Here is a 52,181-nt window from a genome sequence, read left to right as displayed (position 1 = left end):
GTGATGGCGATGTGGCGCGTGCCCAACTCATCGACCGCGAAATTAAAAAAGTAAGTGAAGAAACCGAAGCCGGTAGCGGCAACGAGCAGGGTCGCCACCGCGGACATGGTCAAGGAGCGGATCCGAAAGAGACTGGCGGCCGGTTCGCGGGCATACAGCAGCAGGAACAGCAGCCAGAGCGCAGTGGCCAGCGACAGCAGTCCCGCCAGGACGCCATGCTGCCACAATCGCAATTCGCCCACTCGCGGCACGAAGAGGATGTACGCGACCCACATCGCGGTCGTGACCAGCGCCGTCGCGGCGTACACGCGCGCCGAGAGATTCCCCGGTCGCCGCACCAACACAAACAACATGGTGAAGAAGGCAGCGAAACAGGCCCCAACTTCCGCCAGGTCGTAGAGGGTGAACATTAGTCGTCAGCGATTTCGAGGAAGAAGCGAACGATGGCGCCGGTGGTGAAGAAATTGGCGAGATTCATCGCGAGAGCCAGCGCACCGGTGAGCCAGACGATTACGTCCGGATTGAACTTGTCGACGATGCTGCCGGTATTTTGCAGCGTGTAGACCAGCGGCAGGACGAGAAGCTGCGGGAGGCCGACAAAGATGACGGTCGTAAAGAAGCTGCGAAAGAAGAGCGCAAAGCTGCCGGTAAACGACTGCGACAAGCTGCGCCGTTTGATCAACAGCAAGGGCAAAGCATAGATGAAGAGTGAAGTCAGCAGGACCGCCAAGCCGCGCAGACCGACGTACAGCGCCAGCTGCCGGCGCGGCGCGCCCTGGATGAAGTCTGAGAACAAGCCGGGCAGCGCCTTGAAGAGCAAATAGACCAAGAGAAAGTTGACGACCCAGATGACGAGAATCTTGAGGTAAGACGGCATCACTTCCCGCAGCGCGCCAAAGAACTTCACTCGTTCGCGCCGGAAATAGGCGGCGAACATGACGATCGCGGCTGCCGTCAGGAGTGATTCGAGGAGCAGCGACGGCAGGATGCTCATTCGCTCGAAGGAATACGGCAGGTAGGAATAGTGCTGGGGATAGTGCAAGACACCACTGCCGGCAACCCAGGTGTTGAGGGCGATCATCCACGACATCCCGGGCGCAAATTGACCGGCGATCATCAGGATGATGGCGGCGAGCAGGATGAAATAAACCAGAAAGGGCGGCCAGAGCCGAAAGTTGAATAGTCCGGCGATCAGACGGCCATAGGTGGCGATGATAAAATTGAGCCGATCGAGAGCAGTCACAACAGCCTACGGATTCGGACCCCGCACCTCATTAGATGTTACTGAACGCGCTCCGTACTTGTCATAGACCACCACGGCATAATAGAATTGCTCGCCGGCGCTGATGTTCGTGTCGGTAAAGGCCAGGACGGCGGCATTGGTCACAACCCCGACGAGATTGGCGGCGCTGGTCGTCGAGACCGGCGAATTCACCGAGCGGTATATCCGGTACGAGGCGAAGTCCTCATCGACGTTCGGCGTCCAGCCGAGCGCGATGCTGGTGGTATCCTCGTCAGACTTGAACAGCGTAACGCCGTCGGGATTCTCGTTGGCGACGGTGGTCGCGGTGACATTGTTTCCCTTTGTGCTCAGCCCGGAGCGGTCTGACGTGTAGATCGTATAGTGATACGCTTTGCCCGGTTCCAGGTTACTGTCGCGGAAGCTGGTTGTCGCAACGTTGGTCTCGGTGCGGATCAGTTTTGAGTTGCGGTCAACCGTGCTGGTTTCCGAGCGGTAGAGTTGATAATTCTGAAAATCGCTCGCGCTAGAGCGGGTCCAGGTCAATTCGATTTCTTCTTCCGAAGCGGCGGCGGCGCTCAGGATGGCGGCCGCCGGCGGGTTGGCGATCGTGATCAGGGTGGTCGCCCCTCGCGCAGCCGCGGCATTGCCGGCCGCATCGGTAAACTCGCCGGTGACGGTGGCGTCGATGACATCGACCCCGGCCGGCACGACGAACACGGCGTGGTAGACGCCGTCGGCTGCGGCATCGCCGGATTCCGGATTGAGGTCGAACAGCTCGACCGTCGCGACGTTCTGGATGGCTACGGTTGCGGTTCCATCGGTTTCGCCGGCATCGAGGGTGAGAACGACCTCGTCGCCGGAGGTCAGCACTGCCCCGCCGGAATTTTCCGTCACGGCCGAGATGAAGGCGCGGGTGTCGAGGGTGATGTCATCGCTGACAACACCGAGGACTTCGTTATTTTCCGCGTCCAGGAAACGCGCGTAGACGGTTTTGAGCCCGTCGCCGCTGGGGAGTTGCCATTGCCGGGTCGCGGTGAAATTCGTCCATTGGGAGCCGGTAAACTGCTGGTCGTTGCCGATCATCACCAGTTTGGTCGAGATCGGTGCGGCGAACGAGACGACGACGGTTGCGTTATTAGTGAACCGATCGCCGTTATTGACGGTGACGCCAAAGAGGTTGGGTGTTGCCGTCACCGGCGCGGAGGGCCGGCTTTCCAAGCCGCTGGAATTGACGGCGGATATCACGTAGATGTAGCGCGCGCCATTGCGGAGGCCGTTGTCGGTGTATGTGCGCTGCGTTGTTGAATCGATGATCTGCGGTGTCAGGCTTGCCGTGTCGCCGCGATAGATCAGATAACGGGCGATTTTAGCCGGATCATTGACGGTCCAGGTGAGAATCACCTGGGCGTCGCCGACGGCGGTTTGCAGGTTGCGTGGAATTTCCGGCGCGCCGGCAATCGTATCGGTCTGTACCGGTTTGGCGATTTCTTCGGAGCAGCCGGTGAGCAGGAGCAGTCCGACCAGCAGCACCAGCGCCCCGCCGATAGTAGGCAATGAAATCCGATTCATCAGAATGTGACCTTCCCTGTTAGCAGCACCATTTCGCCGTCGTACTTCGGCGCCAGGCTGAGATTAGCGCCGGACACCTGGATTCCATAGTCGGGGAAGAACAGCACGGCGTCGAGGAAATTGTAGATCCAGAATCCGGCCAGGATGGCGCCGCCGAGATTGCGCGCTTGTTCGGCGTCGTAAGCTTCTTTCTGCTCTTGATATAACTGGGGCAGCATGGCCTCGCGTTCGGCCACCGTGCGTTTGGAGTTAAACTGGTTGAGAAAGTCGAAGTACTCGTCGCGTTCGCTGTCGAATTTCAGATGCAGGATGCCGACGGTCAGGCCGCCGACGAGGGCTCCGGCCGTCATCAGCGCGCCCTTGGTCTTGGCGCCGTAATAGCGCTGGCCCCAGCCTGGGATGATCAGTGAGCGCACGCCGGCGCGCACGCGCGTCTTCGGGCGCAACTGAATATTGATCGAAGTGGCATCACGGCCCGAGAACACGATACTGGAATTATGCGTCTCGTAGCCGTCGCGAAAGGCGGTGATCTTGTAGAGGCCGGCGAGGCGCTGCGAGAACGAAGTCGGCGTGACGCCGGCCACGGTGAGGTCGCCGGTGAGAATCACGGTGACGCCGGAGGGCTCGGAAGTCACATTGATCGTGGGTCCTGCGGATTGCGCCAACAGCGGCGCACAGCATCCGAGCCAAACGCCGAAGGAGATCGCAACCCATTTTCCGATAATTAGTTTCACTGTTTTCATATCGGCAGAATATAGAAGACTTTAAAAGCTCCGCAAGGTTTTTTGACCAAAAACCCTGCGGAGCGATTTTGAATACGACTGCAATGGAAAGAGATTACATCCCGCGCATGCCGAGCATGACGCCGACGGTGCGGAACATGATCAGCACGTCCTGGCGAATGCTGCACTTATGGATGTACTCGAGGTCGCGATTGACTTTCTTCTTGACGTCGTCGAGCGACTGATCGTAGCCGCCCTCCACTTGAGCCAGGCCGGTGATGCCGGGCAGCACGGCCAGACGCTTGGTATAGTTCGGGACCTCATCCTTGAGTTGCTCGATAAAGAAAGGCCGTTCCGGGCGTGGACCAACGATTGACATCTCGCCGCGGAGGACATTGATCAACTGCGGGAATTCGTCAAGCCGGGTCTTGCGCAGGATGCGGCCGAGGCGCGTGATGCGCGGGTCGTTCTTGGTCGCCCAGATCGGACCGCAACGCTTCTCGGCGTCGATATACATCGAGCGAAACTTGTAAACGCGGAACGGCTTCCCGAACAAATTCTTCTGGCGGCGGTCTTCGCGGCGGTGGCACAGCAGAACTTCATCGGGACGCTGACGACGATCGCGGCGGCGGCGGTTGAGGCCGACGCGTTCCTGCTTGTAGAACACCGGGCCGGGCGAATCCAACTTGATCGCCAGCGCGATGACGGCAAACAGCGGCAGCAGGCACATCAGGCCGACTAACGCAATCGTCCAGTTAAAGGCAAACTGAAGTCGATTGATAACCCTGGACGATCCTGAACTTGCGGCGTGTGAATTGGCGCCGGCCGAGGCCAAAAACGCCAACACGAAAGCGTTGGACAGGACGTGCTCCCCGATGAAGATGCGAGACGAACGCACGACAGAATTCCACGCTTCGCGAAGGCCGGAAATCGTCGACCAGCCAAACCGGTCGTCGATGACAGCTTCCGAATGGTAGCTGGCTGCCGAAGTGGCTTTATAGTACTTCTCAGCCTCGTTTCTGTCCTTCATGTACTGCATCTATCAATTCTCCTTGGTTACTCTTGGCCAGTAACAGTAGAGTTCCCCCTGATTAGAGCAATTCCTTTGCCAACAACAGATTATAAACTTTACGGATGAGGATATCGACGATAGGTCTATCGTCAATAGCTATATCTCTTTGTTCAATTAGGAGTTATGGGGAATTGATTAACTATCACATAAAATCCGCAATTGTTATGCTGTTTAATCATTCACTAACATAACCTGATCTGGCATTATGAGATAGCACATTTGCTGCAGAGAGTTGCACAGTCAGGAGATGACGTTTTGGGGATTTCAAGGGCGATTCACGGGGCTTTTCCGCTTTGAAATCAACGGTGCGAATTGATGTGATGGCTGAAACTAACGGCCGAATCGAAGCGAGGCAGTGATCTGATGCACGCCTTCCTGCGAGGCGGTCGGACGATAGGAGTAGTCGAAGCCCATCTGACCGAGATGTAGACCAGCGCCAAGCGACAGGCCGTCGGCAGTGTTGTCGCTGGATTCGAGAGCGCCGTTGTAGCCGGCACGGAGCGCCAGCATATGGCTGTACTGGTATTCCAGTCCAGCGCCGAGGACGGTTGATTCCCCTTCGGTCTTGGCTGCGGCCATCGAGAAGGTAGAGAAGCCAATGGTGCGGAAGGACGCGCCGAGGCGGATCGTGGCCGGGAGGCTGATGCTCTCGTCGAGATACTTGAGCGATCCGCCGATGTTGGCGTATTGGGCGCCGACCGAGAAGCGGCCAAACTGCGCGAGCAAGCCGGCGTCGAACGTTACGGTATTGGCGTTGTAGTCGGCAAGCTTTTCGATTACTGGTTTCACGGCAATACCCGCCGACAAGGCTTCGCCAAGACGCTGGGAGTATCCGATGCTGACCTGCATTGAATACGCGGACAAGTCACCGGTGGCGACACCGGCGACATCGTAGCCCTGGATATCACCGTAACCGAGATAGGTTATGCCGATGCCGAGGCCGCCGTTCTTGAGGGGGAGCGCCAGGCTGATGTTATCCAGACGAAGATCCTGCATCAACTCGGCATGGGAGAAGGACATTTCGCCAAAGCCGTCGGCGGCAAGCGCAGCCGGGTTGTAAAAGAGCGCTCCAGCGCCAGCGGAGCTGGAAACGCAGGAATTCCCCAGCGCCGCGCCACGGGAATCCGCCGGGATGTTTAAGAAATCGGCAGCATGGGTGCCGGAGCCGGCCCAGGCAGCTTCGCCGGCAAGGAATATGGCAAGCATGGTGATTATCAGATGCTGAAGCAAAGACCGCGAGTTCATCGTGCTTCTCCCGTCATCGCGTTGTTAATCCAAAAACCCACTCGGGAGAGGGCAACGGATGTGCCGGAGAAGCGACGCAACGGCAAGATAGATACACTTACAGGTTCGAATCCGATACGGACCATTCTTAAGTTTTTCCCACACAACGTATTCCGGAGCGCGCCCAAAAACGTTTCATCCATGCGCCGCCGGTGACAAATGCCTCTTACGGGCGAAGTAATGGTCCCGCAACTGCCAATCAACTCAACAGCTCGGGGCGAGAAAACGTGCTTTTCGAGTGAAACTCATTCTCCGCCACGGACCTGATTCGATCTGTTCAGAGAATGAACTGCTGTCACTAATGTCGGCACTGTTCCAGAGAACTTCAATCCCTGAAGATCGCCAAAACTGCTTCTCAATATATTGCTGTTCTTGGCCAGCAATGCCACAACAGATAGTAATCACGTTCAATTATGTCAATTAAAACTTGAGAATTTATGCACATTTTCTGCACGCGGCGTGCTTATGCCTCCAGGCACACAGCGCGCAATAATCATTGACTACTATGGTCGAAGTTCTTATCTTACATTCATATACACGATTAGTTGCGTTGCATTTAACGTTTTCGGTGCCTCCGCTTAAGGCCCCTGGTATTTGGGAGAATCCATGCGCTTTTTCACACTCCTGTGGATCATACTTCTGCTTTGTGGCTTCACATCGATGGCCCTCGCGTCGGACAAGATCCCTACTTCCAGCGTTCAACTCGAAATCGACCATTTGAAGAGTCAGGGCGAGCCGGTTCCCGGTGCGCTGTGGCATGCGGCAGAGCTGGAGTACTTGACGAGTCGAAGCACTGCGGCGACAGGTCTAAACTCGATGCGCGATGGCGGCAGTAACGCCGCGAATGCGACGGTGATCGACACCAGCGATTATCAAGACAGTGGCACGACAGTGGGCAAGGGCAATAACGCTTCAATTCCCTCCTGCAATGGTGGCAACGATACGGCGCCGGATGCGTGGTACGTGCTGACGGTGAGTGAAAGCTTCGTGATCGAAGCATGGACGACGTGCGCGTCGAGCGGCCCCCCCAGTTACGATACCCGGTTAGGGATATTCAATGCCCAGCTGGCGTTGGTGGCGTGCAACGATGATGATCCAGCTTGCGGCAATCCGAACTATCAATCGCGCATCAGCGGGCAGGCACTCGCGGCAGGAACGTACTACATCGTCGTTGACGGGTACAGCGGCGCCTCCGGGCCTTACCAACTCAACGTGCACTGGAATCCATTGCCGCCACCGTGCAGTAACGGCTCGAATCAGACAAACGCCGAGGTGATCACTTCCCTGCCGTTCATCGATCAGGGCAATACTGGCGGCGCTTGCAATGACGTGATCATACAGTGCGAGAGCAGCGGTCCGGACACGGCGCAGGATTACTGGTATACCGTCGAATTGGACACGACAACGCTGCTGACGGTCTGGACGAGTTGCGGCGCGCAGTATCATGACTCGAAGATCGCCATTCTGGATTCAATGCTGAATCAGAGGTATTGCAACGACGACAATCCGGCGTGTCCGAATGGCCAGTCGCTGATCTCGCAAGCGGCGGTGACGCCGGGGCGCTATTACATCGTCGTCGACGGCTACCATGCCGAAGCGGGCGCCTATGAAATAAATGTCCAGGGTGTTCCCTACGACTCGTCGGTTGTCGATACGCTGCTGCCCGATATCATCATTCGCGAGAACGATCTCTATGACAACGAAATGTCAACGACGGTGGTGCCGGGGCGGCGGCATTTGAAGCTCTCCAATGCCACGCCGAATCTGGGACCGGGCAAATTGTACTTGTACGGCGTATTGCCGGCCAACGGCGACGGCACGCAGGATGTACGGCAACGCGTGTATCGCAGCGACGGAAGTTTCTTTGACCGGACGGCAGGCAAGTTCATCTTTCATCCCGGGCACGACCACATTCACGTGGAGAATTGGAGCCAGTTTCGCATTCGCGAACTTCTCCCCGACTTAGGCGTGGGGCCGATCATCGCTGCCGGCGAGAAGACGAGCTTCTGCATTCTCGACCTGGCGGTTTACAACAGCACGCTGCCGAATTTCGATCCCGATGGCCAATTTCACTCGTGCTCGTCGACGATCCAGGGGCTATCGGTCGGATGGGTTGATATCTACAGCAAGGATCTGCCGGGACAAAACATCGACGTGACCGATGTGCCGGATGGGGTCTACTGGCTCGAGTCGGTAGTTGATCCGGACAACACGATTCTGGAAGAGAACGAAAACAACAACGCGACGCGGATCCTGGTCACGATCGGCGATGGTTCTTCCGGCGTGGCGGATGCCTATGAGCCGAACAACTCGTTCGAAGGCGTCGATGCGAGGCCGGTCGGTTCGAACAACAGCCCCAATCTCGGTCCGTGCAATCCCCAGCGGGTCATCAGCGGCCTGAGTATCCATGACAACAACAACGACGATTACTTCCGCTTCTACATGAACCACAGCGGCGCTTCCGGTGACTTCGTGAAGATTACTTTCGACAATGCTCTTGGCGATCTTGACCTCGGCATTTACAGCGCCAATCACCTATTGGTGGCGGCCGCAACCTCGAATTCTGACTCGGAATTTGTGTCGTTGGCCGGGCGCGCCGAGGGCTGGTATTATGCGCGGGTCTATGGCGACCAGGGGGCGGTGAATCCATTGTACACCCTGACGATCAATCCCCCTGCAAATAATGCGCCGAGTCTCACGGTGACGGAGCCGGGTGCAGGTGATACCACGCTGATTCACGGTCAGGACACGTATACGGTGACCTGGAGTCTCGCCGATCCCGAGAGCGATGAATGCTGGGTGACGGTTTACACCAATGCGATTCCCTCGGCCAACGGCGAGCAGGCGCTCCTGCCGACTTCGCTGAATACGCCGGCAGCGCAGGGATTCTACATCATCAACTCGGCTTACGTGCCGGAGGATCAGCCGCTCTACGTCATGTGCACTATCACAGATGGCGGGACGACTTCGTTGGACTGGTCGGCGGGCACCGTGACATTCGTTGATCAAGCGCACAGCCACGGCATGATTGCCGGGACGGTCGTGAATTCCGATTCGCTTCCCGTAGAGGGCGCGGAGGTCTTTTTGAGCGAGCATCCGGTTACGGACACGACGGATGCTCAGGGCAATTTTCAGATCAACGACATCGAGCCGGGAATCTATGCGCTGACCGTTACCCACCCGGATTACCCCGACACGACGCTGGCGGATGTGATGATCAACGTTGCGGGGATCAAGTCGAAGGTGATCGTGCTGGAAGGATGCGGTTATGTCGCCGGTGATGCGGACGGTTCGAAGGCGGTGAACATCTCAGATGCGGTGATGTTGATCAACTATATCTTTGGCGGCGGGCCGGCGCCCGAGCCGCAGGCATCCGGCGATGCGGACTGCACTGGTACGCTCAGTATTTCGGACGCGGTGTATTTGATCACGTATATTTTTGGTGGCGGGTTGCCGCCGTGCGGGTGCTGAGAAGCATTGGACCGGAAGAGTTGATGCCAAAAACAAAAGCGTCCCGCCGGGCGGGACGCTTCTTGTTTCATCCGATGTCAATGAACCGATGCTACTTCTTCCGCATGTAGACCATAGCTTTGAGACGATTTTTCGGTAGCGGTGCCGGTTTAGGCTGGCCGGGAATGAAGACTTCGTTGGGATTGATCTTCTTGGACAGCTCACGCGGCACCTGTTTGGACGACACGAAATCAAACTTCTCAAAGAACTTCGGCATATCGGTCGCCAACCAGACCGTATCGGGGCCCTGCTCCAGGAGCTTCTTGACAATCATTCTGCCCCAGCCCCGCCCGCGATATTCCTCGGCGACTCCGAGCAACTCAAGCTCGGTATAGCCGTCGTTGGCCCGCATCGCGCCGAAGCCGAGAATCCGTTCATCATTTTTGAGAATGGTGAAGGAATCGGGTGGCAGATCGGTCGGTGAGAGATCAAATTTTTCCACCATCCGCATTACCTGTCGGAATTCCATCTCCGACGGCTTTTTGAAGATTAACATCCTTTCCCTCCGGACAAATCTCGCAAAACACAGAAACGAACGAAAACAACCCTTCCGGGAATCCCGCTCATCAGCCCACCTTGACTTAATAGCTACATATTATACGATATTTCTGACCCTTTTCAAGCTAAATCTTGAGCCGGTCGATATGCTGCCCGATAAATGGTAGCGTAAACTCTTTTCCCTGAAGGGAATACAAGATCCCAAAAATTGCTGAACCGATTGCCAGGATCAGCATAATGCCCCAGAACAGGTTGGAAATGATATCGAACATGAAGAAGATGGCAAGAATCTCGATCATAAGCAGTACCAATCCCTGTTTGCCATGCCGAAATGCAAACTTATTGTGTCGCATTTTGATCAAGGGGACGAAGCACAAGAAAGGAACATAGCCGAGGATGGCTGCCGCCTTCCCTTCTTCGATCATGGCCTCCTCGGAAGCGTAGGCTGTGCTATCGCTGCCGGCCGCCGACTCGCCGGAGTAAGCGGCTTCCTCGCCCGAGTTTTGGAATTCTTTGTCATCCATTCGAACGCCTTCCGCTTAGACTTGCCAGAATTGCGATTGCCCGGGGTCGGGCAATTCCATCGCTATATAATTGGCCTCCGGCCATCTTTCAACAATTTTTTCACTCTCCAGATAGGCGACGGCAAAATAGAGGTGTTTGTCGTCATCAAACTTCAGCAATTCACGCGGCAAGGCCACCTCAACGATCTGCTGCCAGCGTGCCTGCGGCAGGGTGCCGGCCATTTCCGAACCATCCAGCATCCGCATACGGGTTTCAGTCTTGCCGATGGTGATCACAGCCTTCAATAAACAGGCGATTTCGATTTGGACGGCAACCCCGTCACCGTTGGCTGGCCGGTCCTTCTCAAAGTCGATGCGGAAGTACACGTAGCGATCGTCATAGCCATAGAGGACCTGGTAGATGCGATTGTCGGCGCGATGCATGGCGCCGCCGAGTTTGTTGCAGTCGATGCGACCGGCGCCGAACCATTCGAAGAAGCTGGTTTGGCGGCCGTCGATCGAGGGATGGAGGAAATCGGTCGGCTCGAAGATGCCGGGCAAACGCGGCAGTTTGCGGATCGGGCGCAAGAGTCCGGGCGGCGGCTCGAGGCCGAGCGCTTCCCAGACGTTTTGCAGGTGCTTGCGGAAGAGCGCGTCGAAGGTGCGAAAGTGATCGGTGTGGTGCTCGTCACCATACCACCAGCACCAGTCGGAACCTTCGGCAATATAGATCTCTTGCCAGCAGAACTCGCGGACTTCCGGCGCCGGCGACTGTGGTGAATTCTCGATCTCAGCCAATTTGTCGCGGGTCAGGGTGAGGAGGTCCCAGGCGGCATTGTCTTCGGCATGGCCGATCCAGACGCGGAAATTGTGGTTAATCCACGAGCCAGGAAAGAGACTGGGCAGGTGGTGTACCGGCTGTTGTCCGGTGAGAAGGTCACGCGGCGTGACGGTGGTGATTGTCTTCTCCTGCTCAAGTCGGCTGTAAAGTGCGCGCAGGAAATCATGGCCGTCGTTGGGATAGTATTCCCAGGCGTTTTCGCCATCGAGGATGATCGACACGACGGGTTCTTCCCCGCCGGCAGCGTAGAGCTTGTCCAGTTCGCGCAGATTGGTGACCAGGTCCTCGGCGGCTTTGTCGGCATCCCAGCCGGAGTAGACGAAGCCGATCTTGTCGGAGAGTTTGTGGTCGCGGAAGAAGATGCCGATCGGCTGCGCGGGGTCGCCGACGGAGAAGGCGCGATGGAAGCCGTTGCCGGCGACATCGAGCTTGAGGCCGCGTTCGGAGGCGAGGCGCACCGAGCCCTGATAGATTTCCTCATCGGTGGCGATCCAGCGAATGCCGTGTTGCTGGAGCAGCGGGAGGATTGATTCGGAGACCGAGCCCTCGGAGGGCCACATGCCGGGCCGGTCGTCGCCGAAGTAGCTGCGGTAGAGCGCGACAGAGCGGCGGATCTGCTCGTCAGCATCCTCAGGGTGCGCGAAACGGCGCTTAGGCAGTTCGATTTGCGGCAGCGCGGTCCGGGCGATTTCGTGATCGACGAGCAGCGGCAGAATCGGATGATAGTACGGCGTGAAGGAAACCTCGATCTTGCCGGCGGCGACGCGTTTCTGGTGTTCCGGAATAATGCGGGTCATCAATTCGATCTGATAGTCGAGCAGGGTTTGCTTGGCGGCTTCGTCGAAATTGCGACCCTTGGCGTAGAGCGGTTTGACGCGCGCGTCGGAACGGAACATGGGATCGATCCAAACGGCATTCGACCAGAACTGCAGATCGCGGAAATCCTGCGCGGAGAAGCTATTGAGACGCTGGCGCGGACTTGAGCGGCGCGCGCGCTGCAGCAGCTCGAGATAGCGCGGATACGGTTTGATCATGGTCGGCTCGTGCGCCGAGAAGAATGTGTCAAGGATTTCAAGCTTATCGTCGTCGTCGAGGTTGTCGGCATTCTTACGTGACAGGCGGAGGTGGCTGTCTTCGGCGCGATTGGCGGTGTAATCGACGATCTGATCGAGCAACGACGGGACGAGATTGAATGTCTGGCGCAGGTGCGGAAACTCATCGAGGATGAGCAGCATGTCGAGGTAGTCTTTGACGCCGTGCAGACGCACCCAGGGCATCAGGATCTCCCCCGTTTTCAGATCCTTGTAGTAAGGCTGGTGCATGTGCCAGATGAATACCAGCTTCACCGGCGTTCACCTCGCGTTCTTACTTGAACTCGCCCTGATCGTAGGTCAGGATACCCTTCTCAATCAAGGTAATCTTGGCACTGCGATAACGCTCGGAACTGGAGCCACGTTTCTCCAGAAGCGCAAACGCTTCCCGGGCCAGTGTCTGGTCGCCGGCTTTGACGGCGCTTTCGAGGGCATCAAACAAGTCTTCTTCGTAGGTTACCGCCGCGGTATCCGCTTTGGCAGTTTCGAGAAAGGCGGCGGCGGCTTCCTGATGTCGCGCCTGGCCGGCGAGCGATGCGGCGATCCCACGCTTGGCCGAATGACGGAAGGTGTCATCGGTAGCGTACTTGTCGGCATAGGTGCGGAAGGCCTGCTCGGCTTTGACGAAATCGTTGCTCTGGAACAGCAGGTTGGCCAGCTTGAAAGCGGCCTGAGAGGCGGCCGGCGTGGAGCCGTACTTATTGAGCACTTCCTCATAATCGGTGATGGCCAACTGCGTCTGGTTGGTACGCATTTCGACTTCGGCGCGACCAAGGATGTCGAAGGCCTTGTCCTCGGCACTACCCGACTGAGCAATGTAAACCCAAATGGCAACGCCGACGATGATCACGGCGCCGACGGCAATGATGATCGTTTTGAGGTTCGCTTCCGCCCACTCTTCTAACTTGAACATCCCCGTGACGAACTGATCTTCTTTCATTTCGTGCTTGGAGATTCGCTTCTTGGTCGTCATCGAAAAAATGGCTCCTGCTAATTCACTTCGGACATATCGACAGTCGTTACAAGACCCTTAACTTAATCAATTGTTGGGATTTATCAACAGAAATTTCGCTGGAAAACGGCACCGGGCGGGAGTGAATTCCCGCCCGGCCGGAGATTTGCGAACGTCAACCGGCGTTTAGAAAAAGCCGGTGAAGTTGAGGAAGAAGCGCGGCGAGGTCTTGGTCTTGGTTTGATCGTATTCGAGAAGCGTAAGCTCGCGTACGTCAAAACCCTTCTCGGACTGCTCCTGCTTGCTGAGTTCGAAGGCGACATCGAGATGAACCTGCGTCCAGTGGATGCCGCTGCCGAAAGAGAATGAAGTCTGCGAGATGTTATCACCCAGGACAAAACTCTCGGCAACCTGATTGGTTTCATCGCGCTTGACGGCGGTGACATCGCGGTACGGCTCCTTTGTGAAGCGGAAGCCGCCGCGAAGTGGAATTGTGCCCAGCGAAGTCGTCACCAGATACTCGGCGCCAAGGCGGAACTGGTAACTGGACTTCAAGCCGAGGTCGAATTCGTTGTAGATCTCGATCAGATCGCCCTTCGCGTCGTAGTAAGACGTCTCGGTCGTATCGATATAGTAGATGTTCGTCGGCAGCGTAAAGAGATTGGTCGAGTCATTGACGTTGACCGGGGGCTGTTCGGAACGGACGAAGTACTTGGCGCCGTCGGTGCTGCGCAGTTCGAAGTCGCCGGCCACAGTCAACTTGGGCGTCGGCTTGAGCGCCAATCCGAATCCGACCACCAGCGGCTGCTCGATCTTGGTCTTGGCCCGATAGAGCGTCGGCTTGGTCGCCACCGGAGTGCCCTGTCCGGGTGCGGAGACGTTCTTGAAGTAGACCGTGTCGGAGCGTTTGACATCGTGATCGGTCACCATTTCAAAGGGTGTTTGGAGGTTGACGCCAATTTGGAATTTCTCGGCTTGATAGAGAAGGCCGCCGCTGAAGTTGAAGCCATTGATGCTGGTCAGATCTTCGTTTCGCGTAACACGCGCGTACTCGATCGAATCGATAAACTGGCCGGCGAAGTACATCTCCGTCGTGTCCAGGAACGCCCTCTCATACTCATTGCGGCCGGAACCGCTGTAGATGTTCGCCGCGATGCCGCCAGACAGTCGGCCGTAGACTGCCGAACCGAAGCCGATCGTAAACTTGTCAACATGGCTGTTCGCGTCGGTTGTGTAGTCGGCTTCGGCAACATCCTGCGCAACATATTGCGTGCCCGCTGGAGAGAAGCGGTAACTTAGATTCTCTCTTTCGAGGCTTTCATCGCTATTATCCTGAATGCGCTGGTAAGCAGCCGAAGTGACGAAGAGATGGCCCTTGATCCGAATCGGAGCAACGAAGGAGCCGTAATCGAGATTCAGGCGGTCCTTAGTCAGCTCTCCGAGGAAGTTCAGTTGCGACGAGCTTCGGTACGTGCGGTCGTTTTCGGTCTTGAAGCGGTAGACCGAGCCGGCGACGGAAGCTTGCGTTTTAGTGACTTGAATCAGACCGGCCGGGTTCCAGGTGAGGGCGGAGGCGTCGTTGGCCAGGCCGACGAAAGCGCCGCCCATGCCGCGGGCGCGAGCGCCGGCGCCGAGGAACTCGTAGTCATACATGCTAAATCCATATAAGTGAAAATCTTGGGCAACTGCAGACCCCACCGCCAAAAGGAATATTAGCAACCCACTCGCTGCAAATCTCCGCATACCTTAGACACTCCTTATGTACTTCCCTCTCCAAATTTAAGCAGCCAATATAGAGCGACCGCCAAGACGTGTCAACGCTTTTTTGGCTGCGCGACCCTCCCCTTCCCAGGACGAACTTGCATCATTCCGTGTTTAATGGCAAGAACTTATGCGAAAAAGAATCGAGCGTCCGGTCAGGCGGTTTCGCCATCGGACTCGGAGCCGACGCCGGCCTCGGCACCGCCCATCATGCCGTATTCGTGAAGCTTGTTGCGCAAGGTGCGGGTGGTGATGCCCAGGGCTTCAGCGGCCTTGGTGCGATTGCCGTCAAAGGTCTCCAGCGCCCGAAGAATCATCACCTTTTCCATATCCGCGAGAGGCAGGATATCCTCCCCGGAGCCGGTCTTGTGCCGTGCCAGCTCGCCCAGCGCCAAGTGACCCGGGAGATCAGTTTCAATGATGCGATCAGACTTGCACAGAACCACGGCGCGCTCGACATAATTCTCAAGTTCGCGAATGTTGCCCGGCCAGTGATAGCCCAGCAGGAGCTTCATCGATTTCTCGGTGACGCCCTTTACCTCTCGGTGGTTTTCGGTATTGAACTTGCGGATGAAGTGATCAACCAGCATCGGAATATCGTTGGGCCGTTTCCGCAATGGCGGTAAGGTGAGCGGTATGACGTTGAGGCGGTAGAACAAGTCTTGCCGGAAGCGACCGGCAACAATCTCCTCTTCCAGATTACGATTTGTTGTCGCGACGATGCGCACGTCGACCTTGATAGATTGCCCGGAGCCAACGCGCTCGAATTCGCGCTCCTGGATCACGCGAAGGAGTTTGGCCTGAATGCCGATCGGGATTTCGCTGACTTCATCGAGAAAGAGCGTGCCGCCATCGGCCAGCTCGAAACGCCCGGGGGTCTGCTTGACGGCCGAAGTGAAGGCGCCTTTCTCGTGGCCGAACAATTCGGACTCAATCAGGCCTTCCGGCAGCGCGGCGCAATTAAGTTTGACGAATGGGCCGTCCTTGCGGGGCGAATTGTAATGAATTGCGCGGGCGATCAGTTCCTTGCCGGTGCCCGACTCACCGCGAATGAGGATGGTCGAGCGCGACTTGGCAGCGGAGGCCAAATCCTCGAGGAGCGAAAGCAGTTGTTTGTCGGCGCCGACGATATTGCCGAAGTTGTAGCGGCTGCGGATTTCGCTGCGGAGGATGCGGTTTTCGACCAGCAATTGGCGATGTTCCAGCGCCTTGTTGAGCGCCAGCTCCAGCTCATCCGGCAGCACCGGTTTGAGGATATAGTCGAAGGCGCCGAGTTTCATCGCCTCGACAGCATCCTTGATTGTGCCGTGAGCGGTAATCATCATGACGACCGCGTCGGGTGAATCGCGTTTGATCATGCCGAGCAGTTCGATCCCGCTCATGCCGGGCATCTTGACATCAGACATGATCACGTCGAAATCGATGTTCTGGAGCAGCGGCTGTGCGGCCTCGCCGGAAGAAGCGGTCTGCACGTCGTGGCCGAGCTTGGTCAGGACGGCGGAAAAGAACTCATTAACGAGGGCGTCGTCATCAACGACAAGGATCGAGGGTTTGCTCATGATTGCCTCAGCGGAAGTTCGATCGTGAAGGTTGCGCCGCGGCCGGTATTATTGGCGACCGAGACGGTGCCGCGATGCGCATCGATCACCTTCTTGACCAGCGCCAGTCCCAGACCGGTGCCGCCTTCCCGCGTGGTGAAAAACGGGGTGAAAATCTTCGCGCGGATCGCTTCCGGAACGCTGGTGCCTTGATCGCAGACGCAGATGCGAGCGCGTCGCGCGTCGGCCTCGAGCCGCACGGCGATGGTGCCGCCACCCGGCATGGCCTCGTCAGCATTCTTGAGCAGATTGATCAGCGCGCCGGAGAGACTTTCGTGGTCGAAGTGGCAAATGATCTCGCACGGCGGCAGTTCGAGATGTAGCTGCGCCTGCGAGGAGCGCGCGGAAAGATCGACGCGGAAGAAGTCGACGGTTTCCTTGAGAAGCTGATTGAGGTTGTCGGCACGCGGTTCGAGGCGCAGTTCGCGGGCATATTCGAGCAATGAGCTGACCGAGCGGTTGAGGCGGTCGACGCCGGCAATAATCTTGTTGACGTAACTGATCTGCGGATGCATTTCGCCGAGTTCGGACTTGAGCAGCGCGGCAAAACCGGCGATGCCGGAAAGCGGATTGCGGACCTCATGCGCGACGACGGCGGCGACTTCCCCGAGTGCAGCCAGACTCTTGACGCGGGCAACTTCGTCCTCCATCCGGCGCAGCTCGGTAAGATCGACGAGCACCTCGAGAGCGCCGACGATCTGGTCGTTGGCATCGGTGATGCAGGCGCTGGAGACGGAGATCGGAGTCTCCTCTCCGGCAGCAACCGGCACGCGCTTTTCGACAAGGCGATAGCTGGCTTTGCCATCGAGAAGGTCGAGCAGCGAATGGCCGCGACTGAGGGCGCCGGCGAAAATCTTGCTATACTCGCGGCCGATGATGTCGCGCGGTTTAACGCGGAGGATATCGCAGCCGGCCTTATTGATGGCATTGATGCGGCCGTCGAGATCGATCGTAATGACGCCCGCCGTCAATGACTCAAGCACGTTCTGCAGGAAATTCCGGGTGCGGATGTTTTGGTCGAGGGCGGCGACCAGCTTCTCATTGGCGGCCGTCAGCTCATCCGACAGCTTCTGATAACGCAATTGCAGGGCGCTGTAGGAATCGTTGAGCTGCTTGATCGTGTGATTGAAGCTAGCAAAAGTGTCATTAAAGACGGCCAGTTGATCGCTGCTGATTTCCGCCGACGGCTTCGGTTGAGGCTCCATAACAGGCTATGAGTAAGCATTCTCAAGGGCGCGTGCAACAAAAACATTGGCGCGCCGGGACGGTGCCGCTTCAGATCGAATCGAGAAATTCGGCGTAGGCGGCGCGGAGCTGACTCCAGGAAAGATCGGCGCCGGTGTTGTGGCCGCCCTGGAGTTCGACGAGGCGTTTGGGTCCGCGGGCAATGTCGATGAGGCGTTTGCCGCACTGAAAGGATACGACCTCATCGGCGCGGCTGTGGATGACGAGAACGGGAAGATCGAGCGTGCGCAAGATTGGCTCCGAGTCATACTTCTCCGTCAAAAGCAGCGACACCGGCAGAAACGGGAATTGCGCGCGGGCGGCGCAGGTCATCGAACTGAAGGTCGACTCCAGGATCAGTCCGGATGTAACCCCCTGCCCTCCAAGCTTGACCGCCATCGCACCGCCGAGGGAGCGACCCATGGCGATGATCCGGGTCGAATCGGCGGGCCAGCGTTGCCGGAGATAGTCGGCCAAGGCCGCGATGTCGAGATCGACGGCACGCTCGGACATCGCACCCGGCGCCGTGAGATAGCCGCGGTATTCAACGGCGAGGACGGAGGCTCCCAGTTCCTGGAGAGTCTGGTACAGCCCAATACTCATCGAGACGTTTTCAGCGTTGCCGTGGAAGAAGACGACCAGCTTGCGGGAATCGGGCTTGGGCAGATACCACAGGAGCAGGCGGTTGCCATCAGCGGCGGTCAGCCAGATTTCTTCACACTTCAAGCCGGCGGCGAGAGGGTCGCCCACCACCATGCGGTTGGGGTGATAGATCATCTGCTTCTGCATCAGGAACGCTGCAGCCGCGATGATGACGTAGGCTATGATCAGAACGACAGCGATAGTCAGCAAGAAATGTCTCCGCCGCGGGGATGTTCCTGGGTTGTTCACGTCAGGTCAAGATAGCCGGCCACGGGGCGGATCACAAACAAAAGCGGCGATCCCGAGGACCGCCGCAATGAAGGCCGCCAAGGCGGCGATTAACGAATCTGCTCTTTCTCGAGATTTTCTTCCCATTCCGGATTCTGAATCTCGCCCTTGATCGTCGCATGAACGAGCCGGTAGTTGCCATAACCGTCGAGATCGACGAAGAGACAGTAGTCGCCGCCGGCCTGGTCCGGAAGGCGGTCGTAGTACCACTTCTCGAAGGGCTTTTGCCCCATCGAGGAGGGATTGCGTTCGACGTTATCCGGCTGGCCGTAGGTGATGTAGATGCGGCCGCGGTCGGTTTTCCAGCCATCGGTGCGATTGACCAACGACGTCGAGTAGTATTGGTTGGCATAGGCGAAGCGGCGAAAGATCTCGTTCTTGAAGACGTTGACCTTGGAGCCGGGTGCAGGGTTCTTGCGTTCCCAGAATTGCGCCAGGAAGTTCTTCTTGCCTTCGAGATCGAGATCCCGATAGAGTGATTTCTCTTCCTTGGTGGTGATATACTTGATGACACTTTCCATCAGGTCGGCGTCGGCCTGCGTAAATTGCCCTTCAATAATCTGCGTCGGAGCCAGCTGGTCAAAATTGTAGATGACCAGGAATTCTTTGGTTGCGTTGGATTTGTTGCTGGTCGCCAGGTCTTCGACAGTGACGTTGACCTCGTACGATCCACCGGTAATACCGGCGATATTGATCATATCCATCAGGACGGCGGTGGTGCCGGGCTTGTGTCGCCGGCGTGCCGGATATTCGCGGACATCATAACCGTAGTTGTCGCGCAGCGTGACTTTGACTTCAAAGTCGCCGCCTTCGCCGCTCCCGGGCGCCAAGTTGTAAAGTTCGGCATAGAAGTAGAGCAAGGAATCATCGTTGGAGAAGTAGCGGTTCGGGTTGGGAAGAATCAGGCGATTGGCCTTGATCAACGACGAGAGCGGGTCGAAGCCGGGCGAGTCGACCTGCAGGGTGTCGATCGCGTAAGCCAATTCGAGGTCGGACATCATGAAATTCTTGGTGGAAAAATCCCGCACCGCGATTTCGAACGTCGCCAGCCCGCTGCGCTTCGTCTTGTAATCGACCGCCGTCACTTTGATGTTGTAGTTGCCACCCGGCAGGAGCAGCGGCAGAATCTCGAAGATGCGCACGTCCTTCTTGTAGGCGTCCTCCAGAAATTTGACGCCCATCGGGATCAATTTCGAGCTGGAGTCAACCACGACGCCATGATGATCGCGCGCCTCGACATAGAGCAGAGCCAGAGCGGTGTAATAGGCGCTGTCGACCTCAAATTGGAAGTCGGCGCGGCGCACGGCGCAATAAACTTCGACGTAGCTGCGCGAGCTGTCCTGGAAGTAAGCATAAGAACTCCCATCGGCCCAGACGCGGATGGGATCGGACGGCGATTGAGCCTGGAGCGAAGCCGCCGCCAGCAGTAGCCAAAATGCCCACAGAAAACATTTCATGGTAACTCCCACTCCTCCACCGGCCGCTACGGGCCGAGTGTGCCGCGACTGCGCCAGTCGCCGTCATACGGATACTGCAACTGGTAATCGCCATCGCCGCGAGAATCTTCAAAAACGAAAGTTCGCCGCTGGGTGAAGTAGTACCAGACCTGGTACGGTTTACTGCCCAGCTCGAACGGATGGTTGTCGATGTCATCCGGCGCGCCGTATCGGATATAGATCGAGCCGCGGTCGGTCTGCCAGCCTTCCCGATTGACGGTCGAGTAGTACTGGTTGGAATAGCGAATGCGCCGGTAGTACTCATCCCGAAATTCGTTCTCGGGCGTGCCGGGGGTCGGGTCTTTGGACTTCCACCATTCCTCAAAGGCTTGCTCGCGCAGAGAATCGGGGGTTTGCTCGAGCTTTTTGCGCTCGTCCTTCTGAATGACGTACTTGAGCTGTGTCACAGCGTAGCCAAAGTCATTGCGCAGCAGCGAGTGCAGCGACCATTTGATGTGGAAACGCACTTCGCGTTCCGAAACGGTTTCGCCATCGGCTTCCAACTTCACCTTGAGGCTGTAATCGCCGGGCACGAGGTCGTGCAAGTCGATGAATTGCTGGATCCCCATGACGGTCGTATCAATCGTGATCGGATTGTCCTTCTCGGTATTGAATTCCGCGCGTTTGGCTTTGACTTCGTAGTGCAAATTGACCTGCTGACCGAGAAAATCAGCGGCATAAATCTCCAGATAGAAGCCCAGCTTCTGTTCCTCCGCATCAATGGCGCGCTCGACGGCCGGCACGGCAGCCAGACCGTGCTTGTTGAAGGGCGAACTGGGATCAATCGCGTTGAATTCCTGGATGAATTGAATATCCGAGAGGTCGCGTCCCAGCCGATAGGGATGGCTCACAACGTTGCCCTCGATCGTCTGGACGTCGTTGGAGTTGTGGTCGATCAGTTTGCAGACCAACTGGTAATTGCCCGGCGGAATCGGCAGAACCAGTTGGTTGATCAAGAAGCCCTCATCGGATTTGGTCAGTTCATAGCTGTCGAGGACGTAGGTGCGTTCCACCGAGCGACCGGTGACCTGCAGATCGTGCTCGCCGAGTACGATGACGTTGATCTCATAGTTGGCGATGTACTTGTCGCCCTTCTTGACGTAATTGAGGCCGTCGTTGAAAACCTTGTAGTAGACTTCAAGCCGGTTTGCGCCGCCGGTGTCGGCGAAGACGGCGTGGTCCATGAAGAACTTGGAACGGTCGAGATTGATATCCTCGATTCCCTCACACCGGGCCGGCGTCACGGCGGTCCCGAGCAACGCGCCGAGGAGAAGCATGGCGGTCAATAGTCTGGTCATAACAAGCTCGATTCTCCACAAAACCTACGACGTTCAAAGACGACGGCAAGCACAATTTATACGCGCTCCCCGGTCACACTGTTCAGTGGCCGCATCGCCTCTGGCCGCGATTTGCCGCAATCCGGGCAGTCGAGCAATTATTCGTAGCGCAGGCTGACGATGGGGTCGACAGAGGCTGCCCGCAGGGCCGGGATGATACCCGCCAGCAGGCCGACTCCGGCCGAGATGGTAAAACTGATGAGAATCCAGAGGAACGGTACCACCATCGGCAGCGGCGAGACGGCGGATATTACAAACGCAATCAGCAGGCCGAACACGATCCCGATGGCCCCGCCGGTGCCGGACAGCGTCATCGCCTCGACAAGGAACTGGGAGAAGATGTTGGCACGTTTCGCGCCGATCGCCTTGCGGACGCCGATTTCACGGGTGCGTTCGGTGACAGACACCAGCATGATGTTGAGTACGCCAATGCCGCCGACCAGCAAGCCGACCGACGCAATGACCATCATGGCAATCCAGATGCCGATGGTCAGTTGGCTGTACGAGTCGAGAAGGGATTCCTGGGTAAAAATGGCAAAGTCATCGTCGTCGCTGTACTTGACGCCGCGCAGGCGCCGGAGCGCCTGGCGAATTTCATCCTCAGCAGTCCGCATTAGCTCGGGCCGACTCGCCTTCACCGCCAGCATCAATTCCTTTTCCCAGGGGTACATTTTCTCGAACGTACCGTAAGGGAGAATTACCGTGTTGTCATTGGAATTGATCAGCGACGAGCGGCGCTTTTCCATAACGCCCACGACGCGCATGCGATTGTCGTTGACGAGAATGCTTTTGCCGATCGGTGTTTCGGCCGGAAACAGCGTTTCCGCCAGATCCTTGCCGATGACGCACGCCATTGCCCGATGGAAGTCCTCCGAGGGCAGGAAGAAGCGCCCCTGCTCGATGTAGTGATTGTTAACCGCTTCGTAATCGACGCTGGTGCCGAAGATCGAGGAGCGGTTCGAGCTGTTGCTCTTGTACTTGACGTTGTTTCCGCCGGGCCGAAAATAGTAGTTCTGCGGGCTGACGCCATTGACGCTGGGGCAGTTGGCGCTGATGGCGTTGGCTTCGTCCAGAGTGATCGGCTTGCGATTGCGTTCTTTCTCGGTCAGCTCGTTCCAGTTGGTGTTGGGCGGGTATTTGACCACCCACAAGACGTTGGAGCCGAGCGCCTCAATATCGTTAGAGACGGCGGTATTGAGCCCCTGAATCAACGAGACCATGCCGATCACAGAGGCAACACCAATCATGACGCCGATGATGGTCATAATCGCGCGAAACTTGTTGGCGCGGATCGAATCAAGCGCCATGATCATGCTTTCTTTGGTTTCGAAGACGTTCATGACTCAAACCGCATCGCTTCCACCGGATCCAGCTTGGCCGCTTTCCACGCCGGGTAGATGCCAAAAAAGACACCGATGCTGATCGGAATCAAGAGTCCGACGGCAACCGCCATGGGTGAGATGACAAAAGGCACTCCCAGCGGCTCGGAAAAGGCATAGGAGATGACCAGTCCGCCGGTGAGGCCGACGGCGCCGCCCATCAGCGACATCAGCAAGGCTTCGAGCAGGAACTGCGAGAGAATGTTGCGGCCGCGCGCGCCCACGGCCTTGCGAATGCCGATTTCACGCGTGCGCTCGGTGACCGAGACCATCATGATGTTCATGACGACGATTCCGGCCACGACGACCGAGATGGCCGGTATGGCGATGCCAACAAGCCGGGCGACGCCGGTGAAGTTCTCGACGAAACCCAAGATGGTGTCGCGCGTCAGGAGCCCGAAGTCGTCGGGATCATGGTAGCCGACGTGGCGGCGGGCGCGCATAACCTGACGAATTTGATCCATGGCCTGATCAATCAGTTCCTCGGATTTGACCTTCACCATAATGTCGATGTCCTGATGACGGCCGGTATACTTCAGGAGCGTTTGCACCGGCACGTAGCAGAAGCGATCGAGGTTTTCGCCGAGGATGGAGCCGCGTTTCTTGCAGACGCCGATGATGGTGAAGGAAACCCCGCGGATCAGGATCTCCTTGCCGAGCGGGTCTTCATAGGGGAAGAACTTCGTTTTGATCTCATCCCCGATGATGACCATCTGCCGGCGGTGTTGGTCGTCAAAGGCCGAGAAGAACCGGCCCTCATCGATTTCGATATTGTTGATCTGGGCGGCATTTGCGGAAATGCCCTGAATATGGACGTTGTAGAGTGTCTTGTTCTCGCGCTTGAGCGTAGCGCTGCGATCACAGGAATAGCCGACCGCTTCCGCCAACGGCACGCCCTTCTCAATGGCGCGGACATCATCGACGGTAATGCGTTTGCGCTTGATCGCTTTGAACCATTCGTCGTCGGAGGTGATGATGCCGAAGCGGGTGACGTAGACGGTCGAGGCGCCCATTTCGTCGAAGACGTTGGCGATGCGGCGCATCATGCCGTCGAGGACGGAGATAATGGCAATAACGGAAGCGACGCCAATCATGACGCCGAGCAGCGTCAGGAAGGTGCGCAGCTTGTGCGCCCAGAGAGCGGCGCCGGCCAGCTTGAGCGTCTCATAAACCATAGATTACAGATTGACGGTTTCGGAAGAAGTGATAACCTCTTTCTCGATGTTGCCGTCACGAATATAGATCACGCGATTGGCGTGCAGGGCGATGTCGGGTTCGTGCGTGACGACGATGATGGTATTCCCTTCGATATGCAGACGAGCGAACAAGCCCATGATTTCTTCGCCGGTCTTGCTATCGAGGTTGCCGGTCGGTTCGTCGGCCAGGATGATCGAGGGCTGATTGACCAAAGCGCGGGCGATGGCGACGCGCTGGCGCTGACCGCCGGACAGCTCGTTAGGTTTGTGCATCATGCGATCGCCGAGATCCACCATTTCGAGGGCTCGTTTAGCCCGGTCGATACGCGTCCGGGAATCGGTGCCGTTGTAGATCAGCGGGAGCTCGACATTATGCAAGGCGGTGGCGCGCGGGAGCAGGTTGAAGGTTTGGAAGACGAAACCGATTTCGCGATTGCGGATCATCGCCAGTTCGTCGTCGTTCATCTTGGCGACTTCCTTGCCGTTCAGGCGGTAACTTCCCTGCGACGGCGTGTCGAGGCAACCGATCAGATTCATCAGCGTCGACTTGCCGGAGCCGGAGGGGCCCATGATGGCCAGGTATTCGCCCTTCACGACGCTGAGATTCACGCCCTGCAGCGCATGGAGTTCCTCGCTGCCCATCTTGTAGGTCTTCCAGAGATTTTCAGTTTCGATAAGATGCATCACTTGTTCTCGATTACTTTCGGAGCTGCTTCGATCTTGACTTTACGGCCGTCTTCCAGCGCCCGCAGGACGCGGTAACTACCGGAGACGATCTCGTCGCTCTCGTTCAGTCCGGTTTTGATTTCGATATTCTGTTGATCGGCGATCCCGGTAGCTACCGGCACGAACTTGGCAACACCGTTCTCGACGCGGAAGACGCCTTCGATTTCCTTCGGCTTGTTCGCCTCATTACTGCTGGCCGCGGCAGCGGGTTTGACCTCGGCCGCGATCGCGCCCGAATTCGGTTCCGCCGCAGGCGCCTTTTCGAGCGTGTCGACTTTCTCGGGGCGCATGACGACCGCCTGAATCGGAACGTAGAGCACGTCGGTCTGGCGCGCGACTTCGATGTCGGAGGTCGCAGTCATACCCGGTTTAATGCCGGGTACCGTGTCGGTCAGGAGGATCTTCACGAGGAAGTTCATCACGCGGTCAGTCGCCGACGAGCTGCTTTGCTGGGCAGCATTGCCGATTTCGACCACCTTGCCCTGGAAGGTGGTATCCGGGAACGCGTCGACCGAGATCTTGGTCGACTGGTTGAGCTGGAGTTTGGCAACGTCGGTTTCGTCGACTTCGACCTCAACTTCGATGGTCGAGAGATCGGCCACCGTCATGATCACCGTGCCCGGGTTATTCATCGTCCCAATCATGACGATCTCGCCGACCTCGGCGTTCAAACTGACAACCGTCCCATCAATCGGCGCGGTGATAATCGTCTTGCGCAGGATGTCCTTTTCCTGTTCAAGCACGGCGATCTGCTGCTTGGTCAGGAACTGCGCCGATTCGAAATTGGCGGTGGCGACCTGGTGGCCGGTTTCGGACTGAATGTATTGCTCTTCCGAGATCAACTGAGCAGCATAGAGTTTCTTGGCGCGCTCGTAGTTTTGCCGAGCTTCGATCAGACTGGCCTCCGCGCGCTTTTCCGCAGCGCGCGCCGAGGCAACGCCGGCTTCGGCCTGGCTGACCGCAGCTTCGTAGCGGGTGGGGTCGAGCCGCACCAGCACGTCGCCTTTCTTGACGAGATCGCCCTCGCGCACCGGCAGGTCGACGATTTTGGCGGAGACGTCTGCGGAGATCTTGACGGTGGTGCGCGCCTGGACCGAGCCGGTGGCAGTCACTTCGGAAGTAATGGCGCCCTTCTTGACTTTGTCGACCTGCACCGAATCGACACTACCGCTGCTGCGGCCGAGATTCGCGATGATGAAGATGGCGAGCACGACGACAACGGCGACGGCGATGAGAATGTTACGTTTCTTTTTGGTCATAACCTTATTTCCGAGTCGAGCGCGGGTGCTCGGCGCCGGCTCCTTACATCTGCCCCATAGCTCTGGCCATGGCTGCCACGGCCAAATTCAGCTGGTAGAGCGCTGATATCCGCGAATACTGGGCGTTGGTCAACGAAACCTGGGCGTCGAGCAGTTCCAGAATCGACGAGGCCCCCAGGCGATAGCGTTCTTGCTGCAATTTCATGTCTTCTGCCGCCGACATTTCGGCCAGCAAGGCCGTTTCATGCTGCAGGCGTGCCTTCTGGATGTCCAGGTAGGCCTGGCGCACGTTGTAGATCAGCACGTTGCGCTCCGACTCGTAGTTTTCGCGCGCAGTCTGCTCCGACAACCGGGCCTTGGAATAGGCAGTCTTCTTGGTGAAACCATCGAAAAGACCGTAAGAGAAGTTGATTCCGAAACTGTACGCGCCGTTGTCGTACTTGTAGCTGAACCATTCGCCGGACTCGCGCGTGCTCCAACCCCAGTTGAGCGACATATTGGCCCGCGGCACCCACGACTGGCGCGAGATCTTGGTACTGGCGCGAGCTGCATCGTAGCTTGCTTTGGTTGATTTGAGCGACGGGTTATCGTTGAGCGCTGTCTCGATGCACTCGTCCAAGGAACGGGAGATATCGACGCGCGCCAGCGTGTCGACCGGATTGACCGGCAGACTGACATCGCGATTCATCAAAACGTTGAGATTAAACTCCGCAGTCTGGATGTCGTTTACGCGCTGGAGCAGCGTCAGGGAGTCATTGGCGACGTTAACCTGGGCTTTAAGTTTCTCGGACAACGACGCCGATCCCAATTCGTACCGGCTGGTTGTCACTTCCAGCTGTTTCTTGGAACGCGCCAGCGCATCCTCTTGAACGCGGCGCAACATATACGCGCTCACAAGAGAATAGTAGGCCTGACGCACGCTGTAGATCGTGCTGAGGATTTGCTGCCGCAGGTCGTTACGTGACGCAGTCTTGAGCAACGAGCTCCGCTTGATGTTGAACCAGGTGGCGCCGCCATCGAACAACGTCATCGAGATCGACAGTCCGGTGGAATAAGACTTCGTACCCGGGACCTCGACCTCGATACCGAGTTCAGGCTGATACTGCTTGCCAAAGGACTTGTTGTAGCCATAGCGCGCCGATGCCGAGATATTCGGCAGCGCGTCGCCCCAGGCATCCCAGAGATCCCATTTGGCGCGGCCGAGATTATTCTTGGCCGTGATCACACCAATGTTGCGTTCGAGCGCGATATCGATGCATTGCTGCACGGTGAGGCCCTGGGTTTGGGCGAGGCTCGTCCCGGACGGCAATGACAGAATTATCAGGAGTAATCCAATAAACGTAAATGCTGGTGAAAAGCGATGCATCAACTTCTCCTTATAAACAAAGCTCAGATACTTACATAACCATCTTCATGAGCGCGGTCGAGCCAAACACGACGAGAATAAACAGGATGACGGTGGGTGCTACCACCGTGACGGACTTGAACAGGCTCAGGCCGCTCATGGTCTTGATCCCGAGGACAATCAGGCAGATCGTCCAGAGAATGAAGACATCAGTGAACGTGTTCAGTAGCGTGAGACCGATGTTGCCCACGATCGGTGAGCTACTGAGGACGGCCAGTGACGTGCGGATATCGACATCATTCTTCGCCATCATGAGCGGAGTCTTGACGATAGCCCCGATGACCCAGGGGGAGAAAGACAGCACCATAATGACGAAATAGTGGACAAAGCGCAGGCCGGCGCTGAACATGACATTGCCGAAGAGCGTGCTCAGGCCGGCTCCGATCAACCATACGATGAACAGGAAGACAGCCGTACCGACAGCCGACTTCGCCATTGCAATCGGCCCCTGCTCTTTCATGCCCTGAATGATTTCTGCCTTCTGGGCGTCGGTCAGCCGATCCGATTTTTGGATCATATCGATTCCGATTTGGTTTGTCATCGGTGCGATCAAGATGGCGTTGAGGGCGAGCAGGACGATAATGACAATCGCCGGCACGGCCCACTTCGGCTTCTCCTTGGCAGCTTGAAAGACCCGCGTTGGTGAAAACAGAACATTCACCAACATAGACCAAGGTGACATCAATTTTGTTTCAGTGGCTGGATATTCGTTGACTGCGTCGGTCATGTAACCTCCCTCGACCAGTTGTGACGAACGCAAGTTAGGGGCAAAAGTTTCAAAAAACAACGTCTAAGGGTTTGCTGAACAAGATGATGGCGCGTGCGGATCGCAGGAAATTCCATATGAATTAGACCCCTTCCGGAGTGGATTGACTTGCGCCCGTCAAAATCGAAGGCCGATGCAACGACATCGGCCTTCGACCAACTTACTTGCGTTGCCGCGGTCTAGCGCTTGACGAACACGGCTTCGATCACCGGGAAGGTCACACCGGCGACGGAGCCCATCGGGAAATTGATGCGGCGGGCGTCACCATTTTGATCAGCGGCCCGGGCCGGCATATTTCCACGCAGGACAACGAGGTTTGAAGGTCGCTGCAGGTCGTTGTCCGGATTCGGCTCGACCGTGACCAACGCCTGGCCGCCCGTCATGCAATCCAAAGGCCAGCGCGCTTCGGGAATCCAACTCGGGCGATCGACCAGGAAGTCCTCGCCGGGATAGTTCGGGATCGCGCGAAGGTCGCAGTGACGATTGCTGTAGTCTTGATAATCCGGGAAGAAGAACTTGCCGGTAGAGATGGTGTCCCCGATGGCGGTTGTCACCCAACCTTCGTAGAGATAGCCGGTGTCGGGCAGAACCGGCAGGGTCAGAGCCGTGGCGAATTGCTCGGCGCCTTCGTTGCCCGTCGGGCCGACCGTCAGACTCAGGAACCAGACGCCATAGCGTTCGAGCGCCTTGTCAACCTCGCCCATCTCCTTCCAATTGCCGTTGGAGAAGGTGCCGATGCAGAACGATCCGGGGGGAACACCGTCGAAATTGACCGGGAAGCGCATCATGGTGACGCGATCCGGGACAATCGTGCTCTGGGCGACGATGGTCGGCGAGGGATCGCCGCTGGGATCGTTGGGATACTGCTCGAGGGTGATTGCCACCAAGTCGTAGTCGTAGATATTCGCTTTGGCCTCGAAGACGGAGTCGATTTGGGTACCGCTGCCATTGCTGGCGAGGAATTTGTAATTGAACTCGTCCCAGAAGAACTTGCCGAACGACTTCTTTTCGATCCAGTTGCCGTGATCGTCGACCCGCGCCAACCAGCCCTCATAAACCAGCCCTCCGGAAAGCGACGGAAGGCGGTCGGGTCGTAGAAGAACCGCATTGAATGAGTTCAGTCCGCCATTGCCGTTATCGTCGCCGTCGCAGCCGATGATCGCTACGAGGGCGAACAAGCACAATCCCCACACCGTCAGTTTTCTAAGCATTTCCGGCATTCCTCCCAAACTGTATACAAAACAACAACTTCCATCCTAATCGAACCTAAAGAATATTCGCCCGGCTTGGCAGTGTCAAGCGAATAATTTCCCTGGAGTTAAGACGAACAGGGCGGGCAGATGCTAAATGAAAGCGCCGAAAATGTCGATACTTAAGGTGATCTAAACGCATAACAGCGGGAGGCTTATGATCGAGTGCAGCAAGTGCGGCTCGGCGAATCAATTTGACGGGGCGGTTTTCTGCAAGAACTGTGGCGAGCGACTGGGGCAGGCAGTGGCCGTCGATGTGGCAGAGCGTCCGCAGGACGCACTGACGCAGGAAGCGGCAGACCAGCCGAAGCCGTCGCAACAGCCGGAAGCAGAAGCTGACTTCACCGTCGAAGATGTCGCTGATCCGGAGGCGGCAACTCCTCCCGCCGACCGTCCCGCCGGCGACGGGACGGGAATCGACAAGCTGCTAAGCCTCTACGGTAACGAATCCAAAGTCGAAGCCGCCAAGTCGCTGGATGATCCAGAGAGTGGTGAGCGCACTTCCCTGGGCATCGAGTCGGCGTCCGACTTTCTCATGCGGACGCAAACCGACTCGGCTCCGGAGCCGCAAGAGCCGGAGGCGCAAGAGCCCAAGCGTCAGCCCAGCGCCGTCACCAAAACGCCGGGAGAGATTATGAGCCGGCTGAAACCGCTGAAGGATGATGACGAACTTCCAACGCCGCCGCCGGCGGAAGGAGTCTCGGAAATCGATAAGGGGCGTTTGCTCGATAGCCTTTCCAAGACATTGCGCAGCGATGCCGCGCCGGAATCCGAATCCTCCGCTGCAAGTGTTCCTGAAGCTGCTGCGACAGCCCCCGTGAGAGCAACTCGCGATGACGCGGTGGCCGATGCGGAAGCCGCCGCCGAGACTGACGACAACGTCGTGGCAGACTCGCAGGCGATTGCGATTGCCGTCCCCGAACCGGCCCTGCCGAATCACCGGCAACCGGCCGTGTTTCTGCGCGGTCAGAGCCTCACCGTGCCCAAGCCGACGCTCTTGCGTCCCGGTGATCAGGTGACGATCGCCGGTCAGGAGTTTGTCGTTAAGGCGGGCAGCATCGACCGCCGCAAGTGGATCATTGGTGGCGCGGCCGCGTTGCTGGTGATCGCCCTGGTCGCGATGAAATTGTTCAGCACGCCGGCGGTGCCCAAGGCCACGGTCTTCGGCGTGGTGACCAATTCCGAAAGCGATGAGGTGCTGGCGGGCATTAGTGTCAGCATACCGCAGCTAAACCTCATGACGGTGACGGACGAACATGGCGTGTTCAAGTTCACCGGTTTGGCAAATGGCCGCTATGACGTCAAGATGGACGGAGAACTCTTTGAGGAGCGCTACTTCCCGCTGGTCGTGCAGAACAACCAGTCGGACATCATGTACGGCAGCGTCACGCCGATCCTGCCGCAGACGCGGCGCAGCCAGACAACGGCACAGCCGGTTGCGACGACGCCGATTCAACCGGACGACCAGCCGGAATATGGCGGCCTGAAAATCAACTGCAACGTGGCGGATGCCGGGATCTACCTGGACGGCAAACTGGCCGGTAAGGCCGGGCAGTCGCTCAAGCGGATCCGTCCCGGCAATCGGGCGTTAGAAGTCCGCGCTGAGGGCTACGTATCTTACGTGCAGCCAATCGTGATTGCTGAAGGCGAGACGCAAGAGCTGGTGGTGACGTTGGAAGACGCCCGCCCGACCGCGCCGGCGGAATACACCGCTCAGGATTTCTTTACCCAGGCGGAAACCCTCTTCGGCGAACAGCAATACGTTGAAGCCGTGGGTTACTACACGTTAGCGCTGGCGAAAGACAACACGATGGTCAAGGCGTATCTGCGTCGCGCGGAAGCGCACCTGGCCGCAGGCAAGAAGCTCAATGCGCGTGCCGATTACCGGTCGGCCGCCGATCTGTATCTGAATGCCGGCCAATATGCGCAGGCGATCGGTTGTTATGACAAGATCATCGCCTTCCAGCCCGATGCCGCCGATGCTTACACACTGCGCGGCTGGGCACGGATTGCTTCGGGCAATTACGATGGCGGCGCGGCCGATCTCGAGAAGTCGCTCTCGTTCAGTCCCGAAGACAAGCAGGCGCAGATCGATGTCGGCAAAGCCTACTATATGGTGGGCCGCTACAAAGACGCAGAAAAAGTACTGAAAAAGCTCAAGAAGTTCGGCGACGAGAGTCCGGAGATCTACGGCTACCTTGCACTCAGCCATCTGGCGATGGGCAACGAAGGCGAGGCACGCAAGACCTACGAGCAGTTCCGAAAGGCGGCAAGCTCGAGCGTGGTCGCGCGGATGTCGACAGAATCGGGCTGGCAACGCTTGACCGCGCTCGCCGGCAACTAAGACGAAAGGGCAAAAACGGGGCCCGACAGGGGTAGCTGCGCAATCGGCTACCCCTGCTTTCTTGGGTTCAAGCTATTTGTGGTAGGATGCGCCCGCGTTGATGGCCAGCGCGCGATAAAGCTGCTCGAGCAAGATCATCTGGCACATTTCGTGCGGCAGCGTCATCGCCGACAGGGACAAGCGCAGATCTGCGCGATGGAGAATCGATGCTGCGAGGCCATGCGCGCCGCCAATGATGAACTGAAAGCGCGAATATTTCTGCTGTCGATCGCACAACAAAGCTGCCATCTCGATGGACGTGTAGACCTTGCCCCGCTCATCCAGCGCAATCACGAACGCGCGGTCGTCGAGCCGCGCGACGATATTGTCTGATTCCTGCGACAGTGCGCGCTCCCGATCCAGATGAGCCGTTCCGGAGTCCCGAATCGCCGTGACTTCGACCCGGGCATACTTCGATGTTAACTTCCGATAGTAGTCGATTCCCTCTTTGAGCCAGGCCGGGCGGACTTTTCCGACCGCGATGATCTCAAGGAGCAACATCAGTCGGCCAGCAGCTTGACCAGGCACTCGCGCTGTCGCGGGCCGTCGAATTCGCAGAAGTATATTCCCTGCCAGGTGCCGAGCAAGAGCTTCCCGCCGGAAACGATGATCGTTTCGGAGCAGCCGATCAACGACGACTTGATATGCGCATCGGAATTGCCCTCGGCATGGCGGTCATTTTCATGCTGCGGAAACACCGCCGCCAGCTTGCGCAAGATGTCGGACTGAACCTCGGGATCGGCATTCTCATTGATCGTGATTGCTGCCGTGGTGTGGGGAGTAAAGACGACGCAGAGACCGTCTGTAATGCCGGATTTGGCGAGGACTCCGCTAATCTGAGACGTGATGTTCCGTAATTGTTGGCGGGCAGTAGTGCGGATGGTGATCCGTTCGATCATGTAAATAGCGCTTCGACGAAATCGCGCGGTTTGAACTCGTCGAGATCGTCCATTTTTTCGCCAATGCCGATCAGGACGACCGGCAGCTGGAATTTGTCGACGATGGAGAAGACCGCGCCACCTTTGGCGGTGCCATCGAGCTTGGTCACGATAATACCGTCGATCTGCACCATGCGGTTAAAGGTTTCCACCTGCTGCAGCGCATTTTGCCCGGTGGTGCCGTCGACCACCAGCAGCGTGCGGTGCGGCGCTTCCGGCAAGGCCTTCTTGATGACGCGCTTAACTTTGCTCAGCTCTTCCATCAAGTTTGCCTTGGTATGCAACCGTCCGGCAGTATCGATGATCACCAGGTCGTCGCCGCGCGCCCGGGCGGCATTGATCGAATCGAAAGCGACCGAGGCGCTGTCACCGCCCTCCTGCCCCTTGACGAGATTACAGCCGACCCGTTCAGCCCAGATCGCCAATTGGTCGATGGCGGCGGCGCGAAACGTGTCGGCAGCGACCATCGTCACGCGCTTGCCATCGTTCTTGAAACGCCGGGCGATTTTGGCGATCGAGGTGGTCTTGCCGGTACCATTCACACCGACGATCATGATGACATGTGGTTTGTCGGTGACTTCGAAGAACGGGTGTGCGTTATCCTCGAAAAGGTCAACCAGGCAATCCTTGAGCAGTCGGTAAACGTCGTCGGAAGAATCAATTCCCTCTTTCGCGACTTTCTCTTTCAGTCCTTCAATGAGTTTCTCCGCCGTTTCGACGCTGATATCAGAGGAGATCAAGATTTCTTCGATCTCGGCGAGCAGTTCGGCATCGACCTTTTTGTGCAAGCCGACGGCGGTTTTGAGTTTGGTGACGAGATTCTCTTTGGTTTTGAGGAGTCCCTGCGCCAGCTTCTTGAACGAGAAGCCCATTAAGTATCATCCTCGTCATCATCGTCGTCGTCATCGTCGAACTCATCGTCGTATTCTTCTTCCGCTTCCTCGGCGGTTGCGGTTTCGGCAGTCTCGGTGACCAGGGCGCGTTCGGTGGAGTTTGGTTCCTCGTCGAATTCGGCGCCAAGCGCATCCAAATCGCTGGTCGGGACGGAGGCGCGGGCGGTGGTCGCGGGCTCCTCATTCAGGTCGGCGGGGGCCTCGTCGATAGCGAATTTCATCACCTCGAGTTCGGTGCGTCGCGCTTTGCCTTCGAAATCGACGCTGACAATCTGACTGACACCGGGCTGCTGCATGGTGACGCCGTAGAGGCGATCGCACTGTTCCATCGTGCGCTTGTTGTGCGTGATGATGATGAACTGGGTGCGGCCGATAAAACTGCGCACCATGCGCAAAAAACGAATGACGTTGGCGTCATCCAACGGCGCGTCGACTTCATCCAGGATGCAGAACGGCGAGGGTTTGACCAGATAGATGGCGAAGAGCAGTGAGATCGCCGTCAACGCTTTTTCGCCGCCGGAAAGCTGGGTGATGTTCAAGAAGCGCTTGCCGCGCGGACGGGCCGAGATTTCGATCGGCGATTCCAGCGGATCGTCTTCATTCTCCATGCGCAGGTCGGCTTCGCCGCCCTGGAACAATTCGGCAAAAACCTTTTGGAAGTTCGATTTGACCTTATCGTAGGTCTCGACGAACATCCGCCGGGCGGTCGTATTGATACGGTTGATCGTGGTTTTGAGGTCGTCCTTGGCGCGCGTCAAGTCCTCGATCTGGCTGCGCAGGAAGCGTTCACGTTCGGCTTCGCGTTCATACTCCTCCAGCGCCAGCATGTTGACCATGCCGATCTGCTGCTGCTTGTTGCGGCAGTCGGCGAGCTCGGCCTCAAGTTCCTGAAAGGTGGCATCGGCCAGCGGTTCCGGCATGACCATGACAGCGACATCGATGTCGTAAGTTTCCTTCAATTGCCGGGCGACGTCTTCCCAGCGCGCGTGCAATTCGGTTTCGTTGACGAGAAGGCGCTGATTGAATTCGGCGACTTCGTCGCGGGCCTTGCGATTACTGCGCACCAGTTGATCGAACTCCGCTTGCTTCTCGGTGAGCTCGCCTTGCCGGACGGTCAACGACAGCTCTTTGGCCTTAAGTTCCTCGCGCGTTCGGGTCCGCTCGGCAAATTGCGCGCGCAAGTCGGCGATATGCTTCTGCAGCACGGCGACTTCCTCAACGCGCAAGTCGATCGCGGCGGCGCGGCGATCGCGTTGCGACTCCAATTCAAGCGTCAATTCGTCGATGCGGCGCAAATTACCTTCGAGGGAATTGACTTCCGTCGCCAACCGAATCGAGCGCAGACGTTCGTCTTCAATCTGTTGCGATAGACGACCAACTTCGGCCTCCAGCGACTCGACGGTGGCTGATTGCTGATTAAGGAACTGCGCCTTGTTCGCCGAGTCTGCAGTTAACTGGGAGACATTGGAGGCAAGTTCCTGGAGCGAGGTGCGCAGCGATTCGAGCTTCAGCCGACCCTGCTCGGTGGCGGCTTGAAGTTCCGCCAGCGCTGTGGCGGCTTGGCGCAGACTCAAGCCGATACCGGCGGACTGGATCTGGGTCTCGGCCATCTGATTGCGGAGCTCGGAGAGCTCCTGCACCAATTCGCGGCCGGCAAGCTCGATCTCCGCGCGTGCGTCCAGCAAAGTCTGAATCTCCGCTTCGAGTTCCTGGATGCGTCCCGTCACTGCCGCGTCCTCTTGACGCAAGCGCTGCAGATCGGCATCACGGCCCAAGAGCGGAAGTTGCGCGGTGCCCCCGCCCTCGTGGAGCGGACGGGCGCGGTAGAATTCGCCGTCGAGCGTGACGACGCGCAAATCGCCTTGTGCCAGCTCGATCAACTTTTCGGCGGCCTCGCGATCCTGGACGATCCAGACGTCACCGAGGAGCAGGTCGGCGAGTTTCTCGTATCCCGGCTTGACGCGGATCACATCGGTGGCCGGCACCAACTGGCCACCGAAGCCGCCCGGCCGCGCGAGCTTGCGATCCTTGGTCCAGACATCCAGCTCGCTCTTGACGATAAACGTCACCCGCCCGTGGGCATGGGTTTTAAGGAACTCGATGGCAGTGTAGGCCGAAGGACGCGACTCGACGACGACATATTGAGCGGCCTCGCCCAGCGCCGTCTCGATCGCCCGCAGATATTCGCTCTGCCCTTCGATCAGGTTGGCCGCGGTATCGATCACACCGCCGATCTGATCGCGGGCGCCAAAAATCGAAGTCACACCTGAGCCGTAACCTTCGTAATGGGCAATCATCCGCTCCAGAATTTCGATCTGCGCTTGCTGCGATCGCGCTTCGAGCCGGAGATTGGCGAGGGTTGACTGCCGGGCGGCGATTGCCTCCTCCAGCTCGCGGCGGCGGGTCTCGACCTCTGTTTGTCGCAATTCGCCGGCGGCGATCTGAGCGCGCAGTTGGTCTTGAATTGCGGTGAGCCGCGCCGATTCCGCTTCGGCACGATTGCATTCGTCATGCAGTTGTTCGGCTTTTTCCCGATTGCGTGCCTGTGTTTCGTCCAGCTCGCTGATTTGCTGTTCCAACTGGAGCCGACTCTGCTCTTTGATCGAGCGTTGGCCTTCGATTTCGAAGAGGTCGCGCTGGTGCGTCTGGGAGGAGCGCCGCGCGGTGTCCAATTCCGCGAATTTTGCCGTCAATCGCTGTTCGACCTCGGCTAACTCGGCATTGACCGACGCGAGTGACTGGCGCTGCGCGGCGAGGCGGTCGGTCAGACCGGATTTTTCCGAGGCCAGTTGATCGAGTTTACCGCGGATGTTCTCAATTTCCCGGCGATCGCTGTCGTCGGCAATCGCCGCAGCCTTGATGCGTTCGTCATTGACCGAAATCTCCGTCTCCAGACGATGGCAGTCAGCGCCGACGCTTTCGCTGCGTTCGCGCAGCTGTCGCAGTTGCTCGCCCAGTTCGAGGGCTTGCGCGGCATACTCTTCACGCGCCAGGTCCCACTTATCGATTTCGCCGGACAATTCCGCCAGCTTGATCTGACTGACCCGTTTCTCGTCGCGCACGTGGTCGAGCTGCTGATTCAGACGGCGGTATCGTTCTTTAAGCAGAACCTGACCGGCGGTACGGATGCGTTCTTCCAGCGACTTGTAGCGCTCCGCCCGCTTCATCTGCCGGCTCAGGCCGCTGACCTGCGATGAGACTTCCGCCAGAATATCGGACAGGCGCAGCAGATCATGTTCGGTCGCCTCGAGTTTGCGCAGCGCCGCTTTCTTGCGCTGCTTGTATTTGGTGATCCCGGCGGCTTCCTCGAACAGCATGCGGCGCTGATCGGCCTTGTCGGAGAGGATCGCCTCGACCATATCCAACTCGATGGCCGAGTAGGCGTGCGAGCCCATGCCGGTGTCGGCGAAGAGCTCGGTGATATCCTTCAAGCGACAGACGACGTTGTTGAGCAAGTACTCCGATTCGCCGGAGCGATACAGGCGGCGGGTGAGCGTCAGGTGGTTGTATTCGGTGGGCAGGACGCCGCGATTGTTCACGATGTGCAGCGAGACTTCGGCCATGCCGATCGGTTTCATTTCGCGCGTGCCGGCGAAAATCACATCTTCCATTTTGCCGCCGCGCAGAATCGAAATGCGCTGTTCGCCGAGCACCCAGCGGATGGCGTCAAGCACATTCGTTTTGCCGCAGCCGTTGGGACCGACGACGCCGGTGATGCCGCTCGCGAACTCGACCGAGGTTTTCAGCGGAAACGACTTAAATCCAATGATCTCTAATCCCGATAGATACAAAGTAGACTCCTGCTTCCCGTTTTAGGTAGTCTCGCGAATATCCGGCATAACCGAAGTCAGTTGAATCGAACCGAGCATGTCGATCATGCTGCGATAGACCTTGAGTTCGTCGTGCTGGAAACTTGAGCGTATTTCAAAATTGTGTATCGGCGGGCCCCAGACGCCGACCAAGCCGATGCGCAAAGCGGCATTCGAGTTGATCGCCACCAGCGCGTTGAAAACATTCTTCTTGGTTTCAAAATCGATAAAGACCGAGGCATCAAAATCGGTGATCTTCTTGAAGAATTCGCCTTTCGGCAAGCCGATCATGTTGGCCGCGTAGAGGTCGGGCGAAATCGTATGGATGCCGGTTTTGCGGGCGATTTCGGTGCAGCCGCTGGGCACCGCGACCATCAGGTCGCTGCTCGGAAAAATCACGGACAACTCGCTCACCATGCGCAGCAAGATGCTGTTGGTCTGGATGCCGAAAGGAAGCGTCACGACAATGCGCTTGCTGCCGCGAATCGAGGAGGGAAACTCATAAGCGGTCATCCGCAGCTGGCGGGCCTTGAGTTGCACGTAATAGTGTTGCAGTTTTTCCCGGAACTTCATGGCGCCAACCTCGCGCTATCAACCAGGCTCAGGTAATTTTGCCGCGTGATCGTGAATGACCGCACGGTGCCGTCATCAGGTGGTACTAATCTCAATGGCAAAGCGTTGCACCAGACTTCGACGGTATTGGCCCGTCCCAGCTTGAAGTAGATGCTGTCTTGCATCGCGAACCAGAGGGTGTCCGGCACTTTCAGCAATTCGGAGAAGCTGCTATCGCCGTCGATGCTCACCTCCAGCCAGCATTCGCCCTTCCCGATCATCAGGAGATTCATCATTTCCGGCGTGGCGGCGACATTGGCGGTCGAATCCACCGCGATCGTGTCCGCCGGAATTGTCGCGGTCACCGGCGGCGTTTCCGGCGGCGTGACGCGATCTTCGACTTTCATGAAATTGTCGCGATAGTATTTGAGCCCAAATAGCCCGACACCGATCGCAACCAACCCCAAAAAGAGAATCAGGAACGGCCGGCCGCGCTTACGCTTGCGTTCCGTCAAAGGCGCCTGCACCGGTGTCACGTTTGGTTGGGCACGCGGCGTCACGTTTGGCTGTGCTCGCGGCGTCACTTTCGTCGGCTCACCAGCCTGATCGGCTTCCTCGGCGACCGGTTGCGGCTCCAGCTCCGGCAGTCGCAGCAACAGCTCGTCTAGGGAGACACCGAGGAAGTCAGCGTAGGACTTGAGGAACAGCTCTTTGTAGACCGGACTCGGCAAGTCCTGATCGCGGCTTTCTTCAATCGCCGCCAGATAGCGTGCGTGGATCTTGATGCTTGAGGCCACGTCCTCCAACGACAATTCCCGCGCCTCGCGTTTCCGCCGAAGGTACTCGCCAATCGTTTTGATATCTTCGTCCGAACCGAATTCGAATGTCACTGTCGCAGCTCCCTCACCATTCGTAAGAAGAGTTCAATGGGAAAGCCGATCACATTGAGCAGGCTTCCCTCCAGACGTTCAACCAGCAACTCGCCCATCCCTTGGATGCCGTAGGCGCCGGCCTTGTCCATCGGCTCACCCGTATCCACGTAGCGCGCGATCGCTTCATCGTTCGGGGCATGAAAGGTGACAAAGCTTTTCTCGCCATCAACCAGTATCCGGTCATTGCGGTCGCACACCGCCAGTGCCGTCAGGACATAGTGGCGCCGTCCCGACAACTGTTTGAGCATCCGGATCGCGTCCTCGCGATGTTCCGGTTTGCCAAGCACATGTTCATCGAGGACGACGATGGTATCCGCCGCGACCGTCAGAGTGCCGTCGGGAGCAATCGTCTCCAGTTTTTGCCGCGCCAGATCGAGCGCAATGCGCCGCGGCTCGATGCCGTCCGGAAACGTCTCGTCAATTTCCGGGACAACAATGCGGCATCGAAGCCCTGCCAGCCTGAGAATTTCACGCCGGCGCGGCGAACCCGAGGCGAGCGTCACAATCTCGCCGTCAAGCAAGCGCGCCAACTCAGCGCGAATTGCCGGATCGACACTGAGAACAAACCGCTTTGATTCCGTCATACACGTCATGATCGCTTCTCTTCCGAATTGAGAATGATCGTCACGGGTCCCTCGTTACAGAGTGATACGTCCATCCGTGCGCCAAACACGCCGGAGGCGACACGCACGCCGTGCCGGGCCAGCGCAGCCTTGTAGTGCTCAAACATCTGCTGAGCGCATTGGGGCTCCATCGCGTCGGTGAACGCCGGTCGGCGCCCGCGCCGCGTGTCGGCATATAAGGTGAACTGACTCACCGCAAGGACACTTCCCCCAACGTCAAGCAGCGACAAATTCATCTTGTCCTGCTCGTCTTGGAAGATTCGGAGATTGACCGTACGCTCGGCCAGCAGTTCGGCATCGCGCTCCGAGTCCGTGTGAGTGGCTCCGACTAACACCAAGAGCCCGGTATCGATAGCGCCGACGACTTCACTTTCTACTTCCACCCGCGCCCACTTCACCCGCTGAATCACAAGCCGCATCGACACTCCTCACAGGCGACTTAGATACAGGCGACTGGCGAAGTTGTCAACTAAAACTCTGGCACAATTCGCGGCTAATTCAGTCGCTTAAATGTTTGCTTTAGATATTAGCCCTATCTTGATGGTCTTGTGCGGCTTGTGGCGAGGTCTGCGGTGAAATGAAGAAGCCCTGACCAGTACAGGGCTTCTTCATAGATTTTGGGGTAGAAATCAAAGCTCGGACAATTGCAGTTCGACATCGGCGTCGCGCCAAGCGCGCTCGAACTCCAGTCGAACGTGCTGCGCATCAGCAACACGACCTTGTTGCTCGAGCGACTGCCAGAGTCCGTAGAGGGCGCGGCCGGCGCGCGGGTGTGCGACGAGTTCAGCGCGGAACAACTTCTCGGCATCCGCAGCTCGACCATTGCGCAGGAGCAACGCCGCGAGGGCTTCGCGAGCATTGAAGTACCATCCCTCCGGTTCGTCGTAGCGCAACGAATCCTGTGCCGCCACGGCGTCGCGCAGAGATTTTTCGGCGTCGGCGATCTTGCCCTCCGCTTCGGCAATGGCGCCGCTGAGCATGTTGACCATGATCGGCACGGCATTGCGGGCGTCATTGTTCATGCTCAAGTAACAGCCAGCCGGCAAGTTCGCGGTGAGCGTGCGAACCTGAGCCAATTCAGCATTGGCCTTCTTGATATCCTTCTTCGCGGCATACGCCATGCCGTGAGCAAAGCGCTGAATGGCCTGCGTCAGCACATAGCCGTGATCCGGCACATTGGTCTTCAGGATCTCGTCCCACTTGTTGAACAGCAGCAGCACGAAATAGCGCGTCGGTACGAGAATGCCCATCATCGGGTCGACATTGGCGTACGGAAAGACGTTCTTCTCCAGCAGATCCACCGCCTGCATCGCTTCCTGATAACGGCCGGCGATCGCCGACGAGACAGCCAGGAAATGGAGGTTGTGCGGGAAGTAGACCAGCCCATAGAATCCGACACCGCCTTCATTGACGTAAAGGCTGTCCATGTGGACGGCCCGGCGATTTGCTTCGACGGCGCCCATGTAATCGCCAGTGCGGATGTAGGTGTGCGCCGGCATGTGCACCAGATGCCCAGCGACCGGAACCAGATTCTCCAGACGGTGAGCGCTGGCGAGGGCCTTGTCAGGATAGCGCGAAGCTTCGACAGCGTGAATGTAGTAATGATTGGCGCCGGGATGGTCGGGATTGCGCTGAAGCACTTTCTCCAGGGCGGCGACGATTTCCGGTGTCCCCTCTTCCGGCGAGCCGTCCGGCTTCCACAATTGCCATGGCTTCAGGTTCATCATGCTTTCGCCGTAGATGGTGAGCGCGTCCATATCGTCGGGGTACTTGGCAGCCAGCTCTTTCATCGCGTCGCGGTAGGCCACCTCGTTCTTCACGTAGTCTGCCTTGGCGCCGCCGGTGTAGCGTTTGGCCATGGCCGCGATGTAGTCGCGCTCAGCTTGCGGGGCATACTGAGCCAGTTGCTGGGCTTTGCTGATGGCCTCCAGCGCGCCGGCCGCCTGCAGCGAATCGATCGGGCGGTTGTAGTTGGTGCCGAGTGCGTAGGCGATGCCCCAGTACGCCATCGCCAGATTCGAGTCAAGCGCGGCCGCTTTGCGGAACGAGCGGATTGCCTCGTCGTGGTTGAAGGCGTAGCACATGGTCAGGCCTTGATCGAAGTAGGCCTGCGCCTCGGTGTTGTTGGTGCTGACCGGGTGGTGGTGGTTGCCGCGGCCGTCCATAAGTTTGGTCGGCATCGAGTCCAGGTACGCCCGGTTCTTGCCGCAATACGGGCAGGCGCCTGCCGACGCTGCGAGCAGAGCGATACTGATCAGCATGAGTGCGGTGATTTTCCAGGGTTGTGTCCGCATATCCTCCTCCTCTTCGCGGATAGTACAGAATTGAATATTACCAATATAGGTCTATAATACAAAGCCATGGAATTGCACGCAACGAGAAAGTCGCGGGTGGAGGTCGTCCCGATGCAACCGATCCCGCGGCGAGAGTTCCAGCGGTCGGAAAGCAGAACGCCGCCGGGAGAGTCTCCCGACGGCGTCAGTGGATGTACAGACGTGGCGCGGTTATTTCACGACTTCGTAGTCGGCGTCGACCGCTTCCCCGCCCGCTTGCGACTGCTGGGTCGAGCCGGAAGCCGGCTCGCCCTGCGGCGGGGCTGACTGCGTGCGCTGCTGCGCCGCCTGCTGGTAGAGCTGTGACGCGGCGTTCTGCATGATCGTTTGCAGGCGCTCGGTCTCGGCCTTCATCGCGGCGAAGTCAGAACCCATGACCAGCTCTTTCAGCTTCTCGATCTGGCGTTCGAGGTCCGCTTTGGCGGAAGCGTCGATTTTATCGCCGCTCTCCTTGACGAACTTCTCGCACTGGAACGCCATCTGGTCGGCGTTGTTCTTCGTCTCAACGTCGGCCTTGCGCTTGCGGTCGGCCTCGACGTTCGCTTCAGCATCGCGCACCATTTTCTCGATTTCCGGTTTGGAGAGCCCGGAAGAGGACTCGATGCGAATGTTCTGCACCTTGCCGGTGCCGAGATCGCGCGCCGAGACATTGAGAATGCCGTTGGCATCGATGTCGAAGGTGACATCGATCTGCGGCACGCCGCGCGGCGCGGCCGGGATGCCGTCGAGAATGAAGCGGCCGATGGTGCGATTGTCGAGCGCCATTTCGCGTTCGCCCTGCAGCACGTGAATCTCGACCGACGTCTGCGAGTCCGCAGCGGTTGAGAAGACCTGTGCCTTCTTGGTTGGGATGGTCGTGTTGCGTTCGATCAACTTGGTAAAGACGCCGCCGAGCGTTTCGAGTCCGAGCGACAGCGGAGTCACATCGAGCAACAGCACGTCCTTGACGTCGCCGGCCAGGACGCCGCCCTGAATTGCAGCGCCGATGGCGACAACCTCGTCCGGATTCACGCCCTTGTGTGCTTCGCGGCCGAAGAAGCGTTCCACTTCCTCCACCACTTTCGGCATGCGGGTCATACCGCCGACCAGGACGACTTCACCGATTTCGGTACTCGACACCTTGGCGTCGGCCATGGCCTTCTTGACCGGATTCATGCAGCGCGCGACCAAGTCCTCGACCATGCCTTCGAACTTGGCGCGCGTCAGCGACAGGTTCAGATGGCGCGGGCCGGAGGCATCCGCCGTGACAAACGGTAGATTGATCGTTGTCTCCTTCACCGTCGACAGTTCGATCTTGGCCTTTTCGGCAGCTTCCTTCAGGCGCTGGAGTGCCATCGGGTCTTTCGACAGATCAATGCCGTCAGACTTTTTGAATTCCGCGACCATCCAGTCGATGATGCGCTTGTCGAAGTCATCGCCGCCGAGGTGGGTGTCGCCGTTGGTGGAGAGCACTTCAAACACCCCGTCCCCGAGTTCGAGGATCGAGATGTCGAAGGTGCCGCCGCCAAGGTCGAACACGGCGATCTTCTGCGCCTTTTTCTTGTCGAGACCATAGGCCAGCGCCGCGGCGGTCGGCTCGTTGATGATGCGCATCACTTCGAGCCCGGCGATCTTGCCGGCGTCCTTGGTGGCCTGGCGTTGGGCGTCGTTGAAGTACGCCGGCACCGTGATGACGGCCTTGGTCACCTTTTGGCCGAGATAGTCCTCGGCGGCTTGCTTGAGTTTACCGAGGATCATCGCCGAGATTTCCTGCGGCGTGTAGTCCCGACCTTCGATCTCAATCGCGGCCAAGCCGTTGGCGGCACGTTTGACTTTGTACGGGAAATTCTTGATTTCCTCGGTAACTTCGTCGTATTGCCGTCCCATAAACCGCTTCACCGAGAACACGGTGTTAAGCGGGTTGGTGATCGCCTGCCGTTTGGCAATCTGGCCGACCAGGCGTTCGCCGGCCTTAAGACCGACCACTGATGGCGTGGTGCGGCCGCCCTCGGCATTAGGGATGACAACCGGCTCGTTGCCTTCCATTACGGACAAGCACGAGTTGGTCGTACCGAGGTCGATACCAATGATTTTATCTGTCATAATCTGATACTCCTTTCGATTCCGGGGTGCGGCGATTTGCGCCACGACCCTATCAGAAAGCCCGCTCGGACGTTTCCGAACGGGCCTTCAAACTGCAAGTTGTGCGTGCGTCCGTCACGCTTAGCCGATCTTGACTTCGATTTCCTTCGGCTTGACTTCCTCGGCCTTCGGCAGCGTGATCTCAAGCACACCGTTCTTGTAGGCGGCCTGGATCTTCTGCGCATCAACGTCCTTGGCCAGGCGCAGGCTGCGCGTGAAGGTGCCATAGGTGCGCTCGACATGGCGGAAGTCCTTCTCTTCGTTCCGCGACTCGTACTTGCGCTCACCGGTCACAGTCAGCGTGTTGTCCTCGAACTTCACCTTGATGTCGTTCTTGTCGACTCCGGGAACATCGAGGTGTACGATAAAGTTTTCCGGGGTTTCATGGACATCCGCCCGGGGAGTCCAGTTAGAGTCGGCATCAAGCATAGTGTTGCCGTTGAATCCGTTGAAGATCTCGCCCAGCATGCGGTCCATCTCAGTGCTCAGGAGACCGAAGCGATTCTGCGGCTTGGTGATTGTGAGATACATGGTGTTTCCTCCTCTGCTATTCGCAAGTTTGTTCTTTCGTTCTCACTGTCGCGACTATCGTCTCGACGACCAACTAATAAGCAGAGGCTGTGCCAAAAATCTCTCGAATCACATAAGTGTTTGTGCTACAATGCCTTGTGATGACGCTGGGCGATTCGTTCAATGCTTGGCTGTGGTCAGAATGGCAGCTATGCTGTCATAATGGCTGGATCTGTACAGTTTTGGCTGGCAGGTGGCAGAATAGTAGCAGCGCTCAGCGGCCGAGGCAATAGAGCCGTCGCTGCGTGGTCACGACGTAGACCTTGCCATCGATAACGGCCGCTGGAGCTTGAATCGTGCCCTTAACGGAGAGTTGAGAGAGTAGTTGACCATCCAGATTGAACTGATAGATCGATCCGGCGCTGTTGGCCAGGATGACCATCTCTCCGGCAATGATCGGCGAGGACTGGATGATGCCGGTGGTTTCGTAGCGCCAGAGAAGCTCCCCGTCCTGCGCGTTGAGGCAGTAAGCTACGCGATCATCGGCGCCGAAGATCAGGCGGTTCTCTCGAAGCACGGGAGTTGTGTGAATTGACGAAACGCAGTCATAGCGCCAGATTTCGCTGCCGCTGGCCGGATCGAGAGCCCACAGGGTGCCCGCGCCGGTGCCGACGTAGATTAGCTGGTCGGCCAGCGGCTGGGCGAAGACGGTGCTGCCGGCGGCGAAACGCCACAGTTCATTGCCGTCGGATCGGCTCACAGCGACAATGTCGCCGCGGTCGGTGCCGACGTAAACTCGCGCACTGTCGGCCGCGACCGGTGCATAGAAGTGGCAGTGCAAGTCCTGCTCCCATTGAACCACCCCGGTCCAGCGATTGGCGCAGATGACTTTGCCGATTCGGGAGGTGATAAACAACTCGTCTCCGCTGATGATCGGTGGTCCGGGCGGATCGACGACTTTGAGCGACCAGACTTTCTTGCCGTTGACCAGATTGAAGCAGGTGACCTGATCGGAACCCGATTCCTCGGCAAAATAGATCAGTTCATGCTGCACGGCCGCTGCCGAGCCGACGGCTGATTCGGTTTCAAGCGAGGTGATCTCGCGGCCGGTGGACGGATTCAAGAAGTAGATGCGCTTATTGAAAGTCGGCACGACGAGAAATTGTTGATTGCCGACCACTTGTGCGGCCATGCCGCCGTTAAGTTTGCGCTCGAACAGAATTGTGTCGATGGCCACGGCGCCAGATTCCAGGACGGCATTGCCGCTGGCGTTGACGCGGTGCTGGACGAATCCGGTGGCCGGGGCGGTGTTCTTGAAGGTACTGAAGCGGGGCGCACAGCCGGCGATGACGGCCAGTGCGCAGACGAAGAGCAGCAGCCGGCGGTACATGCTACTGCGCAACCTGCTCACGATAGCGCGCACAGAGGTCGTTCCATTCTGCGCTGGAGGTTGCCGGATCATGCGCCGCGACATAGAGCGTATCGAGCATCAGCGCGTCGGTGTAGCCGAGGAGATGCGACGCGCGCGCCTGGGCGGCGAAGCGGCGCCGTGCGAGCGACACCGTGTCGGTGGCCACCGCCAACGAGTCGCGCAGGCGAATCTGATAATTCAGCATGTCGATGTATTCGTCCAGGCGGGGGCGCGGCAACTGCTGGAGAAAATCGCGCGACACTGAGCCGGCCGAGTCATGCAATTCCGTCAATTTAACCATCGCCACATCGACTGGCGACGGCGGTTGCGGATTGTAGATCGCGACGGCAATGCCAATCGCGACCAGCAGGATGAGAAATCCGACGACGATGTAATTGCCGTTGATCATGCCGCCAAGATCAGAAGTTCCATCCGAAGAAGAAATCGAATTTTAGGCCGGGCTCGAAAGTGTCGAAGTTGGTCTTCTTGGAGAGGTCGAAACGCAGGACGGCCATATAGCCGAGCGCCACACGCGCGCCGGCGCCGAAGGACCCGTAGAAGCGTTCGAATTCATCGTTCCAACCGGTGCCGACGTCGGCAAAAAGCGCGCCGCGAATAGCCTGAAAGCCCATGCGACCAAACGGAAAACCGATGAACAAATTGTCGATCAACGGAAAGCGCAACTCGTTCGACAGCAGCAGGACTTTGCGGGCGTAAAATTCCCGGCGCTCGTAGCCGCGCAACGACCAACTGCCGCCGAGATAGATCCGCTGCGGTTCGTCGCCGGCGGACCAGAAGCCGAAGGCGCGCGTGGCGAATGCCGAGTATTTGCGAATCCGCAGATAATTGCGCAGGTCGACGAACATCAGTCGATTAAAGAATTTGCCGGAATAGAAGTCGGTCGTCAGGCCGACGGTGGCATTGGCGCGGATGCCGTCGATCGGTCCGGAGATATCCCAGAGAGAATTGTCGTGAACCACCGAGGCATAATTGGTCATCAGGATCGCGTGGCGCGACTCACGAAAGAGCGGCTTCTCTTTGAAAGAGTGACGCAGGAAAGCCGAGGTCTCAACGCGCGAAAACTTGGAAAGCGGATACGACACCAACCCTTGCACGCCGCTTTGGCGCTCGTCATAGTAGCCCTCGTAGTCGTCGTAGTGCTCGTCGAAGAGATGGTAGGCGCCGACTCCGTAGTTGATGCGATGCGTCTTGTTGATGTAGGTGACGCCGAAGTTGAACGATTTGAGCAGGTCGTTCTTGGTGTCGGCGGTGTTCGAAAGCAGGATATAGTATAGCTTATCGCCCAGCATGTCGGAGAAGACTGCCTGAAAGCCGCCGATGGTACCGTAGACGGCATCGTAGGCGATGGCTGATTGTGCGACGTCGAACGAGAACTCATTGGCGTAGTCGAGAACACCGGTCGATTCTTCGCCCCCCAGTCGGTCGGGATTCCAGGCCGAATACTGTGCTTCCGGGAGCGGCATCGTCGGCAGCCCGGTGGTGTCGAATGGCGCCGCATAGATGCTGAAGCTGAAATTCTGGTAGCCGGAGAACATCAGGCGATCACCGGCCAGGACCGGGTCGAAGGCGCCGGTCGCAAACGAGGTCACTTGGCGGAGCTGGCCAGCGCCGTCGAGCAGGTAGATGTTGGCGAATCCGCCGCGATCGGAAGAAAAGAGAACACCGTCGGCCGTCAGGCTGGGGGAGCGATCGTTGAAGCGGCCATAGGTTAGCGGCGTAATCACCGAGTCGCCGGCGCTAAAGCGGAAAAGGTTGGTATAGCCTTCATAGCCATAATTGCCACGGTCGGACGCGAAAATCACGTCATTGCCGGCAAAGATCGGCTCGGTGTCAAAGTAGATGTCGTTCGTCAAGCGCGTCAGCGACGAGTCTTGCAGATTGAGTATGTAAAGATCGTGAAACCCGCCATACGTAGCGCCGGCAAAGACCAAGCGCCGGTTGTCCTCGGACCAGGAGGGCGAGACCAACTGGTAGAGCCGCGGAAACTCAAAGGTCTGGACGATCCCCTGCGAGAAGACATCATAGATGTAGAGCACGTCGCGCTCGTAGCGTTTGGAAACGAACGCAATGCGACCATCGCGGGAAGCCGAGATGCGCGACTGGAGCAAGTGCAGCGACTCGAAACCGGGTGAGCGTTCACCCTTGACCAGCGTGATTTCTTCGCCGCGCGACGGCGAACGCATATAAATCCCGGAATAGCCGAGCTTGTTGGCTTTGTAGGCGACCCAATCGTCGGCCCCGCGATACTCGATATTGAGCGGCACGGGCTTGACCGCAAACTGTTTCTCGGTGACAGAGCTAGTCGTCTTGGCGGGCAGGTCAGCCGTCTTCAGGTCGGGAAAATAACGTTTCTTGAGATGGTAGACCCACTCGCTGCCGACGTCTTCGAGCGACTTCCCTACGGTCAGCTTGAAGAGCTGGCGGAAGGTGCCGGCCTTCCACCAGTTCTCGAAGATCATTTGCAATTTGTCTTCGCCGTAAGTTTCGGCGACGTAGTGGCAGAACGATTCGCCGTACTTGTACATGAAGAACGAACCGGAGAGGTACTCGAGTTCGTGAATCGGCCGGAGCGTGCCCTCGAGCGCCATATCGGCCAACACCATGTCGGCCTCCGAATCCCACTCGCGCGACCAAAACTCGGCCAAGCCTTCGGTGAACCAGAGCGGCGGCCCGTAGTAACTCATCTTGCGGTATTGCGACATGACCGACTGAATTTTGTCAAAAGTGAAGACGTGGACCAGCTCGTGCCGCACCACACGCTGGAAGTCAGCGATCGAGCCGGAGAACGGCACGACCATCCGACCCTTGAAGAATTCCGTGAAGCCGGCTACGCTTTCCGGCAGCAGGGTCGGCGTCACATTGGTCTGGGTGAAGAACGTGGGCGCGCTATAGATGATTAACGGGATTTTGCGAAAGATGTGGAAATTGAACTTGTCGGCGAGGTGGTCGTAGGAGCCTTCGGCGGCGGCCGCCGCGATTTCCGCCAGACCGCTTTCCTGGTCGTAGAAATAGATGCGGAAGTGGTCGGTCTGCAGCACCTTCCACGCGAACGGCTGGTATTGTACCTTGTTTTTCCCGAAGTAGAATTGCGCCTGCGCGCCGCTGAGACTGACCAACAGCGCGGCGATGAGAAGCACGAATCGTGGTTTGAGCATCCGTTATTCGGTCGTAGCGACGGTCTTCAGATAGCGTTCGGCGAGCTTCACCGACTCCATTTTGCGGAGCTGCCCAAAGAGAGAACGCGTGCTCTGCTTGACGTATTTGCGCAGAATGTCGTCAAAGATGACCGATCTCAACATAATAAACGTCTTGACGATCAACTCGTTCAAATCTTCGTCGGGTTTGGAGAACAATTTGTGATAGGCCTGGGATTCGCCGAGCAGAATCTGGGCCAGGAAGGTCAGGCTGCGCTGCTTGTCGAGCTTGATCAGGACCGGCAGGATGGCGGTGCGGTCGGTCACGTTTTTGAGGAAGTAGTCTTCGGCATAGGGGTAATCCGCGGCCGAGCCGACCTGTCCCAGCGCATGCAGCGCCTTGAGGCTGATCTCCCGGATCGGGTGTTGCAGCAGACGGGAGATCGCCCGCGCGCCTTCCGTGCCGCCCAATTTTTCCAGGGCAATCAGCGATTCCATAACGACCCGTTCGTCGGAATCCTGCGAGAAGCGCGCCGCAATCCCGACCGAATCGGGGTGGGGAATGTTGCCGAGGACGAATAGGATGTTGCGCAACTTGTACCAGCTCTCAGTCGGCAGTTCCGGGTTGTTGGCCGGACGATTGGTGAGGCTGCGGTCGGACAGCACCAGTTTGAAGGCATTGATCGTCTTTTCGCCAAAGCTGGAAAGGATGCGGATGAGGGTGATGCGTACGCCGCGATCGCGGTGATTCAGGTAGCCAGCGAAGACCAGGATCGGTTCGAGGCTATTGAACTTCTCCAAGAGCGGTATCATCGGCTTACCGACCAGTTCGAAGTGCTTGGCGAGTCGCGCGACCAATGATTCCGCCAGTTGTGCCGAAGTCATCCGCTGATGAACCTTGGCCGCCAGTTCGGCGACCCCGGCCTCATAGATCACTTCCGAGTCGAGTTTCTGCACCACCAGATCCAGCAGCGATGCAGCTTCATCGTACAGGTCGATGTCAATATAGTTCTGGTAGTACTTCTCGATGATGTCAGTGAAGAGCTGGAATTCTTTCAAGGTGACTGTTGGCTCTGCCAGCCGCTCCTTGATTTCCGCCAATTGCAGCCCGGCCACCGGCGCGCTGCTGTTTTCCGCGCAGATCGAAGCGAAGCGCAGGAGGGCTTCATGCTGGGTCTCGGTCAACTCATAGCCCTGTCGATCGAGACCGGCATAGAATTTTTTGACGAAATCCTCGGTATACTGCAAATCGCTGATCGTCTCCAGCCAGCCAACGACGTCCTCAACGTTGGCCGGATCGACCGCACCCAGGAAGAAGTCCGACTTGAAGTTCTCGATCTCAATATGCGCGATCTTCTTGGGCGTGGCGTCGGTGGAGAGCAGTTCACGCAGGTAGTCGTTGTCGACCAGGTCGAGCTGTTCGATTTCGGCTTTGAGGCGCGGCAGCAATTCGAGCGACTCGCGCTCGGCCAGCAAATCGCGAAAGCCGGTCAGTGCTTTGCCGATCTCGGCCCGGCTGGACTTCTTGTCGTTCTCGGCAAACGACATCCGCAGCGCAGCAACGAGCAGACCCAGGAGTTCTTCATTATCGACTTCGCTGAAAGTCTCTTTCAAGCGCTTGTAGTCTTCGGGCGTAAAGCGAACGCCGCTGCCGGAGCCGACTCCACCGCCACCGCCAGAACCCATCCCACGGCCGATCCCGAGTGCCCGCAAACCGTCCTGGACGCCGGCGCTGATGCGTCCACGCCACTCAACGAAACCGCTTTCACGATTGCCGCCACCGCCGCTGTTGCCCGGACCGACACCACTGCCGGCGCCACCCCCGCTACCGGTGCCCCCGCTTCCGGCGCCGATGCCACCGCCACCCGTTCCGCTGCCGCCCGCACTCGGCCCAGTTCCACTCCCGCCGGTGCCGCCAGAGCCACTGCCGGTTGCGAAGCCAGTGCCGCTGCCGTGGACATCACCGCTACCGATACCATCGCCGGTTCCACCACCCTGACCGCGTCCGCCGCCACCCAGCTTGCGCGTCAATATTTGCAGGAGGAGTTCGGGATGCTTGCGCAAGACGTCCGTCATAGTGCGCTCAATCTGTTGCACGAGCTGAGGCGTGTCGGTTTCGGCGCTACCGCCAACGCCGCCACTACCTCCGCCAGTCAGAACGAGATCATCTTCTGAGATGACGCGTTCACCGTCGCGAATGACCTGGTACTGAAGTCTACCCGCCTTGATGCGACGAACCTTTTGCTCATCGAAGAACTTCGGCAGATCGCGCTGTTCTTTCTTGATGTTGATCTGGGAGAGGAACAACTCGAATTCTTCGGGGGTGACCCCAGCCTCGAACGAAATGCTATGCAGCCCCGACTCAACGATGACCTTACCGAGACCTTCGTTGAGCAGCTTGGCATCGAGTGGGATTCCACATCCGAGAAGAGTCCCTTCGGCGACGGCGAAGACAACCATCTGCTCGGTCGCCATCAGGTCTTTTAGGAGTTGAAAGGGTCTTTCGGCTGCTTTGACAGACACCGGATGGCCGGGCGGATAAATTCCGAGCTTGCGAGCAGCAGCAGACAGCTCGCGCAGAAAAGCGGCCAGAGTGTCCGGAGTCAGCGAGGACTGGACGGTACGCTCCATACGTAAGTTAATCGACAACAATTGATTAGATATTCACGCCTCGTGAGGCGTTTTTCAGCGATTCTGGCAGGAAATGCCCAGATTGGGGTTATTAACCTGCATGATGCGTTGCGAGTATCCGAATCGGTAAGTTATTAATAAGCAATCACTTGAGAAGAATTATGCGCCGAACTTCGGCGGCGCCGTCCTGGCGGGCGAAGTAGACTCCACTGGCAACCGGATGACCGGAGTCATCACGACCATCCCACTGGAAAACAAAGGTGTCAGTTCCTGTCAGT

Annotated in this window: 40 protein-coding genes; 2 read left to right on the top strand and 38 right to left on the bottom strand. The window is 57.9% G+C overall.

The features are described 5' to 3' along the window. The 6 genes from IT585_08415 to IT585_08390 form a co-directional block, all read right to left on the bottom strand. Positions 1-410: hypothetical protein (locus IT585_08415; protein ID MCC6963259.1), on the bottom strand; the 410-nt coding region annotated here is incomplete at its 3' end. Next, a complete protein-coding gene (locus tag IT585_08410; GenBank protein ID MCC6963258.1) occupies positions 410-1,243 on the bottom strand; it encodes a hypothetical protein in 834 nt (277 codons plus the stop codon). The genes IT585_08415 and IT585_08410, both read right to left, overlap by 1 nt. 6 nt (positions 1,244-1,249) lie before the next feature. Next, positions 1,250-2,812 (bottom strand): fibronectin type III domain-containing protein, encoded by a 1,563-nt coding sequence (locus tag IT585_08405; GenBank protein MCC6963257.1) that lies wholly within the window; start codon positions 2,810-2,812, stop codon positions 1,250-1,252. Next, complete coding sequence (locus tag IT585_08400) at positions 2,812-3,546, bottom strand: PEGA domain-containing protein (protein MCC6963256.1); 735 nt, start codon at positions 3,544-3,546, stop codon at positions 2,812-2,814. Before IT585_08400 ends, IT585_08405 begins: the two co-directional genes overlap by 1 nt. Before the next feature lie 103 nt (positions 3,547-3,649). Continuing rightward, the gene (locus tag IT585_08395; protein ID MCC6963255.1) at positions 3,650-4,564 is read right to left on the bottom strand and encodes a sugar transferase; all 915 of its coding nucleotides are present in this window, start codon (positions 4,562-4,564) and stop codon (positions 3,650-3,652) included. A 372-nt stretch (positions 4,565-4,936) separates the two neighbouring features. Next, positions 4,937-5,851: a PorV/PorQ family protein gene (locus tag IT585_08390; protein ID MCC6963254.1), complete on the bottom strand. Its 915-nt coding sequence runs from the start codon at positions 5,849-5,851 to the stop codon at positions 4,937-4,939. 645 nt (positions 5,852-6,496) lie between these two features. Between IT585_08390 and IT585_08385 the strand changes: the two genes are divergently transcribed. Beyond that, entirely contained in the window at positions 6,497-9,361 is a 2,865-nt protein-coding gene (locus tag IT585_08385; GenBank protein ID MCC6963253.1) for a carboxypeptidase regulatory-like domain-containing protein, read from the top strand. A gap of 91 nt (positions 9,362-9,452) precedes the next feature. Here the strand turns inward: IT585_08385 and IT585_08380 are convergent, their stop codons facing one another. The 17 genes from IT585_08380 to IT585_08300 form a co-directional block, all read right to left on the bottom strand. After that, positions 9,453-9,896, bottom strand: coding sequence for a GNAT family N-acetyltransferase (locus tag IT585_08380; protein ID MCC6963252.1), 444 nt, complete (start codon positions 9,894-9,896; stop codon positions 9,453-9,455). A 127-nt stretch (positions 9,897-10,023) separates the two neighbouring features. Next, positions 10,024-10,422, bottom strand: coding sequence for a hypothetical protein (locus tag IT585_08375; protein MCC6963251.1), 399 nt, complete (start codon positions 10,420-10,422; stop codon positions 10,024-10,026). A 15-nt stretch (positions 10,423-10,437) separates the two neighbouring features. Further along, on the bottom strand, positions 10,438-12,588 hold the full coding sequence (locus IT585_08370; protein ID MCC6963250.1) for an alpha-amylase/alpha-mannosidase: 2,151 nt from the start codon (positions 12,586-12,588) through the stop codon (positions 10,438-10,440). 19 nt (positions 12,589-12,607) lie between these two features. Further along, positions 12,608-13,306 carry a tetratricopeptide repeat protein gene (locus IT585_08365; protein ID MCC6963249.1) on the bottom strand — a complete coding sequence of 233 codons (699 nt, stop codon included), beginning with the start codon at positions 13,304-13,306 and terminating at the stop codon, positions 12,608-12,610. A 165-nt stretch (positions 13,307-13,471) separates the two neighbouring features. After that, positions 13,472-14,938, bottom strand: a complete 1,467-nt coding sequence (locus IT585_08360; GenBank protein MCC6963248.1) for a hypothetical protein — start codon at positions 14,936-14,938, stop codon at positions 13,472-13,474. A 263-nt stretch (positions 14,939-15,201) separates the two neighbouring features. Beyond that, positions 15,202-16,605 carry a sigma-54-dependent Fis family transcriptional regulator gene (locus IT585_08355; GenBank protein MCC6963247.1) on the bottom strand — a complete coding sequence of 468 codons (1,404 nt, stop codon included), beginning with the start codon at positions 16,603-16,605 and terminating at the stop codon, positions 15,202-15,204. Further along, positions 16,602-17,849 carry a PAS domain-containing protein gene (locus tag IT585_08350; GenBank protein ID MCC6963246.1) on the bottom strand — a complete coding sequence of 416 codons (1,248 nt, stop codon included), beginning with the start codon at positions 17,847-17,849 and terminating at the stop codon, positions 16,602-16,604. The genes IT585_08355 and IT585_08350 overlap by 4 nt, the downstream gene beginning before the upstream one ends. Before the next feature lie 70 nt (positions 17,850-17,919). Next, positions 17,920-18,720 carry an alpha/beta hydrolase gene (locus IT585_08345; protein MCC6963245.1) on the bottom strand — a complete coding sequence of 267 codons (801 nt, stop codon included), beginning with the start codon at positions 18,718-18,720 and terminating at the stop codon, positions 17,920-17,922. Positions 18,721-18,848: 128 nt separating this feature from the next. Then, a complete protein-coding gene (locus tag IT585_08340) occupies positions 18,849-20,255 on the bottom strand; it encodes a GWxTD domain-containing protein (protein MCC6963244.1) in 1,407 nt (468 codons plus the stop codon). A 26-nt stretch (positions 20,256-20,281) separates the two neighbouring features. Beyond that, the gene (locus IT585_08335) at positions 20,282-21,592 is read right to left on the bottom strand and encodes a GWxTD domain-containing protein (protein ID MCC6963243.1); all 1,311 of its coding nucleotides are present in this window, start codon (positions 21,590-21,592) and stop codon (positions 20,282-20,284) included. 137 nt (positions 21,593-21,729) lie between these two features. Then, positions 21,730-22,971, bottom strand: a complete 1,242-nt coding sequence (locus IT585_08330; protein MCC6963242.1) for an ABC transporter permease — start codon at positions 22,969-22,971, stop codon at positions 21,730-21,732. Beyond that, positions 22,968-24,185 (bottom strand): ABC transporter permease, encoded by a 1,218-nt coding sequence (locus IT585_08325; GenBank protein MCC6963241.1) that lies wholly within the window; start codon positions 24,183-24,185, stop codon positions 22,968-22,970. The genes IT585_08330 and IT585_08325 overlap by 4 nt, the downstream gene beginning before the upstream one ends. 3 nt (positions 24,186-24,188) lie before the next feature. Beyond that, complete coding sequence (locus tag IT585_08320; protein ID MCC6963240.1) at positions 24,189-24,890, bottom strand: ABC transporter ATP-binding protein; 702 nt, start codon at positions 24,888-24,890, stop codon at positions 24,189-24,191. Continuing rightward, on the bottom strand, positions 24,890-26,191 hold the full coding sequence (locus IT585_08315) for an efflux RND transporter periplasmic adaptor subunit (protein MCC6963239.1): 1,302 nt from the start codon (positions 26,189-26,191) through the stop codon (positions 24,890-24,892). The genes IT585_08320 and IT585_08315 overlap by 1 nt, the downstream gene beginning before the upstream one ends. Before the next feature lie 43 nt (positions 26,192-26,234). Next, positions 26,235-27,557, bottom strand: coding sequence for a TolC family protein (locus IT585_08310; protein MCC6963238.1), 1,323 nt, complete (start codon positions 27,555-27,557; stop codon positions 26,235-26,237). Between the two features lie 31 nt (positions 27,558-27,588). Beyond that, positions 27,589-28,323, bottom strand: coding sequence for a YIP1 family protein (locus IT585_08305; GenBank protein MCC6963237.1), 735 nt, complete (start codon positions 28,321-28,323; stop codon positions 27,589-27,591). A gap of 218 nt (positions 28,324-28,541) precedes the next feature. Further along, entirely contained in the window at positions 28,542-29,573 is a 1,032-nt protein-coding gene (locus IT585_08300; GenBank protein ID MCC6963236.1) for an anti-sigma factor, read from the bottom strand. A 196-nt stretch (positions 29,574-29,769) separates the two neighbouring features. On the opposite strand from IT585_08300, the gene IT585_08295 reads away from it, so the two are divergent. Next, positions 29,770-31,956, top strand: a complete 2,187-nt coding sequence (locus tag IT585_08295; protein ID MCC6963235.1) for a carboxypeptidase regulatory-like domain-containing protein — start codon at positions 29,770-29,772, stop codon at positions 31,954-31,956. A gap of 72 nt (positions 31,957-32,028) precedes the next feature. Here IT585_08295 and IT585_08290 read toward each other — a convergent pair whose 3' ends face one another. The 15 genes from IT585_08290 to IT585_08220 form a co-directional block, all read right to left on the bottom strand. Beyond that, positions 32,029-32,496, bottom strand: a complete 468-nt coding sequence (locus tag IT585_08290) for a 23S rRNA (pseudouridine(1915)-N(3))-methyltransferase RlmH (protein ID MCC6963234.1) — start codon at positions 32,494-32,496, stop codon at positions 32,029-32,031. Then, positions 32,496-32,894 (bottom strand): YjbQ family protein, encoded by a 399-nt coding sequence (locus IT585_08285; GenBank protein MCC6963233.1) that lies wholly within the window; start codon positions 32,892-32,894, stop codon positions 32,496-32,498. The genes IT585_08290 and IT585_08285 overlap by 1 nt, the downstream gene beginning before the upstream one ends. Beyond that, positions 32,891-33,805 (bottom strand): signal recognition particle-docking protein FtsY, encoded by a 915-nt coding sequence (ftsY, locus tag IT585_08280; GenBank protein ID MCC6963232.1) that lies wholly within the window; start codon positions 33,803-33,805, stop codon positions 32,891-32,893. The genes IT585_08285 and ftsY overlap by 4 nt, the downstream gene beginning before the upstream one ends. After that, a complete protein-coding gene (smc, locus tag IT585_08275; protein ID MCC6963231.1) occupies positions 33,805-37,617 on the bottom strand; it encodes a chromosome segregation protein SMC in 3,813 nt (1,270 codons plus the stop codon). The genes ftsY and smc overlap by 1 nt, the downstream gene beginning before the upstream one ends. Before the next feature lie 21 nt (positions 37,618-37,638). Beyond that, complete coding sequence (locus tag IT585_08270; GenBank protein MCC6963230.1) at positions 37,639-38,208, bottom strand: hypothetical protein; 570 nt, start codon at positions 38,206-38,208, stop codon at positions 37,639-37,641. Further along, positions 38,205-39,077 (bottom strand): DUF4115 domain-containing protein, encoded by an 873-nt coding sequence (locus IT585_08265; protein ID MCC6963229.1) that lies wholly within the window; start codon positions 39,075-39,077, stop codon positions 38,205-38,207. The genes IT585_08270 and IT585_08265 overlap by 4 nt, the downstream gene beginning before the upstream one ends. Beyond that, positions 39,074-39,703 (bottom strand): septum formation protein Maf, encoded by a 630-nt coding sequence (gene maf, locus IT585_08260; protein ID MCC6963228.1) that lies wholly within the window; start codon positions 39,701-39,703, stop codon positions 39,074-39,076. The genes IT585_08265 and maf overlap by 4 nt, the downstream gene beginning before the upstream one ends. Before the next feature lie 5 nt (positions 39,704-39,708). Next, complete coding sequence (locus IT585_08255) at positions 39,709-40,161, bottom strand: D-tyrosyl-tRNA(Tyr) deacylase (GenBank protein MCC6963227.1); 453 nt, start codon at positions 40,159-40,161, stop codon at positions 39,709-39,711. Positions 40,162-40,371: 210 nt separating this feature from the next. After that, on the bottom strand, positions 40,372-42,036 hold the full coding sequence (locus IT585_08250) for a hypothetical protein (protein ID MCC6963226.1): 1,665 nt from the start codon (positions 42,034-42,036) through the stop codon (positions 40,372-40,374). A 210-nt stretch (positions 42,037-42,246) separates the two neighbouring features. After that, complete coding sequence (gene dnaK, locus IT585_08245) at positions 42,247-44,157, bottom strand: molecular chaperone DnaK (protein MCC6963225.1); 1,911 nt, start codon at positions 44,155-44,157, stop codon at positions 42,247-42,249. A 120-nt stretch (positions 44,158-44,277) separates the two neighbouring features. Then, a complete protein-coding gene (locus tag IT585_08240) occupies positions 44,278-44,727 on the bottom strand; it encodes an Hsp20/alpha crystallin family protein (protein ID MCC6963224.1) in 450 nt (149 codons plus the stop codon). A 253-nt stretch (positions 44,728-44,980) separates the two neighbouring features. Next, positions 44,981-46,096: a PQQ-binding-like beta-propeller repeat protein gene (locus IT585_08235; protein ID MCC6963223.1), complete on the bottom strand. Its 1,116-nt coding sequence runs from the start codon at positions 46,094-46,096 to the stop codon at positions 44,981-44,983. A gap of 1 nt (position 46,097) precedes the next feature. Then, positions 46,098-46,526, bottom strand: coding sequence for a hypothetical protein (locus IT585_08230; GenBank protein ID MCC6963222.1), 429 nt, complete (start codon positions 46,524-46,526; stop codon positions 46,098-46,100). Positions 46,527-46,536: 10 nt separating this feature from the next. Continuing rightward, the gene (locus IT585_08225; protein ID MCC6963221.1) at positions 46,537-49,293 is read right to left on the bottom strand and encodes a PD40 domain-containing protein; all 2,757 of its coding nucleotides are present in this window, start codon (positions 49,291-49,293) and stop codon (positions 46,537-46,539) included. Between the two features lie 3 nt (positions 49,294-49,296). Next, positions 49,297-51,903 carry a HEAT repeat domain-containing protein gene (locus IT585_08220; protein MCC6963220.1) on the bottom strand — a complete coding sequence of 869 codons (2,607 nt, stop codon included), beginning with the start codon at positions 51,901-51,903 and terminating at the stop codon, positions 49,297-49,299. Between the last annotated feature and the right edge of the window lie 278 nt (positions 51,904-52,181).

This window comes from Candidatus Zixiibacteriota bacterium (genome assembly GCA_020853795.1).
In the GTDB taxonomy this organism is placed as follows: Bacteria; Zixibacteria; MSB-5A5; order CAIYYT01; family CAIYYT01; genus JADJGC01.
Note: the sequence above shows the minus strand (reverse complement) of the source record. Positions and strands in the feature narration are given on the sequence as shown.

What these genes read in the sequence shown, in the direction of transcription:
- IT585_08405 (MCC6963257.1), bottom strand. Translation starts at nt 2,812, where the DNA reads ATGAATCGGATTTCATTGCCTACTATCGGCGGGGCGCTGGTGCTGCTG.
- IT585_08395 (MCC6963255.1), bottom strand. Translation starts at nt 4,564, where the DNA reads ATGAAGGACAGAAACGAGGCTGAGAAGTACTATAAAGCCACTTCGGCA.
- IT585_08390 (MCC6963254.1), bottom strand. Translation starts at nt 5,851, where the DNA reads ATGAACTCGCGGTCTTTGCTTCAGCATCTGATAATCACCATGCTTGCC.
- IT585_08385 (MCC6963253.1), top strand. Translation starts at nt 6,497, where the DNA reads ATGCGCTTTTTCACACTCCTGTGGATCATACTTCTGCTTTGTGGCTTC.
- IT585_08380 (MCC6963252.1), bottom strand. Translation starts at nt 9,896, where the DNA reads ATGTTAATCTTCAAAAAGCCGTCGGAGATGGAATTCCGACAGGTAATG.
- IT585_08375 (MCC6963251.1), bottom strand. Translation starts at nt 10,422, where the DNA reads ATGGATGACAAAGAATTCCAAAACTCGGGCGAGGAAGCCGCTTACTCC.
- IT585_08365 (MCC6963249.1), bottom strand. Translation starts at nt 13,306, where the DNA reads ATGACGACCAAGAAGCGAATCTCCAAGCACGAAATGAAAGAAGATCAG.
- IT585_08360 (MCC6963248.1), bottom strand. Translation starts at nt 14,938, where the DNA reads ATGTATGACTACGAGTTCCTCGGCGCCGGCGCTCGCGCCCGCGGCATG.
- IT585_08355 (MCC6963247.1), bottom strand. Translation starts at nt 16,605, where the DNA reads ATGAGCAAACCCTCGATCCTTGTCGTTGATGACGACGCCCTCGTTAAT.
- IT585_08350 (MCC6963246.1), bottom strand. Translation starts at nt 17,849, where the DNA reads ATGGAGCCTCAACCGAAGCCGTCGGCGGAAATCAGCAGCGATCAACTG.
- IT585_08340 (MCC6963244.1), bottom strand. Translation starts at nt 20,255, where the DNA reads ATGAAATGTTTTCTGTGGGCATTTTGGCTACTGCTGGCGGCGGCTTCG.
- IT585_08335 (MCC6963243.1), bottom strand. Translation starts at nt 21,592, where the DNA reads ATGACCAGACTATTGACCGCCATGCTTCTCCTCGGCGCGTTGCTCGGG.
- IT585_08330 (MCC6963242.1), bottom strand. Translation starts at nt 22,971, where the DNA reads ATGAACGTCTTCGAAACCAAAGAAAGCATGATCATGGCGCTTGATTCG.
- IT585_08325 (MCC6963241.1), bottom strand. Translation starts at nt 24,185, where the DNA reads ATGGTTTATGAGACGCTCAAGCTGGCCGGCGCCGCTCTCTGGGCGCAC.
- IT585_08320 (MCC6963240.1), bottom strand. Translation starts at nt 24,890, where the DNA reads ATGCATCTTATCGAAACTGAAAATCTCTGGAAGACCTACAAGATGGGC.
- IT585_08315 (MCC6963239.1), bottom strand. Translation starts at nt 26,191, where the DNA reads ATGACCAAAAAGAAACGTAACATTCTCATCGCCGTCGCCGTTGTCGTC.
- IT585_08310 (MCC6963238.1), bottom strand. Translation starts at nt 27,557, where the DNA reads ATGCATCGCTTTTCACCAGCATTTACGTTTATTGGATTACTCCTGATA.
- IT585_08305 (MCC6963237.1), bottom strand. Translation starts at nt 28,323, where the DNA reads ATGACCGACGCAGTCAACGAATATCCAGCCACTGAAACAAAATTGATG.
- IT585_08300 (MCC6963236.1), bottom strand. Translation starts at nt 29,573, where the DNA reads ATGCTTAGAAAACTGACGGTGTGGGGATTGTGCTTGTTCGCCCTCGTA.
- IT585_08295 (MCC6963235.1), top strand. Translation starts at nt 29,770, where the DNA reads ATGATCGAGTGCAGCAAGTGCGGCTCGGCGAATCAATTTGACGGGGCG.
- IT585_08290 (MCC6963234.1), bottom strand. Translation starts at nt 32,496, where the DNA reads ATGTTGCTCCTTGAGATCATCGCGGTCGGAAAAGTCCGCCCGGCCTGG.
- IT585_08285 (MCC6963233.1), bottom strand. Translation starts at nt 32,894, where the DNA reads ATGATCGAACGGATCACCATCCGCACTACTGCCCGCCAACAATTACGG.
- ftsY (MCC6963232.1), bottom strand. Translation starts at nt 33,805, where the DNA reads ATGGGCTTCTCGTTCAAGAAGCTGGCGCAGGGACTCCTCAAAACCAAA.
- IT585_08270 (MCC6963230.1), bottom strand. Translation starts at nt 38,208, where the DNA reads ATGAAGTTCCGGGAAAAACTGCAACACTATTACGTGCAACTCAAGGCC.
- maf (MCC6963228.1), bottom strand. Translation starts at nt 39,703, where the DNA reads ATGACGGAATCAAAGCGGTTTGTTCTCAGTGTCGATCCGGCAATTCGC.
- IT585_08255 (MCC6963227.1), bottom strand. Translation starts at nt 40,161, where the DNA reads ATGCGGCTTGTGATTCAGCGGGTGAAGTGGGCGCGGGTGGAAGTAGAA.
- IT585_08250 (MCC6963226.1), bottom strand. Translation starts at nt 42,036, where the DNA reads ATGCGGACACAACCCTGGAAAATCACCGCACTCATGCTGATCAGTATC.
- dnaK (MCC6963225.1), bottom strand. Translation starts at nt 44,157, where the DNA reads ATGACAGATAAAATCATTGGTATCGACCTCGGTACGACCAACTCGTGC.
- IT585_08240 (MCC6963224.1), bottom strand. Translation starts at nt 44,727, where the DNA reads ATGTATCTCACAATCACCAAGCCGCAGAATCGCTTCGGTCTCCTGAGC.
- IT585_08235 (MCC6963223.1), bottom strand. Translation starts at nt 46,096, where the DNA reads ATGTACCGCCGGCTGCTGCTCTTCGTCTGCGCACTGGCCGTCATCGCC.
- IT585_08230 (MCC6963222.1), bottom strand. Translation starts at nt 46,526, where the DNA reads ATGATCAACGGCAATTACATCGTCGTCGGATTTCTCATCCTGCTGGTC.
- IT585_08225 (MCC6963221.1), bottom strand. Translation starts at nt 49,293, where the DNA reads ATGCTCAAACCACGATTCGTGCTTCTCATCGCCGCGCTGTTGGTCAGT.
- IT585_08220 (MCC6963220.1), bottom strand. Translation starts at nt 51,903, where the DNA reads ATGGAGCGTACCGTCCAGTCCTCGCTGACTCCGGACACTCTGGCCGCT.